We start from the raw sequence: 40,984 nt of genomic DNA, 5'->3' as shown, positions 1-40,984 counted from the left end.
ACGAGACTTCGTCCTATTTTGATGACCGCTATTGCCACAATGGGAGCCTTAATTCCTCTAGCTATTGGAGCTGGTGGTGGTGGACTGATATCGAAAGGTCTAGCTATTACGGTTATCGGAGGTCTTGCAAGCTCGACTTTATTAACCTTAGTCATTGTGCCGATTGTGTATGAGCTTCTCTCTAAATTATTTAAGAAAAACCGTAAAGAAGTACTCGAGAATTAATCGTTTTAATAACAAGGTTACATCTGTATGGTATAGAGAATCATGAAACATAATCAGGATAAGACCGGGACAAAACATCTTTTAAAACATCACATTAGCGAAACTTGACATAATGTGTAATGGATGAAAACATCCATAACAAACCAAAAACCCTCCTTTTTCGAAAAAGGAGGGTTTTTTAAACTTAGCGGAGACAAGAAACGGAGACTCCAGTGGGAGGAAGTAGCCATGTCGAAAAAAGTTCATTCGGCAGCACCCAAATAAACGCGAAGTGTCTTGGGAGAGCGAACAGGCGGAAGCCTAAAATGAGTGGAATCATTGATTCGGGAGTATTGTCCCACCCTCGTCCTGTTCGTTGTTTTGTATGTGAATTTCTAACCGGTTGGTCCTTAAATATGTTAATGACTAATTAATGCTCATTTTGTTTCAAAAAAGACCTTCGTGTTAGATTATGAAGCCAATATCAGAAATTATATGACAAAACATCATGGTTTTTATGAATTTTTGCTAAAAATATATACGCTTTTATAGTATTTGATCACAATTACATCTCTTTTATGCGGTGATATCATAAATGATAAGTTCAAGAAATAAAGGTGAGGTGTAAAAAATGAATTATCAATTAGTTAGATGTGACATGAATGATCCAGCTGATTTGAGTGAATTAAAAAAAATGATAAATGAAAAAAAGATTAACCCCAAGCATATAAAAGCGATTATCGCTCAAACGGAGGGGGATGGTTATGCAAGAGGATATTCAACACTTGCTTTTCAAGTATTACTTTCAGAATATTTGAACATCAGTCACGAGGAAGTTTTTGAACAAATCCCAATGATGATGATTGGAAAAACAGGTGGTCTTATGTCACCGCATTATACGTTGTTTATAAGTGATGAAGATCAAGTGGGTGTAGATAAGAATGAGAATGAAAAGAGATTTGCCTTTGGAGTGTCGTCCACTCCTCGTTTAAATCCAGAACAAATAGGAACAGTAGCACAAATTGATTTAGTATCAGAGGCGGTAAAAAAAGCAATTTCTGAAGCAGAAATAGAGCTCGAGGATGTTAAGTGTGTTGAAATAAAATGTCCTTGGGGAGAGGGAGGAGCACGGTCTAAAGCGGCTTCTGCATTAGGTGCTGCTGTAGCATTGAATGAGGTAAATCGAGAGGAAATTAGTGAAGAAAGTATAAACACGGATCATTCCTTATATTCAGTGAAAACGTCTGTTTCAGCAGGTCAGGAACAGGTAGCGGTAAGAGTAATTGTGATGGGGAATTCCTCCAAATCAACTAGTAGTTGTTATATTGGGGCAGGTGTGATGAATGATGCACTAGATTTAGAAGGCTTAAAGCAGGCGATCAATGATTCTGGATTGCAGCATTCCTCTTCATTAAGTGATGAACAGAAAAGTCAGATCATTCAGATATTTGTTAATTGTGGGGCTGATGCTAAGCCAGATGTGCGTGGGAGAAGACATACGATGCATAGTGATGCTTTGTCTATGCATGCTGGCATATTAGCAAAGGCTGTAGCTAACGCTGTAGTAGGTAGCTATGTAGGGGAGACGAGAATTTTATGCTCCGCTGGTTCTGAACATCAAGGCCCTCAAGGTTCCAATTTAGTGGCAACAGTTGTTTCATTAGGAGGGGAATTGAATGATTAGAAAATGGTTTAACTATCATGCTCACCTTGATAAAGGATTTTTAATCCCACCCTATAAATATAAAGATGCAGCTGCACCGAAAAGAGCAGAATGGACGAGGGAAGCTAAAATTCATATGACTAAAGAGGAAATTAAAAAATCGGCTTCATTAGCTTTAGAGAAAATGCATCAGTTTGGTACCGTGTATGTTCGAACTCATGTAGATGTTGATTCATTATTTGAGTTAAGAGCTGTAGAGGCTTTGTTAGAGCTTAAGGAGCAATGGAAAGAAAAAATCATTATTGACATTATTGCCTTTAATCAGGAAGGGTTTGATCGTTTTCCAGAAACGGAAGTACTTTTAAAAGAGGCTTTAAAGCTTGGTGTTAATGGTATAGGTGGTCACACAAGTATCGATAAAAATGGAAAAGAGCATATAGATAAAATCTTTCAAATCGCAGAAAGTTCTTATTGTGATTGGATTGAATTTCATACAGACGAAACAGGGAGAGAGGATGATTTCCTTTTACCATATTTAGCGAATGAGGTAACAAACCGTCAATTAAAAGATAAGGTAACCGCTATTCATTGCTGCTCATTAGCAAATGTTGATGAAGTGCTTGCGCAAAAAACCATCGAAGAGGTAGCTTTATCTGAAATGACCGTTACAACTTGTCCGACGGCAATAGCAACTAGAAAGCTCACTAGAGTCAAGGATTTGGCAAATGCGGGTGTAACGATTCAATTAGGATCAGACAATTTAAGGGACTACTTTAATCCTTTAGGAAGTGGAAATATGCTTCAATATGCTCAGCTTCTTGCTTATGTGCAAAGGTTTTATGAATTAGAAGATATTAATCAATTGATAAGCTGGATAGAGGCAAAGCCGGAAAATGAAAGAGTTCAGAAACAACTAGAAAAGCTATCAGGACAATTTGAATATCCATTATATACTAATTCGGAATTGTTAGCAGAAGCACCTCATCCAAAAATTTCACATTTAAATTTGATTTAAAAAGGAGTGACAAATCATGCAAGTAAATACAGAACAAAGGGTATTAGCAGCAAAGCAAAAGGAACGCGCAAGATGGTCTATCCCTAATTCATTATGGTCTGTAATCACCTTAGTGGCGCTTATCTTACTTTGGCAGCTGTTAACCATTTTAATGAATATTCCAGCGTATGTTTTGCCGTCTCCTTTTGAAATTCTCTCGAGGTTTGTTGCGGAATTCAATACGCTAATAAGTCACTCTATGACTACGGTTATAGAAGTACTGTTAGGATTTGCACTTAGCCTTGCGGTAGGAATTCCGTTAGCCATTGCTATCGTCTATTCACGATATTTAGCGAATTCCTTTTATCCTATTTTAATTGCTATCCAATGTATACCGATGGTTTCTATTGCACCGATTCTAGTGATTTGGTTCGGTTATGGACTAACGACAAAGGTCTTGCTAGCATGTTTAATTTCTTTCTTTCCGATAGTCATTAATTCTGTTAATGGCTTTCGGGCACTCGATAAGGATATGCATGATTTAGGTCGCTCTATCGGAATATCTGAGTGGAAAAATTTTTATTACCTTAGATTGCCAAATGCACTCCCGCACCTTTTTGCAGGCTTCAAGGTAGGGATTACACTAGCGGTCGTAGGAGCGATTGTTGGAGAGTTTGTAGCTTCTGAGAGAGGGTTAGGGTACTTGCAATTAACAGCAAATGCAAGATTAGATACGGTGATGGTTTTTACAACCTTACTAATGCTCGCTATTTTGGGAATGCTGTTATTCTTCTCTGTTTATTTGCTAGAACGTCTTGTCATGCCTTGGTATCAGGCAAACAAAGCAGGAGGTGGAAAATAAGTGGGAACTTCTATTGAATTACAGCGTATTGAAAAAGTGTTTTATACGAAATCAGGTAATGTACAGGCATTACAAAATATTAATCTGAAAATCAAGCCAGGAGAGTTTTTATCGATCGTCGGACCGAGTGGTTGTGGGAAAAGTACGATTATGAGACTCATTGCAGGGTTAGACCAATCGACTGACGGGACCTTAAAAATAAATGGTTCCACTATTTCAGGTGTAGCAGGTGATATGGCAGTGGTTTTCCAAAGAGATGTACTTCTTGAATGGAAAACGATTCTTCAAAATGTTCTATTCCCGCTTGAATTAAAAGGCATTACTTGGTTTCATCGTAGGAATCATCAAACGAATAGGTCGAAGGCTATCGACTTATTAGAAGCGGTTGGATTAAAAGGTTTTGAAGATAAATATCCTCACGAACTCTCAGGAGGAATGCGTCAACGTGTTGCAATTTGCCGTGCGCTCATTCAAGAGCCGAAGCTATTATTGATGGATGAGCCCTTCGGTGCGTTGGACGCCTTAACAAGAGAACAGATGATGACTGATTTACTCAAGCTCTCTGATAAATATGGATTTACGACTGTATTTATTACGCACAGTATTGAAGAAGCCGTATTTCTATCAGATAGAGTCGTAGTCATGTCAGGTAGACCTGGAACGATATTAGAGGAGTTTCCTATTTCTTTAAGTCGACCTCGGAATGGTGATGTGAGAACAGAGGGAGATTTTACATCGTATGTAAAACAAATTCGCTCTGTGTTTAAAGCGCAGGGAATTCTAGCAGAAGTTTAAAAATTAGGGAGGTTTCTTATGAAAAGAAATGAATTTTTCTTAATAATGATTAGTTGTGTATGTTTAGTGTTAGCTGCATGTGGAGATGATTCATCAGAAACAACCGCTCAAACAAGTGAAGAAGCCGATCTATTTGAACAGGAAACAGGAATTGGGGCACCGGAACAAACGGATGTCACTCTGCGTCTTAATTGGAAGTTTAAAGGAGAGTTTGCCCCGTTATTTATAACGAAAGAAAAGGGCTTTTTTGAAGAATACGGTTTAAATGTTGAGGTTCTAGAAGGGAATGGAGCCGCTCAGGTCATGCAAGGAGTTTCACAAGGAAATGAGGAATTTGGAATTACTTCTACAATTGAGCCAGCTCAAGGAAGAGTTGAAGGTATGCCTATAAAAATGATTGCCTCCTATATGAGTCGTTCTCCTTTTTTAATAGTGTCTTACCCAGATAATCCTGTTGAAACACCAAAGGATTTAGAAGGGAAAAGCATATCTTTATCTATATCCTCCTCCTTAGCAAATGTTTTTCCCAATTTTTTAGCTGGAAATGGTGTAGATGAAAGTAAGGTCCAATCATTCCCGGTCGAAACATCGGCTCGAAATGCTTTATTCTTTAACAAGGAAGTAGATGCTATAGCGATTTTCTCATCTAATGAATATCCGATCTTTGAGAAAGAATTAGGTCTTGAGCTAACTCCTTTATATATGGCTGATTATGGATTTGATTTAGCCAGTTTAACGGTTATTAGTAATGAAGATTTTCTTGAAGAGAATCCTAATACAGTCAAACGGTTTTTAGCCGCTTTGGATAAGGGGTTTGCTTATACTTTTGAAAATCCAGAGGAAGCAGCCGAGATTTCAGTAGAATTATTTCCTGACGCGACGGATATAGAAACAACTCTCTCACAAATTGAAAGATTAGAAGAGATAGCATTGTTTGATGGTGTTCCATTCGGTTGGATGTCAGAAGAGAAAATGGAAACAACCTTAGACATATTGGAAGAGAGTCTACTCATTTCTGAAAGGTATGATTTAGCCGATTATTATACAAATGAATTTTTACTAGATGAATAAGGAATGAAGGGTAGGTTTTCACTATTGAATAATGGTTTAAAGAAGCTCATACAAGCGAGTAAGCAAGCTTTAGTCATCGTTGATATGCAAAACGATTTTATAGAGGAGGGAGGAGCCTTTAGTCAAGGGGGCTTCAATGTCCGTTCGTTTGAACCCATTATCTCTGTTATACAAAAGTTACTAAAAACAGCCAGAATACAAGAAATCCCGGTTATCTATTTGACAATGGTTCATGATCAAAATAATGATGGTCAAAAGGCTTGGAAAAAAAGAAGAGAAGCATTCAATCATCCTAATAGCTGTCGAAGAAATACATGGGGCGTTCAGTTGATTGAACGCCTCAAGCCTTTACAGAGTGAATGTATCATTCAGAAGCATCGTTATAACGGCTTTACTAATTCTCAATTACAAAATTATTTAACAGAAAAGGGAATTGAAAGTTTAATATTTACTGGAGTGAATACTAATGTATGTGTGGAAGCTACGGCAAGAGCTGCACATGACCTAGATTATCATGTAGCACTTATAGAAGATGCAACAGCAACAGCCTATGAAGATGCCTATTTAGCTAGTTTACGAAATTTTGAAAGACATTTTGGTCTAGTGATGAAAAGTGAGGAATGGATTAAAAGCGTATCATACGTTAAGTGAAGAAGCGTATTCTCTTTACTTTTAAAAGGAGTGAAAATAGGTGCTTGATCAATTATTTTTAAATGTAGGAAATCCTGATTTTGTAGCTCCTATGAATATAGGGATTAAAAATGGTGAAATCTGTTATCTGCGTCCTCACAAAGAGAGTCCCCCTCTATCAAAAAAACAACTAGATGTAAAAAATAAAATCATACTTCCAAGCTTAGTCGAAAGTCATATACATTTGGAAAAAGCCTTTATGTTACATGAACTTCCTAAGGATATTACAAGCTTAAAAAAAGCCATAGAAGAAACGGCTAAATTAAAAGAAACCTTGTCTAAAGAGGAAATAAAAAGTCGATGTTTTAAAGTTCTTGAAAAATCTCTTCGCTATGGTGTAACTAAAATGCGCGCACAAGTTGAAATAGACCCGTTTATGGAATTACGCGCTCTAGAAACGATAGTAGAGGTGAAAGAAGAAATCAAACATCTAATCGATTTGCAAATCGTCGCATTTCCACAGGAGGGAATATTTTTCCATGAAAATATGGAGCTTTTGATGGAAACTGCTATGGAGCAGGGTGCTGATGTAGTGGGTGGTATTACTTATAATGACCGAAATTTACATGAGCACTTAAACTTTACCTTTCAGCTCGCCAAAAAATACAATGCAGATATTGATTTGCATACAGATTTTTCTGATAATCCAGAGGAACTGGCTATTTTAGATGTGATTAAATGGACGAATAAGTATAAAATGCAGGGGAGAGTGTCAGTTGGGCATTTAACCTCGCTTGCCTCTATCGAACAAAAAAAAGCAAGAGCCATTGCAGTCGAAATAGCCAAGTCTGGTATAACGGTTATTGCCTTACCGTTAACCGACTTTTATTTGAATGGAAGAAAGGATGAGCAGGCTGTTAGAAGAGGTGTGACACCTGTTAAACTTTTGTTAGAAGAGGGTGTAAATGTTATTTATGGAAGCAACAATATTCAAAATGCTTTTACTCCTTATGGCGAAGGTAATCCTATAGATGCAGGTGCTTTACTTGCACAGGTTCATTATTTTTATAATGATGTAGAAATGAAGCAGCTATTGGATATGATTACTTATAAGGCGGCAAATGCATTAGGCTTTAATCAATACGGATTAAAGCTAGGTCACGATGCTGATTTAGCCATGTTTGATACGACAGACTATACACAGATTATTCTTTCTAAAGCACTGTGTGAAGCCGTTTATAGAAAAGGAGAATTGGTCGCTAGTACAACGGTAACTAAAATGAACAAGCTAGATATAGGAGTAGGGAGCGTTAGATAGAAGGATTTTAGCATGAAGCAGGTGTGGACGAATGTGTTATTCGTTAAAGTAATTGAAAAGAAACAAAAAAAAGCACGGAATCCATTTAAAAGATTCTTTTAATGGTGATGTATGAGAAAAATGTAGTCGTCTTGCTGAACAGCTGAAGGAAAGCTACTCTATTTATTACAAAAAATGAGCTTTTTCCAAAATTAAAAAATTCTAATGATTTTGTAAAAGCTTTAAACATGGAACGTGCTATGGCCTCTTATCTGAACCGAAAAGACCTATTTATCAAGGGTGAAACTATAATTGAAGAAGTAGAATAATTCTACCTTAAAATAAAATGATAGACATCACTGGCGCTTCAGCTAAAATGATAAGCATATCCAATTTTATGAAAGTAAGGGGGAATGGATATGGACTCAGCTAAGCGTGGGTTAACCATTGAAGGATTATTACAGCTTGAGCCTATGAGTGGTTCAGTAGTAAAAGCCGCTCATCGGAATACGAATCGAGTCATTTCAAGAATAAATATCATCGGTGGACCTGATATATTAAATTGGGTAAGACCTGGAGAATTCATAGTAACGAATGGCTACCCATTTCAGGATAATCCTGAAGCGTTCGCAGACATGATTCCTCAATTACAAGAAAGAAATATAGCGGGTATTGGAATTAAGGTTAGAAGATTTCTAAGGGAAATACCTGAAAGCCTTCTAAAGAATGCAGAAGAGGTTGGTTTTCCTGTTGTTGAAATACCTCCAGACACAACTTTTTCTGACATTGTCCGTGTTGCGATGGAAGAAATTTTCTTTAAAGAGTCAGAGCATATTATGACTTTATATGACCGAGTCCAATTTGTTAGTCAGGAGTTGGCGAAGGGTCAATCTATAGAAGAGGTTATCCACCAATTTGAACATAGAATGGGTAATCCGATTATTATTTATGATTTAGAGGGAAATATTATTGCCCCATTATTAGAAAAAATAATAGATAAAGACGATTTATATCAATTAGTAAGTCAAATTGAAAGAAAAACAGGAATTGGCCTATCAAAAATTTCATTAGATTCAGAAGACATTTATTGCTTTTCAACCCCACTATTAAATGAGTATTCTAAGAGACATATTTCGTTTATTGCTTGTCTTGAGACGAACTACCAATTAACCGAAATAGATTGCTTAACCATTGAAAAAATAAGTGATTTATTAAGTATGGAATTAACCCATTTGTCGGCTAAAAAGAAAATTGAGCAAAAGTATATGGAGCAATTTTTGAGTGATTTATTTATGGGAGAAGCCTTAACTGAATCGGATATCCATTTAAGGCTAACTGCCTTTGACCTGTCGCTAGAGCATAACTTTTATCAAGTACTGATGATTGATCAAGTTAGCTCAAATAATGATATTTATCAGTATTTGAAGAGCTTTCCATCTGAAAGAGATTTTTTAATGATTGGTACGACATTTAAGGGGAAGCTCACGTTATTATTAGCAGCTGATAACTGTGAAAAATTAAAGGAACAGATGGTTTTGATCGATCAAAGAGTGACGAAATTTCATAACAGTAAAAAGGTGAATGAATCTCATAGAATATATGTGGGAAGTCCAGTTTCGGTATTGTTAGAAATTTCAAAAAGCTTTAAGGAAGCGAGTCGTGTGTATCACATTATGAACAAATATCAAGTTACTGAAACTCTTCACAAATATGAAAATATGCATATTTACCGACTGCTTTACCTTTTGCCAGAAAACGAAGAGGTCGCTCAATATATCGATCAGTTTTTACAGCCATTAAGAGATGCGTCTATTAATAGCATCGATTATTTAAAAACACTAGAAGTCTATTTTCAAGCCAATCAGAATGTAAAATTAACAGCGAAGAAAATGTATACTCACTATAATACGATTGTTTATCGGTTGGCAAAAATAGCAGAGCTATTAGATTTAGATTTAAAAAACCCTGAAAACCTATTAGAATTACAAATTGCATTAAAGTTAGAACGGTTAAAAAGTGGAAAAGGATAGAAGGAGGAAAATATATGGACTCTTATAAGGTGTGGAAAAAACGTTGGAATACTAAATATGAAAATGTTGAAGGTACATTGAATGGATATACTTTCGCTGTAAAGGACGTTATCGCATTCAAGGATCACATTAGCTCAGCTGGTAATCCTGATTGGGAAAAGCGAGGGATTGTTGCGGAAAACACGTCACAAATAATAGAAAAGCTATTATTAAATGGAGCTGAATTAAAGGGCTTTACTCATACTGATGAGCTTATGTTTGGTTTAAATGGAGAGAATGAACATTATGGAACACCCGTAAATCCTCTTCATCACCTTCATATTCCAGGTGGCTCATCAAGTGGATCAGCGGTGGCGGTATCGGCGGATTTGGTTGATTTTGCTATCGGTACCGATACGGCAGGGTCGGTTCGAGTGCCTGCTAGTTACTGTGGTATTTACGGTTTTAGACCAACTCATGGAGTGATTCCACTTGATGGAGTGATTCCTTTAGCTGACAGATTTGATACGGTTGGCTGGTTCTCGAAAAATCCACATCTTTTGTATGAAGTTGGGGAGGTATTATTACCAAAAACGCCTCAAATACATGAAAAGTCATTTAAAACGGTTTTAATCGCTTCAGAGCTTGAAGAGGTTTATGATGCAAAATTTCAACCAATCTATCAGCAATGGATTTCTGAATTAACAGGGAAAGGCTATGAAGTGAGGAAAATTAATCTTCCATTTTCTCTAAAATCAGCTCTTTCAACATTCAGAATGATACAAGGTTATCAAATTTGGAATAATCACGGTAAATGGATCGAAACTTATCAACCAAAGTTTGGAAAAGAAGTGGAGGCACGGTTTAAATGGAGCTCTACCATAACCCTTAGTGAAAAGGAAAAGGCAGAGGATGAGCTTGCTCTATTAAAGCAGCAAATAGAAGAATTGCTTCATGAAGATCAGTTGTTAATGATGGCTACGACCCCGTCAGTAGCGCCACGTTTGAAAGGAAGTGAAGAGGATATTCGAGTCAAATCGATTATGTTAACGAGCTTAAGTGGAATTGCTCAGCTACCACAAGTTTCTATTCCTAATAGCTATCCAGATGGTTTAGCACAAGGAGTATCCTTTTTGGCCAAAAACGGCCAAGATCAATCATTATTATCCTTTGCAAAAAAACTTTCACCAGTTATAAATAATAGCTAGTTTTTCTTAAAGTCTATATCCGAATAATTGGATATCTGTTTATTCTAAATCTAAAATTTTGAAAGAGTGATTCTATGAAATTATCAACCATTAAGTTAAATGGAAAAGAAGAGTCGGCTTTTTACTTCGATTCAGGATATATACCACTTTCAATTATTAACCAACATTTTCATGTTCAATGGCCCCTTTCCTTTGAAAGTATTTTGAAAGAAGGATTGTATGAAAGTGTACTGGAGTGGTATCAACAACATGAGAATGAGTTGAAGGTAATGGAAAAGGTAGGATTTGACCAAGCTATTTCAGCCCCCCTCTTTCGAAGTCCAGGGAAAATAATTGGTATTGGAATGAACTATGAAAATAACTTAGGTAAGCATCAAGATTATATCGAACCAGTAAGTTTTATGAAGCCCTCTACAAGTATTGTCGGACAAGGCGCATATATTATCATTCCTTCATTTTCAAAGGAAACAACCGCGGAAGCTGAGTTAGCGATTATTATTAAAGAGGATTGTAAAAATGTCTCAGTTGCTGAAGCGCCTAATAAAATCGCTGGTTACACGACTTCTCTTGATATGACGGAGGCTGCTATTCATAGAGAGAATCCTAGATATTTAACACGAGCAAAAGGTTTTGATACCTTTTTAAGTATAGGACCCACTTTTTTGTCGGCTTCTGAAATCAATAATCTAGAACAGCTTGAAGTAAAAACAGTTAAAAATGGCGAAGAGATTGCGAAAAATAATGTTACAAATATGCGGTATTCTCCTTATTTCATTGTTTCTTTTCTATCACAGTCTCTTACTTTAAAGGCTGGAGATATTTTATTAACGGGTACACCAGGATCTGTTGAAATTAATGATGGAGATGAAGTGAGCTGTCAAATTAACAACTTTCCAGTATTAATTAATAAAGTTAGGGTTGAATCTGTAAGTTTATAGTAGAGTTGTCATATACCGTATTTAGCTTGTCGTTTATGTCTTATTTAAGGCATTCGACAGGCTTTTTTATTTTATAAATGAGCCGATAAATAATAGACGGTTATAGAAATGGATTTGTTTTGAAATATGTCTTGAATGTTTGCGAAATCACTCGTAGATTATAACGGTAGGTAGTGAGACTCCCGAAGGATAAGCGCCGTTTGAAGATCCACTCTGACGAAGCTCTGCATAGTCAGAGTTAGCTGAAGACAAGCCCTTGGGAAAGCATCTACCTAAAGAGAAAATCAAACACCTAATCGTTCGGTTTTTTTATTAAAAGAAAAATGTTTGTAAATTAACTTGTTGATTATAACGGTAGGTAGTGACTCCCAAAGGATGAGCGCCGTTTGAAGATCCACTCTGACGTAGCTCTGCGTAGTCAGAGTTAGCTGAAGACAAGCCCTTGGGAAAGCATCTACCTCAAGTGGAAATCAAAACCTAACCGCTCGATTTTATTATAAAGATGTAGTGAAATGTTTGCGAATTTACTCGTTGATTGAAACGGTAGGTAGTGACTCCCAAAGGAACAGCGCAGTCTGAAAATCCACTCTGGCGAAGCTCTGCATAGTCAGAGTTAGCTGAAGACAAGCCCTTAGGAAAGCATCTACCTAAAGTGAAAATCAAAACCTAATCCCTCCGTTTTCATTAAAAGATGTGAATGATGAAATGGGTTCAATCGATTAAAAATTAATTTAAAGAGAAAATGATTAAATAGATGTGATTAGACATAATTTTTAACAAAAAAAGGAATAATAAAGAGTAAATGAATAGGGATTTAATAGATTAAACTTAATATTTAGTACAATATTTTCATAAAATATGCTTTAATATACCTATATACAGATTATTTGTATATAATTATTAGTACATAAGTCCCTTTTATAAGTGTGAATATTTTATTATTTAAGTAGGTGAAGATATGAAAGAGGAATTAGATGATAAAAAAGTATTAATGAATCAAGTATCAAAATTTAAAAATGGTATCGATTTTGAAAAACAATTTACGAAAAGTCAAAAGAAAATTATCAATGCTGCTACAGAACTCTTCTCTACACATGGGTTTGAAAAAAGCTCAACTATTGATATTGCTAAAGCAGCAGGTGTTGCAGAGATTACTTTATTTAGAAATTTTAAATCGAAAAATAACTTATTGTATCAGTTACTCGCACCAACAATAGCTGAACTTTCGAAAAAGAGTAACATTAATAACGAAAAGTATTTATTACCAGAAGAGATTATAAAAGTGCAGATGACAGACCGGATTAATTTAGTTCAAGATAACAAGATTGAGATGAATATTTTATTAAAGGAATTTATTAATCACGAAGAGGTAAGAGAAGCGATTTTAGAACACATATCAGATCCTTTGAAAAATAGCATAGCTCATTTTTTAGAAGACAAAATAGAAAAGGATTATTTCAGAGATATTAATGTAAAAGCTGCCTCTAGTATATTTATGTATTGCTTGTTAGGGTTTACTATTAGTACATATGTATTAAAAATAGAGCCTTTCTCAGATGATACAAACGAAATCGTGGAATCATTTATGGATATTATTTTACACGGGTTATATAAATAAAAAATAATGAAGGTTAAAATTGGATTAGTATCTGTGCTTTGAGTTATTGCCCTTTTTCTATTATAATGGTCTAATAGAGAGAAAGAATTATTTGAAAATTCCACAAAAGTCAAAGAAAAGGGCAAAAACATCCTTTTATTTTAGTCAGTTAAACGGCTAGTATTTATTTTTTAAATTTTAGGACTTTTTCAATGATATTTACAGGGGTGTGGAGTGAAGGTAATGGAGGTAATGAAATGATTGATCTTACTGATAATAATGCTTCATTGAGAAACGACGTAAAAAAATTAGGAAATATGCTTGGTGAAATTCTTGTTCATCAGGGGGGCATTGAGCTTTTTAATAAAGTTGAATCCATACGTGAAATGACCAAAAGCTTAAGGCAAAACTATGACCATAGTGTTTATAGCAAATTAAAAGAAGAGATTAATAGTTTAGAATCACCAACAAGGCAACAGGTTATTCGTGCCTTCTCAATTTATTTTCACCTAGTAAATATCGCTGAGCAAAATCATCGTATCCGACGAAGAAAACAATATCAGCTTCAAGATGGTGCGAAACTACAGGCTTTTTCTTTAGAGAAAGCAGTCTCTTCCTTAAAGGATTTGGAGATGAATAAGGAAGAAATTAAAGATGTGCTATCCAATTTATCAATTGAACTTATTATTACGGCTCATCCTACAGAAGCAACGAAAAGAACCGTATTAGAAATACAAAAGAGAATATCGAAAATACTATATCAATTAGATTCTCCATTGGTATCAAAAAAAGAACGAGAATTGTTAGAGGAAGATTTATTTAATGAAGTGACTACACTTTGGCAAACGGATGAGTTGCGTTATCGAAAGCCTAATGTATTAGATGAAGTTAGAAATGGACTTTATTATTTTGATGAAACCCTTTTTAATATTATTCCTGACGTACACCAAAATCTTGAGCAGGAATTAAAGGAGTACTTCCCAGAGCATCAATTAGACGTTCCTAACTTTTTACATTTTGGTTCATGGATCGGTGGAGACCGAGATGGAAATCCTTTTGTTACACCAGAAGTGACCTGGGAAACATTAAAGCTTCAAAGAGATTTAGTATTGAAAAAATATGAAGAAGCCATTATTGACTTAATGAAGCGATTTAGTCAATCAAGCTCTAGAGTGGCCATTAATGATTCCTTCCACCATCATGTTGAGGAACAAGAAGGAACTTACTTAAATGAGCAAGAGGCATGGGCAGTAAAAGGCGAAATATACCGTCGAAAGTTTGCTGTCATTTTAAAAAGAATTCGTGAAGTTGGTCAATCCTCTTTAGGATATCAAAAGTCAGAGGATTTATTAGAAGATTTAGTCATGATAAAAAAATATGCTGAAGAGCATCAGCCTTCTAATAATCGCTTAAAATCAATTCGTAAATTAATACGTCAGGTTGAGTTATTTGGGTTCCATTTAGCAACCTTAGATATTCGAAATCATAGTAGTGAGCATGAACATGCAGTTGCTGAACTATTAAAGGTAGTGAAAGTGTGTGACAACTATGCTTCTTTAGATGAATCTGAAAAAATGGAAGTTCTAAAAAGTGTGTTGTCTGAACCAAGACCACTTTCGTTATTTGAAGGGGATTACTCTGAACAAACGCAAAAAGTCCTTAAGGTTTTTAAGCTTATTCGTCAAGCTCATTTAGAATTTGGCTCTCGCTCGATTGAGGTTTACTTAGTAAGTATGACTCAATCAGCTAGTGATTTGTTAGAGGTTCTTGTTTTAGCTAAAGAGGCTGGAATTTATCGATTACATGCAGATGGTACTGTGGAAAGTGGATTGCATGTCGCGCCGCTTTTAGAAACGATCGATGATTTGGTTGCAGGACCACATATTATGAAAACTTTATTTGAATTGGATTTATATCGTCATCACCTTCAAGAAAAAGGAGATCATCAAGAAATCATGCTTGGTTACTCTGATGGAAGTAAGGATGGCGGAACATTAACGGCTAACTGGAAGCTGTTTAAAGCTCAGCAGGAAATCCATGAAATGGCTCGTGACTACAACATTCGCTTAAAATTCTTCCACGGAAGAGGTGGCTCGTTAGGAAGAGGTGGTGGTCCTTTAAATCGAAGTATCCTTTCTCAGCCAATGGAAACTTTAGGTGATGGGGTTAAAATTACAGAGCAGGGTGAAGTGCTATCGTCTCGTTACTTATTCGAAGATATTGCCTTCCGAAATTTAGAGCAGGCTGCTTCTGCACTATTAGAAGCAACAGCGACCGTATCTAAAAAAACCGAGCATGGGCATTTTCGTGAGACCGAATGGGAAGAAGCAATGGAGGAAATCTCAAAAGTTTCTTTACGTAAGTACCAATCTTTAGTATTTGAAGACGAAGATTTCCTAACTTATTTTAATCAAGCTACCCCATTAAAGGAACTAGGTAAATTAAATATTGGTTCTAGGCCAACTAGTCGAAAAAACAGTCAAAAATTTGAAGATTTAAGAGCGATACCTTGGGTATTTGCATGGACGCAGTCCAGACAAATGATTCCAGCTTGGTATGCTGCAGGGTCTGGTTTTAAGGCATTTGTTGAAAAAGATGCTAAGAATTTAGAATTACTTCAACAAATGTACCAAAAATGGCCGTTTTTCCATTCGACTATTAATAATTTACAGATGGCCTTAATGAAGGCTGATTTACCAACAGCTAAGGAGTATTTACATTTAGTGAAAGATCAAGAAATAGCGAAACGAATTTTCTCTGATATTAGCAATGAGTACGAAACGACGAAAGAGTTATTGTTGAAAATCTCAGGGAATCAGGAATTGCTTGATCATATGCCTAATATTAGAGAATCTGTTCGAAGAAGAAATCCGTATGTAGATCCTCTTAATTTCTTACAGGTGGATTTAATTCAAAAACTACGACAGGAAGAAAATCCAGGAGAAGAATTAATGACAGAGGTTTTACTTACAATAAGTGGAGTGGCTGCAGGTTTAGTCAATACAGGTTGATAATAGTAAGAGCCGTGATGAATGTTTAACTATTCCATCGCGGTTCTTATTTTTATTAGATAGATTGACAGCTTTTGTCGCATGTGATAATTTTACAAAAGAGAACCAAAATGGATTTCTAACAGAGGAGAATGTTGATGAGTGTGAGTGTTCTTAACTAACCGTTAATTAAATACGGATTTAAAAGGCTTTTTGAATGGAAAAAAATTTCTTTCCTATTCGTTTATTTGTGTTGCCTTTTAATTTGTTAAGAACAATAATCATAGTCAGGATGAAAAGATAAAAAATAAAGAGCGGATACAGCTCTATTTTTATCACTATGACAATAGGTCGTAGTGTTTTTATTTTAGAAATCTCTGAACCACGATGAGCTTTGTTCATGGTGGTTTTTTTGGTTCCAAAAAATTAGGAGGCCAGACAAGAACATGAATCAACATACCTTTCTTACGTTAGAATTTAATAAAGTATTAGAACAGATTGCGAACTATACAAGAACAGCGTGGGCAAAAGATAATATTTTACAAATAAAACCGAAATATCATCGTCATATAATAGAAAAAGAGCTTTTAGAGGTCGAAGAAGCAAAGAAAATTTTGCAGATTAGTTCAAGTGTTCCTATTCATTCAACTGATGTAATACAAAATTATATGGAGCAAGCAAATAAAGGACTGTTCTTGAATCCTGAACAATTTATGCTTATTTTATCTTTCCTTGATCATTGTCAAAAGCTAAAAAGGTTTATGAAAAATAAAGACGCGGTCGCTCCAAATATAACGAACTTCGTATATTCCTTTGGAGACATGACTTCTCTAATGGAAAAAATAAATCAATCTATTCGTAATGGTAAAGTAGATGATCATGCAACGAATGAATTGTTAACCATTCGGCGACAAATGTATCAAATAAAAACGAAGCAAAAAGAGAAAGCGTCAGCACTTTTAAAATCAAAAAAATATGCTCCTTTATTGCAAGAAAACTACTTGATAGAAAGAGAGGGACAATTGGTGTTGTCCATAAAAAAGGAGCATCGAAAAAAAGTAAATGGAACGATTGTTGATACATCTTCATCAGGTTCCACCATTTATATAGAGCCAGCTGAGTTAGCGGAAATAAGAGAGCAACTACACTATATGAAGCTAGCTGAAGAACATGAAGTTGAAAAGATATTATATCAATTAACGGCTTTATTTTTAACCTATGAGATCGAAATTAAGGTGGCTACAGATGTAATGTATCAATATGACTTTATCTTTGCAAAAGCAAAGTACAGCATAGAAATAAATGGAACCAGTCCTATTTTAAATAATAAAAAAATAATTGATTTAAACGAGGTAAGACATCCTTTATTAAAGGAAAAGGCGGTACCCTTGACTATATCCTTTGGAGCCAATGAAAGGGCTTTGGTTATAACTGGTCCAAATACGGGAGGAAAGACGGTCACATTAAAAACCGTTGGTCTAATGATACTATTCGCTCAGTCTGGAATTCATGTGCCTGCTAAGAACGGAACGAGCCTACCTATATTTACGAGTATATTTGTCGATATCGGAGACGGACAAAGTATTGAAAGTAATTTAAGTACTTTTAGCTCGAGGCTTGTAAATATGATAGACATTCTACAAAAAGTAAGCAGTGACTCTCTTGTTTTAGCAGATGAATTAGGATCGGGGACTGATCCAAGTGAAGGAATGAATTTAGCAGTCGTATTATTAAAGCAATTATTTGAAAAGGGAGCGACATTATTTGCAACAACTCATTATAGTGAAATGAAAGAATTTGCTGACCAAACAGAAGGGTTTCTGAATGCTTCTATGGAATTTGACCTTGAAAGCTTACTTCCTACTTACAGATTATTAATAGGAGAAGCTGGGAAAAGCCAAGCTTTTCAAATTGCTCACAAGCTAGGTCTTCATCCATGTTTAATTGAGGAAGCGCATCAACTAACCTATGGTACTAAACCTAAGTTTTTGACTCCACTTACTCAGGAAACATTGTCTAATGCTTTTTACAGTGACCAAATCAAGATTAACAAAAAGTCATCTATTTCCATAAGAAAAGAGAATAAAGAAACAAAGGAATTAGAAAAGTGGAATCAAGGAGATACAGTAGAAATTTTAAAGACCGGTGAAACGGCCGTTGTTTATCAGGGGCCAAATGAAAAAGGTGACTATTTCATTGTAATAAAGGGTGAAAAAATATGGATTAATCACCGGCGATTAAGGCTCCAGCAAAGAGCGGAAGAGCTATACCCTGAAGGATATGATTTTGATATTTTATTTCAATCGAAAAAGTACCGTAAATTAAAAAAACAAATGAACAAAAGGCATGTTAACGATTTCCTTGAAGAGGAATAGAAAATAAGTGCTTTTAGCAAAGTTAGCTTTCAGAGTCACTTATTCTTATGAAGTAGAGCTTCGCAAATAAGCTGAGAGATACTGTGAATCAAACAGATAGAAAAAAGCGAGGCCGCCGTTTAATAGGAGCGGGCATCATGAGAAGAGGCAGCTGACACCGAGCCGATTACGGTCAAAAGGGAGTCTTCAACCGAAAGTGGAAACGCCGCCGAATAGAGTACCGGTCAAAAGGGAGACTTCAATCGGAAGGAAAAGCGAGCAACAGCTAATCGTTGCTCGCTTTTTAAAACGTCAAAAAGCTCAATTTCTTGATTTCATCGGTAATGGTTTGCTTAATCGTTTAGTTTTTGGCAGAAGGAGATGATAATGGTTGTTCCTTGATTAAGATTAGATTCCACAGTAATGCTTCCTTGATGAATTTCAACAATTGCTTTTGAAATGCTCATACCTAACCCACTGCCATCTGTTTTCTGCTCGGTATTAGTACCACGATAATATCGTTCAAATAAATGATTCTGGGTATCATCATCCATGCCAATTCCCGTATCCGAAATAATATATTCGATGTGTGATGATTTTTTTCTCAGCGAGATATGAATACTAGTTTCTTTCGGATTATGAACGATGGCATTTGATACAAGATTATCTAAAAGTCTTTCTAATAAATTTTCATTTCCAAGAATAAACTGGTTTTCATTTGGTGCATCGAATGAAAAGCTATTTTCGTTATAGTTAGGGTCGTTTATAAATTTCAATAAATGATGGTGAGCTAGCTTGCTAAAATTGACCTTTGAAAATGTTTTTGAGTGGTCATTGTTTTTTAATTCGAAGGTTAATGAAAAATCCTTTAATAGGTCTAGCATAAATAAACTTTGCTTCGTAATGACCTGCCCCATTTCTAAAAGCTCCTCTTGTGACCATTGATATTGATTGCTTTCTAGTAGCTGACCATAACCTTGTATGGAGGAAAGTGGGGTTCGTAAGTCATGAGAAATGCCGGCTAACCATTCTTCTCTGAGTGAGTCTTGTCTCATTTTTTCTTCCTCTGATTTCTTCAGCTTGGATGCAACGGCATAGAAAGAGATCATGATAGGCTCAAATAAGCGATATTTATATCGTACCTTTCCTTTTTTGTTGAGAATCTTTTTTTGTGATTGATCAACAGAAATTAAATCATACTGACCATTCTTCAAGTGCTCTAACCAGCCAACAAAAAACATTAATGGCTTTCCATAGCGAATCACATGCCATGTTGTAAAAAAGATACCTAATATTAGTACAAACAGCAATGAAAGAAGAAGTGCCCAAAAGGCAAAATAAAAAAAGGATTGATTCGTAAAGTTTTGATGGTGCTCTTGCTCTGATGTTAAAAGCCAGTAATGCTGTGATGTTTCATCAAAATGGTAACTTAAATAGTGACTTCCAGGTTGCTTCTTTTTCGAAAATAAAGAAAGGGCTCCGATTTCGTCCTCATGGAGAAGGTCTGCTCCAAAACTTTGTAGAAGTTTTCCATCTTGGTCAATAACTAATAGAGTTTGGTTATTTAATAGAGACGGTAATTCCTTTTGACCTTGAACAGAAATAAGACCGTTCTCATTGTATTGCTCATAGAACTGATCGAGCAATTCTCGCTCTTCTAAAGGAAACCCAAGATAAAATAAAAAGGGTTCGTCGTATACAGACTCTAGATAATGTTGAATATAATATTGACTATGTCTCTGTGTAGCTTCAATATTTAACATATCATGAAAGCTATAAAAGGTAGGAATATCTGGAGGTGTATTAACAGAGTATATGACTTCTCCATCGAAATTAACAATTTGTAGCCATAAATCTTTATCTATTAACTCCTGCGCCCACCTTTCTCTAAAGTTAATATCATGATCATCATAAATTATTGTTTCTGCAGCGATTATTTCTAAAGCACCCGCTGCGAAGTTATGCTTGACTTCTTCCCTCATTAAATAGTTAGCGAATAAGAAAAAAAGCACTAAAAACGTTAAAATCCCTAAAAAACAAAAAATTAAAAATTGAATAGTAAATTGAGTGGCCAATCTTCGTTTAATAGATTTCATCTGCAGGAGCCTCTAAAAATTTATACCCTAGACCTCTTACCGTAATGAGATGCTTAGGTTCACTTGGATTACTTTCTATTTTTTCTCTAATTCTTCTAATATGAACCATGACTGTATTATCATCCACATAATGATTCGTTCCCCAAACAGCTTCAAATAATTGATGTTTCGAAAAAATTTGATTAGGATGTTGGCAGAAAAAACGGAGCAGTAAAAATACCTGAGCAGGGCAGGGCACATTTTTTCCATCAACCATCAATTCACCTGTTAATTCATTTAATGAAAATCTTCTGTAATTATGAATCGTTTTTTTCGAACCTTTTATTTGAACAGAAGCAGAAGGCGCCTCTGAAATAGACTCTCTCCGAAGATAAGCTTTAATTCTAGCAATGATTTCTAAAGGATTAAAGGGCTTGGTCACATAGTCATCAGCACCAATCGCGAATCCTGTTAATTTATCAAAATCTGAAACTTTAGCCGTTAAAAATAATAGATAAGCATTAGAATGCTGTCTAATAATTGGGCATAATTCAAATCCACTTTGATCTGGGAGCATGACATCTAGAATAATAAAGTCGAAGGAGTGTTTTTTGACAAGCTCTAAAGCTTCCTTAGCGTTAAACGCCCTATATATAGAGCTGAACCCTTCTTTTTTTAACACGGTATCTAGTAGTTGAACAATCGATGATTCATCATCGACTATTAGAATAGTTGTTTCCATATTTCACCTCAAAACAGAGTTTCTGTACAAAGGGATTTTATCATATGAACCTTACGACTGCCTTAACATCTTTTTATTTATTTTATCTTCTCGTAAGCTCGTGTTTCTTTTTTATTAAAGAATGTTATTTATGCTTAAGGTAACAAAGCAAGGAGGGAATATAGTTGCAGCAAAGAATACAGTTAATAGATGTTATAAGAGGGTTATGTTTATTTGGAATATTATTAAGCAACTTACTAATCTTTCAATATGGAATGTTTGGAAAAGATGAATTAGACTTGTTTTCAGTAGGGACCCTTGATTGGATAGGATATTACTTTTTGAAAATTTTTGTAGAAGGTAGTTTTATGCCTATCTTTGCCTTTTTATTTGGGTATGGAATGGTCATGATGCGTCAGAGAAGCTTGGAAAATAACCAAAAGCCAAAAAGAAAACTTCTCAGAAGGTTTCTTTTTTTAATGATATTAGGGTTTTTGCATGCTACATATATTTGGGATGGAGATATTTTATTAACTTACGGTATGCTTGGTATTATTCTATTAGTCTTTGTGGCTAGAAAATCAAAAACGATTCTTGTTTGGACGATTATTCTATTAATGATAGCGACAGCTACAGGTTATGGAACTCAGGATACAGAGAGCGTTGACAAGCAAGGAATAGAACAATATATTTCATTAACAACAGAAGTAAAAACACTTGGGAGTTATACTGATATTTTGGAGCATCGACAAGAAGCTGATCCGTTTAAAATAATGGGGATTCCACCCGAGGCATTGCTGGTAGCCCTAATTTTGATGCCATTTGTGACAGCTCCCCTATTTTTGTTTGGTATGTATGCAGCTAAAAAAGAATGGTTTAAGAAACCAGATGAACAAATGAAACTGTATCGAGCATCTCTGATTATGATTCCTGTAGCCATTTGCTTTAAATCCATTTACTTTATACTCCCTGATATTCATTGGCTAGGAATGTTGTCTGCTCTTGGGGCGAATCTACTAGCTATGGGTTATATTTTGTTTATAGCTTTTATTTATCAAAAAATGAAGTACTTTCCACTATTTAAAGGGGCAGCGAATGTAGGGAAGCTTTCTTTAACCAATTATTTGATGCAAAGTGTGATTTGTACATTTATTTTTTACGGCTACGGATTAGGATTATATGGTCAATTAGGTGTCGTTTATGGAATCATACTTGGGATTTTAGTTTTTTCTGTTCAAATCGTTCTTAGTCATTATTATTTGAAGAAATGGAAGTACGGACCCTTTGAATATGTATTAAGATGTGTGACGAATTGGTCGCTTATGAGAAAAAATCAAACCGATCAAACCTACTTAAGAAAAAGTTCATAGCAAACGAAAACCATAGTGTGAATCGAGCCACTATGGTTTTTTTATGTGAATCACTAATAATGACATGATTATTGTATAAAAATAGCGCTGAAATCAATTGATAAAAAAGGACTTCGTTTTAGTATAATAGAATAAATAAAATGAAAGCGATTACTTTCCTCTTTGGAAAGGAGAATATCGATGTTCCGTGCCCTGCTACAAAAGTTCAATGACTTAAAGCTCAGAGGAAAATTAATAGTAGCTTTTCTTTTGGTTGTGGCGTTTCCGATTGCGATCGTTGGTCTAATTTTAACAGAGGAATTAAGAAGTTTAGCAACAGAGGATGCTAAACTTCAATCTGAGATTAATATTGAGCGTGTGAACCAAAGGGTGAACCAAATATTGAGAATTCCGATTCATATTTCGAATCATCTACAATTTGACCGAAACTTAAATCAGCTAGTGAATACCGAATATCAGCATACGTACGAAGTCGTACAATCCTATCAAAACTACTTAACCTTTGAAAATTATTTACAATTTTATTCAGAAATATCAAATATTCGCTTTTATATGGATAATCCTACTTTACTGAATAATTGGTCTTTCATTCCACTAACTAATGAAATTGCGGATACGAACTGGTATGCCCAATCTACTCAAGAAAAAGGTTTAATAGGCTGGCACTTTATATCTGATGAAACGAATCATCATCAATCCTATTTAAGTTTAACAAGGAAAATTTATTTTATTGATAATCAGACATCAGGAATGTTAGTAATTAATATTAACCCGGAGCAACTACATTGGATTTTAAACCAAGAATCTTATTTAACATTATTGATTGATGAAAGTCAGCAAGTGATTTCATCTAACGATCAAACTTTGATTGGTAAAAATATTGATAGTGTTATGTCACTCGAAGAAATAAAAGAAAAAGAAGAATCTATTTATACAGGGATAGTAAATGGAGAAGCTTCCCAAATTATGTTCAAGCCATTGGTCATTGAGTCTAGTTATAATGATTTAACGGTTGTATCTGTTATTTCCACTAAGCATATTGAAAAAGATGCTAATTATCTTCGAAGCCTAGGAATGGTTATTACAGTCATTGGTATCATATTTGCATTGCTACTAATTATTGTCGTTTCTTGGCTGTTAACCAAAAGGTTAGGCAGATTAAGCTTTCAGATTAAAAGAGTTTCAGAAGGTAATTTAGATTCTAGTGTTTTTGTAGATGGGAAGGATGAGATAGGGCAGTTATCTGCTCAATTTAATCAGATGGTTCGCAATATAAATGGATTAATTGAACAAGTACAGGAAACAACCGAACAAAAGAATACTTTAGAACAAAAGCAAAATGAAATGAAGTTAAGGTTATTAGCAAGCCAAATAAATCCTCATTTTTTATTTAATACATTAGAATCCATTCGAATGAAAGCACATATGCAGGGTCAAAAGGAAATTGCTTCGATTGTTAAAATGTTAGGGAAATTAATGAGGAAGAGCATTGAAGTAAGTGGAAGTAAGATATCTCTAAAAGATGAATTAGAAATGATTACATGTTATTTAGAAATCCAAACATTTCGATATGAGCAAAGGCTGCACTATTCTATAGAAGTTGACGAGTCTTTAAAGAATTGGAGTATCCAGCCCTTGTTGATCCAACCTTTAGTTGAAAATGCGGTTATTCACGGTCTTGAAGATAAAGAGGAAGGGGGCTTTGTTTTGATAAAAATCACAACGACTGGAAACAATGTTCTCATTGCTGTTCAAGATGATGGGATAGGTATCTCGAATGAAAAAATAAACGAGATCAAACAAACTCTAAATAAAGAGGAGGATGAATCAGCTCGTATTGGTTTACGTAATGTAGACCAACGCTTAAGAATTACATATGGACAGGAAAGTCGTTTGAAGATTGAAAGCTTAGAAGGAAAAGGAACGCTTATTCATTTTTTAATTCCAAAGGGGGACTGAAAATGTATAAAGTTATCATAGTTGATGATGAACCGATGATTCGTAAGGGAATTCAGACCGTAATTGACTGGAAAAGCTTTAATTTTGAAATTAGTGGTTCTGCTAAAAATGGAATGGAGGGATTAGAGCTTTTCCGAAAAGTTCGACCTGATTTAATGATCATTGATATCAAAATGCCTAAAATGAATGGACTTCAATTACTTGAACAAATAAGAGCAGAAAACAGTGACGTACATGTCTTAATTTTAAGTGGCTTTGCAGACTTTGAATATGCTCAAAAAGCAATGGTTTACCAAGTAGATGGGTATTTGTTAAAGCCGATTGATGAGGATGACTTAACGGATTGTATCAAAAAAATTCAAAATAGTTTGTTTAGTAAGAAAAAAAAGCAATTCAATTTTGGAGAATTAGAGAACGAATTATTAAGGATTGGAGATTGCTCAGAGCCATCTGAAATGATTGTTGAAGTTTTCCAAAGGAGTCCAGCTTGTCAAATGTTGTTTATTGAATTTTATTATCAGAATAAAAAGCCAGTGCAATTAATTTATGAAAAGGAATTCTTCAAAAAAGAAATTGAGAATAAAGAATTCGGTTATCTATTTTGGAATGGTCATCGACTAACGATATTCCTCACTACTCCTTTTGATGGAGAGAATCCAATAAAAGACATGATGAAAAGGTGGAAGCCGTTAAGTTCAGAAGATTATTTTTACATGGTTAAAAGTGAAGTTTTTACTTCATATGAAGAGATGAGAGAGCAATATTGGAAATCATTAAATTTGTTGGAATACCGATTTTATTTCCCAGAAAATACATTAATTCGACCTTTTTCAGCAACTTCTTATAATCAACAAACGAATTGTGATGATCAGGCGACCCTCAAGGAATTAACAGGAAAATTAACTTTTTCCTTAGAGTTGGGAGATGAAAAATTTGTACAGAATTATCTTCAGCAATTAATGGAGTCATTTATTGTGCGAGAAGTATCAGAGAATGAAATAAAGGAGACCTTTTTATTGATTTTATCGAAGGTCTTATTAGAATTTAAAGCTCCAAATCTTGATTTGAAAGATTTGAGTCAAGCTCAAGCAACGAAGCTCCATCATTGTTTAGAAGAAATGAACCAAAAACGTTTTTTAAATAAAGTAATGGATTTGCTAATGCCTATTTTAGAAAACATTCAACAACAAGACTTAGACATTCATATAAAAAAAATGATTGTGATTATTCATAATCATTTTCATCAAAATATAAAGCTGGAATCCTTAGCAGATTTATTAAATTATAACAGCGCTTATTTGGGAAAGCTTTTTAAAAAATATACAGGTGAATATTTTAATACCTACTTAGACCGGACAAGAATTGAGAAAGGAAAGCAGTTGCTTTTAGATGGAAAAAAGGTATACGAAGTAGCAGAAGAGATAGGTTATGGAAATGTTGATTATTTTCATCGTAAATTCAAAAAATATGTAGGGATTTCACCAACTACATTTAAAAGAAGTAAGGTTACGGAAACTAAATCAGGCTAGTGGGGTGTTAGGTTAAATAGAGGTTTTAATAAGGAGAGAGGAAAATGATTCGAAACCAAGACCAAATCTTATTCATATTTCTATTCATATTCATCCTAGTGGGCTGTCAATCGGAAGAAGCTTTGGAGGTGAATGAAACAAGAGAGGAAGAATATGTTTCGTTTACGCTTTTTAGTGCAGACTTTCATTCTCAATGGGACTATATGGAAAGTCCTGTTAGCCAAGTGGTCCAGGGAAAAACGGGTGTCAAAATAGAGGCTGAATTTGATGTGAATGGAGGTGAACAAAAAATTGCTTTAATGGCTGCAAATGGTGAGTATCCGGATTTAATCTTACCAAAGGGCTCAGCTAGTACTCTAGTGGATACAGAGGCATTAATTGATTTGGCCCCTTTAATAGATCAGTATGCGCCCAATATTAAAGAGCTTTATGGAGATTATTTAGATCGTCTTAGATGGAGTAGTGAAGATCCCTCCATCTATATACTGAGTACGGTAAGTATAGATCATACGTACTGGGCTCCGGACAATGGATTTTTGCTGCAGCATGATGTCGTTAAGGAGTTAGGTTATCCTGAGATTCGAACGGTTAAGGATTTTGAAGAAGCGATTAGAAGGTATAAGAAGCGTTATCCAACTATAGATGGCGAGCCTACAATTGGCTTATCATTATTAGCAGACGATTGGCGTATCCTCATTTCTACCACTAACCCAGCTTTTTATGCAACGGGTGCTTCAGATGATGGAGAATATTATGTGGATCCAGAGACATATAAAGCAACGCTACATTATCGTCGTCCAGAAGAGAAAGAGTATTTTCGATGGCTTAACCATATGAATGATAGTGGTCTGTTAGATCCTGAAAGCTTCGTCCAGAAATATGAGCAATATCTCGAAAAAATTTCATCCGGACGAGTTCTTGGTTTGATAGATTCTGAGTGGTCTGTTAGTGATGCACAAAGGATGTTAAGAGAGCAAGGGAAGGAAAACAGAATGTATGGGATGTATCCAGTGACACTATCGGAAGAATATAATCACCCAAATTTCCAGGATACAGGCTATTTAGGTGGCTGGGGAGTAGGAATAACGGTTGATTGTGAGGATCCGATTTTAGCCATTCAATTTCTTGATTTTTTAGCTTCTGAAGAAGGGCAGATACTACAAAATTGGGGCATAGAAAATAAACATTATCAAATAATCGATGGAAAAAGGGTGATTTCAGAGGAGGAAATGTTTCAACGAAATCATGACTCTAATTATGTGAAGAAAACCGGTATTGGTGTTTTGGATAGTATTGCACCTTCTTATGGAGATGGTGTTAAAGACTCTACCGGACAAACATATACCATTGCTAGTCCAGATCAAATTATAGATTCATATACATCCATTGAAAAGGAGGTGTTACGTTCTTTTGGAGTGAGTATGTGGAAGGAGTTATACCCTCCCAAAGAGGCATTTCCTGTAAAGGCCTGGGGTTCAGCCTTTAACCTTTCAATCGATCCTAATTCACAGTTAGCCGTGATTAATCAAAAGGCATTAGAAATAGTAAAGGAAAGAATTCCTGAGGTCATATTAGTAGAACCAAGTGAATTTGATTCTGTATGGGAGACATTTATGAATGAACTTCTAGATATTGGTATTGAAAAGGCTGAAGAGGAGTACAGTCGGTTAATTAAAGAACGAATGAAATTATGGGAGCAATCTTGAGCTCTGCCAGATTAAACAGAAAATGAGAGGGTTGAAAGACTATGAAAATTATTGATGGGAATTGGATGTTACAGCCTGGAATTCAATTAATTCCAGCGGTTCAGCATTATGAAACGATTATAGACAAACACAAGGTTACGTTTTATGTTGCTCCACGCGATGTGACAAATCGTTATAGTCAATTAGATGTTTCACTTTTAACCGTTGAATTAACGAGTCCTCTGGAAGATATTATAAAGGTAAAAGTTTATCATCATAAAGGAATAAAGAATGCTGGTCCAAATTTTGAGCTGAATAGTGAAAAAAATCAAGGTACGATTGAAAGGGAAGAGAAATCTGTTCTTTTCTCTAATGGACAGCTAAAGGCTCATGTACAAACCGGTGAGCATTGGGGAATTCAATTTTTTAATGGTAATCAACCCATAACATCAACTGAAATGAAGTCAATGGCATATGTGACCGATCAAGAAGGAAATCATTACATGAGAGAGGAATTAAGCTTAAGTGTTTCAGAGAAAATTTACGGGCTAGGTGAGCGATTTACTCCATTTATAAAAAATGGGCAAGTAGTTGATATATGGAATGAGGATGGGGGGACAAGTACTGAACAGTCCTATAAGAATATTCCATTTTATCTTTCTAATAAGGGCTACGGAGTCTTTATTAATCAACCAGAAAAGGTATCATTAGAAGTTGGATCTGAACGAGTATCAAAAGTACAATTTAGTGTTGAAGGAGAATCACTCGAATATTTTATCATTGGAGGAAAATCCTTAAAAAAGGTTCTTGAAAATTACACAACATTGACAGGTAAACCCTCACTTCCTCCAGCATGGTCATTTGGATTATGGCTTTCGACGTCCTTTACAACCAATTATGATGAAAAAACGGTTACTCAATTTGTCGAGGGCATGAAGGAAAGAGAAATCCCTTTAAGAGTTTTCCATTTCGATTGTTTTTGGATGAAAGGCTTGCATTGGAGTGACTTTGAATGGGACCAAAGGGTTTTTCCAGATCCTAAAGGGATGCTCGAACGTTTAAAGGATAAAAACAATTTGCAAATTTGTGTATGGATTAATCCTTATATTGCTCAGCAATCGAGTCTTTTTGATGAAGGTGTAGAGAAGGGCTATTTTGTTAAAACAGCAAACGGAGATGTTTGGCAATGGGATCGATGGCAGCCGGGGATGGCACTTGTTGATTTTACTAATCCGGATGCTTGTCATTGGTTTAAAAATAAACTTCGTGCACTCATTAGCATGGGTGTAGATAGCTTTAAAACAGACTTCGGGGAAAGAATTCCTACAGATGTCATCTACCATAATCAAGAAAATCCTTTTAAAATGCACAATTATTATACTTATCTATATAATCAAAGTGTTTTTGAAGTGCTACAAGAGGAAAAGGGAGAAAATGAAGCCGTGCTATTTGCTCGCTCTGCGACAGTCGGTGGTCAAAAATTCCCTGTTCATTGGGGTGGGGATTGCTATGCAAGCTATGAATCAATGGCCGAAAGCTTAAGAGGTGGATTATCACTAGGATTATCAGGCTTTGGTTTTTGGAGTCATGATATTGGTGGCTTTGAACAAAATGCTACTCCAGATTTATTTAAGAGATGGGTCGCTTTTGGTTTATTATCTAGTCATAGCCGATTACATGGGAACCAATCATACCGAGTGCCATGGATGTATGATGAAGAGGCTGCGGAAGTAACTAAATTTTTTTCCAAATTAAAAAATCAGCTTATGCCCTATTTGTTTACAGAAGCGGTTGCCTCTCATACACACGGATTACCTATGATGAGAGCGATGATTTTAGAATTTCAAAAGGATATGACCTGTCACTATCTAGATCAGCAATATATGTTAGGAAGCCATCTTTTAGTAGCACCGATATTTAACGAAAATCATAAAGGGCATTTTTACTTACCAGAAGGAAGCTGGACTCATTTATTAACGAATGAGGTTTTAGAAGGGGGAAAATGGTATGAGGAAGAATATCATTACTTTTCATTGCCTTTGTTTGTAAGGGAACAGTCAATCATTGCACTTGGTAAGGATAAATATGTACCTGATTATCAATATGAACAGGAACACGAATGGCATGTATTTTCTTTATCTAATAATAGAGAAGCATCTGCCGTATTACATGACCAAAATGGAAAAAAAGCTATAGAAGTAACAGCTAAGAGAGAAAATAATAGGTATACCTTCTCATGGGATACGGTTCAATCTTTAAGTGATATGACCTTTATTTTGCGCAACATCCATTCAAATGACGTAAAGGTAGAGAATGAAAATTGTCAGCTTTTAGAGCACCCGTTAGGTACTCTTGTTAAAGCTGAAGCAAGCTCTGGGGTGGTCTCTGTCCGCATTTTTTAAGCTCAATCCATTTCAGGAACCAACTGGGTGGGAAAACCCTCTTGAGTAGTAAATTGAACAGAATTAGGTTCTTCGGCTGTTCGCTTCTCCAAGACACTCCTCATCCAGTGAGTGGCTGTGTAACTAATCGGCATGGTCACTTTATTCCATCAGATGTGTACGCGAAATTACTTATAATTTACAAGAACCTTCCTTCTTGTTAAAAGAAGGAAGGTTCTGTTCGTTATTTGTGTAGTTATCATTACACACCAGTTCAAGAGTTGCTACAACTGGATGGTTTGCTACTAATCTCATATAAATAAAAATAGGTTGTACATTTACTTTATGAAGGAAGAAACTTTTACTAAGTTAAGTGAATTTCATCATTGCTCTATAAGTGAATGAAACCGAACGTTTATTAAAAAAATTCTTGAATGTTTCGAATTCACTAGTTGATTGTAACGGTAGGTAGTGACTCCCGAAGGATAAGCGCCGTTTGAAGATCCACTCTGACGAAGCTCTGCGTAGTCGGAGTTAGCTGAAAACAAGCCCTTGGGAAAGCAACTACCTATAGTGAAAATTAAACACCAGATTGTTCGGTTTTTATTATAATATATACATGATGAATTGATTCAGTTAGGTGAAAAATTTGTTATGATAAAAGAAAAAGAGAGTAGGCTTATAAAATGATTGAAGAAAGTACGATTCAGGTATTAACCTTAAGTGTATATTTATCGGTTATTATTCCAGCTGTTTTTATACTAGTAGCAAAATTTGTTTTTAAATCTTCTCTAAAAGTGATATTAATCGGAATGCTATCATTCTTTTTCGTTTCACAAATTATATTAGGCTTAATTCATTCTATTTTCTTAGGAAATGAACAGCTTTCTGAAGTAATGAGACAACCATTTATCTATATTCCTTATATGACGATTACGACTGGTCTTGTTACGGAATTAGGAAGATATGCTATTTTTACTTATCTACTAAAGAAATATAGAGATTGGAAGGATGGTTTAGGGTTTGGTATTGGTTATGGTGGCTTTGAATCTACTTTGGTTATGGGGTTTACAAGCTTGAGTATGGTAAGTGCTGCTACACTTATCAATGAAGGTGAATTCATGGATCAAGTAATTGTAGACCAATTGCAATCCTTTACAGCTTCTTATGCAGTATTAGGTTTTATCGAAAGAATCCTTTTGCTTATTATACATATGGCTTTATCGATTTTAGTTTTATATGCGGTTAAATCAGGGAAAATAAAATACTTAGGATATAGTATTCTCGCACATGCTATTACGATAACCCCGGCAGCTCTTTATCAAGTGGGTGCATTGACCAATATTTATTTAGTTAATCTAATCATCGCTGTATTGGCTGCAATGAGCATCCTATTTATGATAAAGTCTAGAGCACTTTTCAATAAGGAGTAAGCTGCTTTGCTTTTCTTACTTGAGTGAACTTCATCATTGCTTTATAAACGAATAAAGTCATCTTATAAAATATGTTTTAAGAGTTTTTGAATTCACTCGTTGATTGAAACGGTAGGTAGTGACTCCCAAAGGATCAGCGCAGTCTGAAGATCCACTCTGACGAAGCCTGCGTAGTCAGAGTTAGCTGAAGACAAGCCCTTGGGAAAGCATCTACCTTAAGTGGAAATCAAAAACCAAATCGTTCGATTTTCTTATAAAATATGAATGATGAAATGGATTCACTTAATAAAAAATACTTCAGTTGAGCGGTAAAAGCCTAGATTGTTGAGTTTGAAAGGTTATTATTGTCTATCAACAATGGAATGATTTGCATTTCTGCCTTGGAAATGAGCCCATTTCATTGTTTTTTTATGAAAACTTATATAACTGAGAGCCTGATGCGAAAGTATGATAAACGATTAAAATAGAAAATGTCGTTTAAAATGAATGCAACAAGGTTATAGACCGTTAAGCAACAAAAAATAAAATGAAGGAGAGATTTCTTGTGAAAAGATTACCCGTACTAGCTACAACAGGTCTTCTTACTACAGCTCTAATATTTGCGCCTGTAACCATTAACAATAACTCTGGAGTTGTAGAAGCTTCAACTGAAGTTACTCCTTTTGAGGGACCTTTTGGATTAGGAGAGCAAGGAGCAATCGTAGAGAGGACTCAAGAAGATTTAAATCGTTTAGGCTATGAAACGGATGTAGATGGTATTTTTGGACCTGATACAGAAAAACAAATAATGAAGTTTCAAGAGGATTTATCATTAGAGGTTACTGGAATTGTAGATGTAGAAACCTCTCAAGCCTTAACGTATAGTATTGAAGAGCCAGAATATCCAGCTTTTGAGGAACCAGTTGGAATGGGAGACCGAGGAGAAATTGTTGAAATGGCTCAAGAGCAATTAAATCGATTAGGCTATGGAACAGCAGTAGATGGCATTTTTGGACCAGAAACAGAAAAGCATGTAATGGAGTTTCAAGAGGAGCTATCATTAGAGGTTGATGGAATTGTAAATGCAGAAACGTATCAAGCCTTAATGTATAGTATTGAAGAGCCAAAATATCCTGCTTTTGAAGAACCGGTTAGAATGGGAGACCGAGGAGAAATTGTCGAAAGTGCTCAAGAGCAATTAAATCGATTAGGCTATGGAACGGCAGTAGATGGCATTTTTGGGCCTGAAACAGAAAAGCATGTAATGGAGTTTCAAGAGGAGCTATCATTAGAGGTTGATGGAGTAGTAGGGGCAGAAACCTATCAAGCTCTAATGTATAGTATAGAATAGATGATAAATAAAGAAGCATTCCTTTACTTAAGGAATGCTTCTTTGGTGTTTTTAAATGTTAGTTTCTTTGTTATGATAACGGCCTATTGGAATGACTAAAGGAGACTGGGAAATCGGGTCTTTTATTACTGTGCTATGCAGACCAAAAACTTGTTGTACCAATTCACTTGTAATGACATCTGTCGGGTTACCCTCTGCTATAAGTTTTCCTTTTTCTAAAGCGAAAATATGATCTGCATAACGAGCTGATAAGTTAATATCGTGTAGGACCATAACAATGGTTGTCCCATATTTCTTATTAAGATCGGTAAGCATATCTAAAATTTCGACTTGGTAGGCAATATCTAAAAAAGTAGTTGGTTCATCTAAAAATAATATATCGGTTTCTTGAGCAAGAGCCATTGCAATCCATACTCGTTGCCTTTGACCTCCTGATAACTCATCAATGTTCCGATCTGCTAATTCCGTAATATTCATAATTTCCATCGCTCTTGCGACAGCCTCATAATCCTCTTTTTGCCAGCTTTTAAAAATAGACTGATGAGGAAAACGACCTCTTCCGACTAAATCAGAAACAGAAATGCCCTCAGGTACAATAGGGGATTGAGGTAAAATTCCTAACGTTCGTGCTAATTGCTTTGAAGGAATTTTATCAATTGATTTACCGTCTAAAACGATTTGCCCTGATTGAGGTTTGAGTAAGCGAGCCATCGTTTTTAACAAAGTCGACTTTCCGCAAGCATTAGCGCCGATTATAACGTTGATTTTGTTACTAGGAATAGCTACATTTATTTCATGTAGTATAGTCGTTTGGTCATATCCAGTTGTAACAGAATTTGTTTGAAATGTATGAATTGGTTTCATTATAAACTACCCTTTCGGTTCATTCGGATGAGTAAATAGAGCAAAAATGGAGCTCCAAGAAGGCCTGTTATTACTCCAACAGGATACCGCACCTCAAAAGCAAATTGACCAATCAAGTCCGCTGCTAAAACTAAATTAATACCAACTAGACCTGATGGAATAACATTGGATTGTCCAGCTCCTACTAATCTCTTAGCAATAGGACCTGAAAGAAAGGCGACAAAAGCAATAGGTCCTGTAGTAGCTGTAGCGATCGCAACCATAGAAACCGAGCATAAAATGAGCAATAACCTTACCATATTTGTATTCAATCCTAATGAGGTGGCTGATTGTTCACCTAGCTCTAATACACTTAAATGCTTGCTTAGAAACAAGACAATAGGAGCACAAATTAAAACGGTAATCATAAGTGGAGGAAGACTAGATAATTGAACACCGTTAAGACTTCCACTTAACCATCTTAATGCACTCGGAATATCTTCTTGGGCACCAATCATTAGGAGATAAGAGATAAGGGCGCTAAGCATCGCTTGAATTCCTATCCCGACAAGTATAAGACGTCCAATCGCAAAGGATTTTCCTCTTGATAAAAAATAAATGATAATGGCTGTAAGCAATCCAGCTGTTACAGCTGCTAAGGAAACAACTGTATTGTTCGTTTGAAAAATTAGAATGCAAAATAAAGCCGCTACACTTGAGCCAGCTGTAATTCCTAGAATATCAGGATTTGCAAGGGGGTTCCGTAGCATCGTTTGAAAGGTATTTCCGGCAATACCAAATGCAATTCCTGCAAAAAAGCCTGCTAACATTCTTGGTAGTCGTATTGTATTAACGGCAAAATTAACCCCGCTTAACGTTTCTCCCATAAGCGAGCGAAACACATCTTGGATCGGGTAAATGGTATTACCTAATAATAACATCAAACAACAAAGGCAACATGCAAGGATGATTAACAGAATATTAACAATGAGCCAGCGTTGTTTTCTTTTCTTTTGTCCCTGTTTAATAATCGAGATCGTTGAATTTTTCATAATGACCGCACTTTCATTCTCGTAGCTAATAGGATGAGTATGGGAGCTCCTATAAAGGCTGTAACAACGCCAGCTTCCACTTCACCAGTACCACCGATAAGTCTACCAGTTACATCGGCTATTGTTAAAATAATCGCACCAGAAATGGCTGATAAGGGTATAAGATAACGTAAGTCGGGACCTAAAATTAACCGTATAAGATGGGTAGATAAAAGCCCCACAAAAGCTATAGGACCTGCTAAAGCTGTTGCTGCTCCACAGAGAATAACTCCCGAAAAGGCAGCGATCATTCTTAAATAACCTGTACGAACTCCTTGTCCTGTTGCTACTTCATCACCAAGTGCTAAAGCATTTAAAGCGGATGCAGATACGATAGCTAAAATAATACCAATGATTAAAATAGGTAGAAAAGTAGTAACAGAGCTCCAAGTACCTGCTCCAACACTTCCAACCTGCCAAAATCTGAATTGATCCATAACATAAGAACGTGGAAGCATAATTGCGGTAATTAAAGAAGAAAGTGCGGCACTAGTGGCTGCTCCAGCTAAAACAAGCTTTAGGGGCGTAGCACCTGCTCGCCCCATAGAGCCAATTCCATATACAAAAATGGCTGTAATCATTGCTCCAATTATCGCTAATGTAATGAACTGAGAAGCTGTAGATATGTTGAAGAAAGCAATTCCTCCTACAACAAACAGAGCAGCTCCAGTATTGACACCTAATATACTCGGATCGGCAATCGGATTTCTAGTCACTGCTTGCATAAGAGCTCCAGAGACACCTAAAGCTGCACCGCAGAATAAACTAAATATTGTTCTCGGTATCCGTTCTTGTACTACACTGACACCGTAAGAACTCATATCTAATTGAAATAAACCTGCGATTAACTCTTCTAATTGGACAACTCTAGAGCCTAATGCTAATGATGCAACGATAGAAATGCATAGCAGAATAATAGAGAGAATGATTACAATGGATAAAAATTTTGGTTTATAGCTTTTTGGTTCTTTTACTTTTAAAACAATATTACTCATCAATCTTGCTGACAGCATCAGCGATTATATCAAGATAGTCGTCAATCGTGTAAGCAATAGAAAGCGGGTTAGGCGTTCCAGAAGCAGCTAGAGTAGAATTTCCACCAATAAATGCAACAGAACCTCTTTCAATTGCAGTGATTTGTCCTAATCGTGAGTCGGCTTTAACTGCTTCGTATAAGCTTTCATCACCATATCCGATAATAACATCTGCTTCATTTAATACATCAGCATTTTCAGAACTTAAATTTAAAGAATAAGCTGTTTCATCTTCAATCATTTCAATAATATTTTCAGGGTATTCCATTCCAAGCTCTTGTAAAAATGAAACTCTTGTGTCAGTTGGTGTGTAAAGGTGTAGTCCAGACATATCAGTTGCTGAGAAGTTAACCCATACAATCTTTTTACCAACAATTTCAGGATATTCAGCTACTTTATCTTCAATTAATTGCTCGGTATCAGCAATTAATTGCTCACCATCTTCCTTCATTCCCATACCTTCTGCATTTAATAATACTTGTTCACGCCAAGTTGTCGTCCAAGGAGAAGTTGGATAAGCAACCACTGGAGCAATTTGAGTTAAAATCTCGTAATCTTCTTCTGTAATACCAGAATATGCCGCAAGAATAACATCTGGATTACTATCAGCAATGGCTTCAAAATCTAATCCGTCTGTATCTTGATAAATGTTTGGATTTTCAATACCTAATTCTTCAAGCTTCTCTGTTGTCCAAGGAAGTAATCCACTATCATCTTCTACTCCGAAGTTAGCTGCTGAAAAACCAACTGGCTCAACTCCAAGTGCTAGTACAATATCATGGTTTGCCCATTGAATCGTAGCAATTCTTTCTGGCTTTGATTCAATAACGGCTTCACCTAAAGCGTGTTCAATTGTGATAGGATACTCTGCATCCGTTTCATTTTCTGTTGTTTCTTCTGATGTCGTTTCATCACTATTGTTATCCGTTGTATTTTCTTCCTCTGAATCAGATGTAGAACAACCAATTAAAACAACTGATAATAATAAAAGCATTAATATGTACAAAGATATTTTTTTCATATAAATAGACCCCTTTTATGCTGTTTTGTTATGAAATTGATAATCGTTATCAACGATAAACCCTTTCGATAAAATTGTCAATCATATTTAAGGAAATTTTCATACTATTATGTGTCAAATATAAAAACAAACTGTTTATAGAAGTGATAGTGGATGATGATAACCAGTTCTCCGCTCTCCGTTCCCGAAATCATGCTCCGCGTCCTGTGGGGTGGCGCCGAACTAACTTTTTTATCAAAAAAGTGGATTTCGACCTGCCACTAAATCCCACGGGAGTCTCCGCATGTTTTCGTCCACTAAATAAGAACGTTTATTTTTGAATCACGTGATATTCCCTTTAGATTTTAGAGAGAAAACGATCAGAGTACGACATTGCCTATTCCGTTCATCGCTTAGTCGAAAGTATTCCAGAGGAAGCTTTCCATGAATTCTACCGCGAAACGGGGTGTCCGGCTTATCATCCTCATATGATGTGGCTTGCCCAAGGAGAAGAACCAAGTTATCGGTCAATCAATCGTTTCCGTGCCCATTCAAAAGGAAGTGGAAAAGTCGTTGAAGATGTATGAGGAACTCCGGCATTTAGATGAAAAAGTAGAAGCTTTTGATCGTCAGATTGAAGCGAGTGAGGTTGTCAGTGACAGAAAAGTATGACGAACGGAGCGAAAGGTACAAAAGCAGTATCGGAAAGAGTTTCGTCATCTTGTGGAGAGAAAACAAAAGAATGAAACAAAAAAACGAGTCGAGTGAACAACATTCTGTTCAAGCGACTCGTTTTTTGTTTTTAAAGAGGGTTATGTCCCACCCGCTAGTCATTTATGAATTATACATTTTGTAAAGAAAGCTTTGATGCAGCTTCTTTCACTCTTTCTAAGCCATTTTGAATAATTTCTTCCGCTTTATCAGGTGATGCGTTATGGCCTTCAATAATCACCTCATCGATGATTTCCATACCATAAATGCCACCTATAACATTTCTCAAATAGTTAATTGACATATCCATCGCGTTCATTTCAGGAATGGAATAAACACCACCACGGGCATTTAAGAAGATAGCTTTCTTATCAGTCATAAGATTGATCATATTTCCATTTTCATCATACTTAAATGAATATCCAGCTGCATATGTGTAATCAATAAATGTTTGTAAACGTGCTGGAATTGTTAAATTCCATAGCGGGAAAGCAAAAACGACAAGATCAGCAGCTGTTAGTAAATCCATTGCTTTTTGTTTGGCGTTTAGAAGCGTTTGCTCTGTTTTATTTAATTCAGCACCTGTCTGTAATTTACCAAATGCATCAAAAAGCTCTTGACCAAAATATGGCATTTCTTCTGCAAATACATCATAAGTTGTCACTTTAAGCTCACTATTGTTTTGAATAGCTTCCATAAATGTTTCATACATTTTACTTGAAACTCCTTCAGAAGCAGGACGATTGTTTGCTTTTATAACTAATACATTCATTTAAAAAAAACCTCCAAAAAACGTAATATTTAACTATACTTTTTATAGTAACTTTTGAATTGTAACAGAAATGAAGGTACTTTGTAAATAAAAATGCTTGTAAAATATAAAATTCTACTAATCAAGAAGCAGAAATATGATTAAAAGCTATGCTTAGAAAGATGAATCATATAAAAATGTTAAGTTTAACCACTTCAGGAGAAACCTAGGATTTTCAGGGTTAGCTGATACCTTTAATGCTTCTTATACTCATACACGTTGTCATCACTCCTTCGTTTTGAAGTTTCTTTCTATTCCTGTCCAAGCCTCTTAAAAAATCTGAGTAAACACTCTATTTCTTTCCTCAGGTAATCACGATTTTTATTATCGTTGTACATATTAATCTTGTGAGTAGGACATTCTTAATCGTGAAGGAAAAGATTTGAAAGGAAGTGTTTATTTGGGTAAAGAAAAGAAAGACTCCATTGGTATAAATGTTTCAGGAGAAGGGGATTCAGTAGATGCTCGTTTCGGTACAAATGAGAATGAAGAAACCCTTACGAATCGCCAAGGCCATCCAGTTACAAATAATCAAAATATGAGAACAGTAGGTAGCCGTGGGCCGACTACGTTAGAAAATTATGATTTTCTTGAGAAAATCAGTCATTTTGATAGAGAGAGAATCCCAGAAAGAGTGGTTCATGCGAGAGGAGCAGGTGCTCATGGATATTTTGAGACTTACGGCTCTTTTGGGAATGAACCTATTGCCAAATATACTAGAGCCAAATTATTTCAGAAAAAAGGAAAGCAAACCCCGGTGTTTGTTCGATTTTCTAGTGTCATACATGGTGGACATTCACCTGAAACATTAAGAGATCCTCGGGGTTTTGCCGTCAAATTTTATACAGAGGATGGAAATTGGGACTTAGTCGGTAATAATTTAAAGATTTTCTTTATTCGAGATGCGCTTAAATTTCCTGATTTAGTTCATGCCTTCAAACCTGACCCTGTTACAAATATCCAGGATGGAGAGCGTATTTTCGATTTTGTTTCTCAATCACCAGAAGCTCTTCATATGATTACCTTTCTGTTTTCTCCTTGGGGAATTCCTGCGAATTATCGGATGATGCAAGGATCGGGAGTAAATACATATAAATGGGTTAATGAGGAAGGAGTCGCTCACTTAGTCAAATACCACTGGGAGCCAAAACAACCAATCAAAAATCTAACTCAAAAACAAGCAGAGCAAGTACAAGGGAAGAATTTTAATCACGCTACACAGGATTTATATGAAGCGATTGAAGAGGGGAACTATCCTGAATGGGAATTGTTTGTTCAAGTGATGACTGATGATGAACATCCTGAATTAGATTTTGACCCTCTTGATCCGACAAAATTATGGAGAAAAGAGGAATTTCCTTGGGTACCGGTCGGAAAAATGGTTCTCAATAAAAATCCACAAAACTATTTTGCAGAAGTCGAGCAAGTCGCTTTTGGAACAGGAGTGCTTGTTGATGGGCTAGATTTTTCAGATGATAAATTGCTACAGGGAAGAACCTTTTCATACTCTGATACACAGCGCTATCGTGTAGGGACAAACTATTTACAGTTACCTATAAATGCTCCGAAAAAGCATGTTGCAACAAACCAAAGAGATGGACAAATGCAGTATTATGTCGATCAAGGAACAAAGCAAAATCCTCATGTGAATTATGAGCCGAGCATTTTAGGGGGATTAAAAGAGAGTAAACAAGAGGGTAAGGAATATACTCCGTTAGTGTCAGGAGAACTTTCAAGAAAATCAATTGATCGAACAAATGATTATGCGCAGGCCGGTGAAACTTATAGACGACTCGCCAAATGGGAACAGGATGAGTTAATTAGTAACTTAGTTAAGGCATTAATGCCTTGCGACCAAAAGATTCAAGAAACAATGGTCAACTTTTTCTTCGAATGCGATCAGGAATACGGAGAACGAGTTAGTGAAGGTTTAAAATCAGAAAAAACAACAGAGCATCCTTCTCACCGCAATGCAATGGGAGCAGATAGTTCAGAAGCGGCTATTCAACAGGCCATTGAAGAAAGTGAAGTATCTGATCCTTATTAGGGGCTGGGACAGAAGTTACTTTTAAAGAAAATCCTAATGCGGAAATTGAAATGATGTGTAATGGATACAAACATCAAGAACGAACCAAGAACCCTCCTTACTGTGAAGTGCCCCCTGTCAAGTAGACAGTGGAAATAATAAAAAATGTTTAAGCGGCTTTAGCTCTATATTCCATAGGGCTAAGGCCGTTTAATCGTTTTTATGATGTGTAATGGATACAAACATCAAGAACGAACCAAGAACCCTCCTTACTGTGAAGTGCCCCCTGTCAAGTAGACAGTGGAAATAATAAAAAATGTTTAAGCGGCTTTAGCTCTATATTCCATAGGGCTAAGGCCGTTTAATCGTTTTT

The 40,984-nt window shown here is 35.7% G+C and carries 29 protein-coding genes and 1 pseudogene; 23 read left to right on the top strand and 7 right to left on the bottom strand.

Features of this window, described 5'->3' with window-relative positions:
* From AZF04_RS12115 to AZF04_RS12050, 14 genes are all read left to right on the top strand, one after another.
* Positions 1 to 225: efflux RND transporter permease subunit (locus AZF04_RS12115; protein ID WP_153017255.1), on the top strand; the 225-nt coding region annotated here is incomplete at its 5' end.
* 610 nt (positions 226 to 835) lie between these two features.
* Entirely contained in the window at positions 836 to 1,888 is a 1,053-nt protein-coding gene (locus tag AZF04_RS12110) for a ring-opening amidohydrolase (RefSeq protein WP_061948951.1), read from the top strand.
* Positions 1,881 to 2,882, top strand: a complete 1,002-nt coding sequence (locus AZF04_RS12105; RefSeq protein ID WP_061948950.1) for an amidohydrolase family protein — start codon at positions 1,881 to 1,883, stop codon at positions 2,880 to 2,882. The genes AZF04_RS12110 and AZF04_RS12105 overlap by 8 nt, the downstream gene beginning before the upstream one ends.
* Before the next feature lie 16 nt (positions 2,883 to 2,898).
* Complete coding sequence (locus AZF04_RS12100; RefSeq protein ID WP_061948949.1) at positions 2,899 to 3,723, top strand: ABC transporter permease; 825 nt, start codon at positions 2,899 to 2,901, stop codon at positions 3,721 to 3,723.
* Positions 3,724 to 4,518, top strand: coding sequence for an ABC transporter ATP-binding protein (locus AZF04_RS12095; RefSeq protein WP_061948948.1), 795 nt, complete (start codon positions 3,724 to 3,726; stop codon positions 4,516 to 4,518).
* Between the two features lie 18 nt (positions 4,519 to 4,536).
* The gene (locus tag AZF04_RS12090; RefSeq protein ID WP_061948947.1) at positions 4,537 to 5,589 is read left to right on the top strand and encodes an ABC transporter substrate-binding protein; all 1,053 of its coding nucleotides are present in this window, start codon (positions 4,537 to 4,539) and stop codon (positions 5,587 to 5,589) included.
* Between the two features lie 24 nt (positions 5,590 to 5,613).
* Positions 5,614 to 6,240 (top strand): cysteine hydrolase family protein, encoded by a 627-nt coding sequence (locus AZF04_RS12085; protein WP_235599983.1) that lies wholly within the window; start codon positions 5,614 to 5,616, stop codon positions 6,238 to 6,240.
* A 40-nt stretch (positions 6,241 to 6,280) separates the two neighbouring features.
* Positions 6,281 to 7,537: an amidohydrolase family protein gene (locus tag AZF04_RS12080; protein WP_235599982.1), complete on the top strand. Its 1,257-nt coding sequence runs from the start codon at positions 6,281 to 6,283 to the stop codon at positions 7,535 to 7,537.
* Positions 7,538 to 7,935: 398 nt separating this feature from the next.
* A complete protein-coding gene (locus AZF04_RS12075) occupies positions 7,936 to 9,546 on the top strand; it encodes a PucR family transcriptional regulator ligand-binding domain-containing protein (protein ID WP_161485266.1) in 1,611 nt (536 codons plus the stop codon).
* Between the two features lie 14 nt (positions 9,547 to 9,560).
* A complete protein-coding gene (locus tag AZF04_RS12070; RefSeq protein WP_061948944.1) occupies positions 9,561 to 10,733 on the top strand; it encodes an amidase in 1,173 nt (390 codons plus the stop codon).
* Positions 10,734 to 10,807: 74 nt separating this feature from the next.
* Positions 10,808 to 11,671: a fumarylacetoacetate hydrolase family protein gene (locus tag AZF04_RS12065; protein ID WP_061948943.1), complete on the top strand. Its 864-nt coding sequence runs from the start codon at positions 10,808 to 10,810 to the stop codon at positions 11,669 to 11,671.
* A gap of 958 nt (positions 11,672 to 12,629) precedes the next feature.
* Positions 12,630 to 13,289, top strand: coding sequence for a TetR/AcrR family transcriptional regulator (locus AZF04_RS12060; protein WP_061948942.1), 660 nt, complete (start codon positions 12,630 to 12,632; stop codon positions 13,287 to 13,289).
* Between the two features lie 236 nt (positions 13,290 to 13,525).
* Complete coding sequence (gene ppc, locus AZF04_RS12055; RefSeq protein ID WP_061948941.1) at positions 13,526 to 16,279, top strand: phosphoenolpyruvate carboxylase; 2,754 nt, start codon at positions 13,526 to 13,528, stop codon at positions 16,277 to 16,279.
* Positions 16,280 to 16,704: 425 nt separating this feature from the next.
* Positions 16,705 to 18,633: an endonuclease MutS2 gene (locus AZF04_RS12050; protein ID WP_061948940.1), complete on the top strand. Its 1,929-nt coding sequence runs from the start codon at positions 16,705 to 16,707 to the stop codon at positions 18,631 to 18,633.
* 332 nt (positions 18,634 to 18,965) lie between these two features.
* Here the strand turns inward: AZF04_RS12050 and AZF04_RS12045 are convergent, their stop codons facing one another.
* Both AZF04_RS12045 and AZF04_RS12040 read right to left on the bottom strand, forming a co-directional pair.
* Entirely contained in the window at positions 18,966 to 20,708 is a 1,743-nt protein-coding gene (locus AZF04_RS12045) for a sensor histidine kinase (RefSeq protein WP_061948939.1), read from the bottom strand.
* A complete protein-coding gene (locus AZF04_RS12040; RefSeq protein ID WP_061948938.1) occupies positions 20,695 to 21,429 on the bottom strand; it encodes a response regulator transcription factor in 735 nt (244 codons plus the stop codon). The genes AZF04_RS12045 and AZF04_RS12040 overlap by 14 nt, the downstream gene beginning before the upstream one ends.
* Positions 21,430 to 21,593: 164 nt before the next feature.
* On the opposite strand from AZF04_RS12040, the gene AZF04_RS12035 reads away from it, so the two are divergent.
* From AZF04_RS12035 to AZF04_RS12005, 7 genes are all read left to right on the top strand, one after another.
* Entirely contained in the window at positions 21,594 to 22,778 is a 1,185-nt protein-coding gene (locus AZF04_RS12035) for a DUF418 domain-containing protein (protein ID WP_061948937.1), read from the top strand.
* 180 nt (positions 22,779 to 22,958) lie between these two features.
* Positions 22,959 to 24,737 (top strand): sensor histidine kinase, encoded by a 1,779-nt coding sequence (locus AZF04_RS12030; protein ID WP_061948936.1) that lies wholly within the window; start codon positions 22,959 to 22,961, stop codon positions 24,735 to 24,737.
* A gap of 2 nt (positions 24,738 to 24,739) precedes the next feature.
* Positions 24,740 to 26,266: a response regulator transcription factor gene (locus AZF04_RS12025; protein WP_061948935.1), complete on the top strand. Its 1,527-nt coding sequence runs from the start codon at positions 24,740 to 24,742 to the stop codon at positions 26,264 to 26,266.
* A 44-nt stretch (positions 26,267 to 26,310) separates the two neighbouring features.
* Complete coding sequence (locus tag AZF04_RS12020) at positions 26,311 to 27,972, top strand: ABC transporter substrate-binding protein (RefSeq protein ID WP_061948934.1); 1,662 nt, start codon at positions 26,311 to 26,313, stop codon at positions 27,970 to 27,972.
* Between the two features lie 41 nt (positions 27,973 to 28,013).
* Positions 28,014 to 30,353, top strand: a complete 2,340-nt coding sequence (yicI, locus tag AZF04_RS12015; RefSeq protein ID WP_061948933.1) for an alpha-xylosidase — start codon at positions 28,014 to 28,016, stop codon at positions 30,351 to 30,353.
* A 665-nt stretch (positions 30,354 to 31,018) separates the two neighbouring features.
* Positions 31,019 to 31,765 carry a YhfC family glutamic-type intramembrane protease gene (locus tag AZF04_RS12010; RefSeq protein ID WP_061948932.1) on the top strand — a complete coding sequence of 249 codons (747 nt, stop codon included), beginning with the start codon at positions 31,019 to 31,021 and terminating at the stop codon, positions 31,763 to 31,765.
* 544 nt (positions 31,766 to 32,309) lie between these two features.
* The gene (locus AZF04_RS12005) at positions 32,310 to 33,095 is read left to right on the top strand and encodes a peptidoglycan-binding domain-containing protein (protein ID WP_061948931.1); all 786 of its coding nucleotides are present in this window, start codon (positions 32,310 to 32,312) and stop codon (positions 33,093 to 33,095) included.
* A 51-nt stretch (positions 33,096 to 33,146) separates the two neighbouring features.
* Here the strand turns inward: AZF04_RS12005 and AZF04_RS12000 are convergent, their stop codons facing one another.
* Genes AZF04_RS12000 through AZF04_RS11985 form a run of 4 tightly spaced genes read right to left on the bottom strand, consistent with a single transcriptional unit; the run spans position 33,147 to position 37,084 of the window.
* Positions 33,147 to 33,959 (bottom strand): ABC transporter ATP-binding protein, encoded by an 813-nt coding sequence (locus tag AZF04_RS12000; protein WP_061948930.1) that lies wholly within the window; start codon positions 33,957 to 33,959, stop codon positions 33,147 to 33,149.
* Positions 33,959 to 34,990 (bottom strand): FecCD family ABC transporter permease, encoded by a 1,032-nt coding sequence (locus AZF04_RS11995; protein ID WP_061948929.1) that lies wholly within the window; start codon positions 34,988 to 34,990, stop codon positions 33,959 to 33,961. Before AZF04_RS11995 ends, AZF04_RS12000 begins: the two co-directional genes overlap by 1 nt.
* On the bottom strand, positions 34,987 to 36,024 hold the full coding sequence (locus AZF04_RS11990) for a FecCD family ABC transporter permease (protein WP_061948928.1): 1,038 nt from the start codon (positions 36,022 to 36,024) through the stop codon (positions 34,987 to 34,989). The genes AZF04_RS11995 and AZF04_RS11990 overlap by 4 nt, the downstream gene beginning before the upstream one ends.
* Positions 36,017 to 37,084 carry an iron-siderophore ABC transporter substrate-binding protein gene (locus AZF04_RS11985; protein ID WP_061948927.1) on the bottom strand — a complete coding sequence of 356 codons (1,068 nt, stop codon included), beginning with the start codon at positions 37,082 to 37,084 and terminating at the stop codon, positions 36,017 to 36,019. The genes AZF04_RS11990 and AZF04_RS11985 overlap by 8 nt, the downstream gene beginning before the upstream one ends.
* Before the next feature lie 316 nt (positions 37,085 to 37,400).
* Between AZF04_RS11985 and AZF04_RS21600 the strand changes: the two are divergent.
* A pseudogene (locus AZF04_RS21600) lies at positions 37,401 to 37,804 on the top strand (transposase); the annotation flags it as partial.
* A 100-nt stretch (positions 37,805 to 37,904) separates the two neighbouring features.
* Here the strand turns inward: AZF04_RS21600 and AZF04_RS11980 are convergent.
* Complete coding sequence (locus AZF04_RS11980; RefSeq protein WP_061948926.1) at positions 37,905 to 38,546, bottom strand: FMN-dependent NADH-azoreductase; 642 nt, start codon at positions 38,544 to 38,546, stop codon at positions 37,905 to 37,907.
* 463 nt (positions 38,547 to 39,009) lie between these two features.
* Here AZF04_RS11980 and AZF04_RS11975 point away from each other — a divergent pair, with 463 nt between their 5' ends.
* Entirely contained in the window at positions 39,010 to 40,632 is a 1,623-nt protein-coding gene (locus tag AZF04_RS11975; protein ID WP_412459207.1) for a catalase, read from the top strand.
* Positions 40,633 to 40,984: the final 352 nt, after the last annotated feature.

Source organism: Alkalihalobacillus trypoxylicola (genome assembly GCF_001590785.1).
GTDB classification, from domain to species: Bacteria; Bacillota; Bacilli; order Bacillales; family Bacillaceae_D; genus Alkalihalobacillus; species Alkalihalobacillus trypoxylicola.
The sequence above is the reverse complement of the archived record's forward strand: the minus strand, read 5'-3'. Positions and strand labels throughout refer to the sequence as shown.

Excerpts from the sequence above, each read along its gene's own strand:
- AZF04_RS12110 (WP_061948951.1), top strand. The coding sequence starts at position 836 with ATGAATTATCAATTAGTTAGATGTGACATGAATGATCCAGCTGATTTG.
- AZF04_RS12105 (WP_061948950.1), top strand. The coding sequence starts at position 1,881 with ATGATTAGAAAATGGTTTAACTATCATGCTCACCTTGATAAAGGATTT.
- AZF04_RS12100 (WP_061948949.1), top strand. The coding sequence starts at position 2,899 with ATGCAAGTAAATACAGAACAAAGGGTATTAGCAGCAAAGCAAAAGGAA.
- AZF04_RS12090 (WP_061948947.1), top strand. The coding sequence starts at position 4,537 with ATGAAAAGAAATGAATTTTTCTTAATAATGATTAGTTGTGTATGTTTA.
- AZF04_RS12075 (WP_161485266.1), top strand. The coding sequence starts at position 7,936 with ATGGACTCAGCTAAGCGTGGGTTAACCATTGAAGGATTATTACAGCTT.
- AZF04_RS12070 (WP_061948944.1), top strand. The coding sequence starts at position 9,561 with ATGGACTCTTATAAGGTGTGGAAAAAACGTTGGAATACTAAATATGAA.
- AZF04_RS12065 (WP_061948943.1), top strand. The coding sequence starts at position 10,808 with ATGAAATTATCAACCATTAAGTTAAATGGAAAAGAAGAGTCGGCTTTT.
- AZF04_RS12060 (WP_061948942.1), top strand. The coding sequence starts at position 12,630 with ATGAAAGAGGAATTAGATGATAAAAAAGTATTAATGAATCAAGTATCA.
- ppc (WP_061948941.1), top strand. The coding sequence starts at position 13,526 with ATGATTGATCTTACTGATAATAATGCTTCATTGAGAAACGACGTAAAA.
- AZF04_RS12050 (WP_061948940.1), top strand. The coding sequence starts at position 16,705 with ATGAATCAACATACCTTTCTTACGTTAGAATTTAATAAAGTATTAGAA.
- AZF04_RS12045 (WP_061948939.1), bottom strand. The coding sequence starts at position 20,708 with ATGAAATCTATTAAACGAAGATTGGCCACTCAATTTACTATTCAATTT.
- AZF04_RS12040 (WP_061948938.1), bottom strand. The coding sequence starts at position 21,429 with ATGGAAACAACTATTCTAATAGTCGATGATGAATCATCGATTGTTCAA.
- AZF04_RS12030 (WP_061948936.1), top strand. The coding sequence starts at position 22,959 with ATGTTCCGTGCCCTGCTACAAAAGTTCAATGACTTAAAGCTCAGAGGA.
- AZF04_RS12025 (WP_061948935.1), top strand. The coding sequence starts at position 24,740 with ATGTATAAAGTTATCATAGTTGATGATGAACCGATGATTCGTAAGGGA.
- AZF04_RS12020 (WP_061948934.1), top strand. The coding sequence starts at position 26,311 with ATGATTCGAAACCAAGACCAAATCTTATTCATATTTCTATTCATATTC.
- yicI (WP_061948933.1), top strand. The coding sequence starts at position 28,014 with ATGAAAATTATTGATGGGAATTGGATGTTACAGCCTGGAATTCAATTA.
- AZF04_RS12010 (WP_061948932.1), top strand. The coding sequence starts at position 31,019 with ATGATTGAAGAAAGTACGATTCAGGTATTAACCTTAAGTGTATATTTA.
- AZF04_RS12000 (WP_061948930.1), bottom strand. The coding sequence starts at position 33,959 with ATGAAACCAATTCATACATTTCAAACAAATTCTGTTACAACTGGATAT.
- AZF04_RS11995 (WP_061948929.1), bottom strand. The coding sequence starts at position 34,990 with ATGAAAAATTCAACGATCTCGATTATTAAACAGGGACAAAAGAAAAGA.
- AZF04_RS11990 (WP_061948928.1), bottom strand. The coding sequence starts at position 36,024 with ATGAGTAATATTGTTTTAAAAGTAAAAGAACCAAAAAGCTATAAACCA.
- AZF04_RS11985 (WP_061948927.1), bottom strand. The coding sequence starts at position 37,084 with ATGAAAAAAATATCTTTGTACATATTAATGCTTTTATTATTATCAGTT.
- AZF04_RS11980 (WP_061948926.1), bottom strand. The coding sequence starts at position 38,546 with ATGAATGTATTAGTTATAAAAGCAAACAATCGTCCTGCTTCTGAAGGA.